Origin of the sequence: Nocardia abscessus NBRC 100374, from assembly GCF_000308455.1 — a bacterium.
Lineage (GTDB): Bacteria > Actinomycetota > Actinomycetes > Mycobacteriales > Mycobacteriaceae > Nocardia > Nocardia abscessus.
On the sequence record NZ_BAFP01000049.1, the window covers coordinates 1 to 56,094 of the forward strand.

Below are 56,094 nucleotides of genomic sequence, written 5' to 3' on the forward strand. Positions count from 1 at the left end.
CTACCGGCGCGTCACTCCAATCCAGCACCTGGCCGAACGGTTCGTGCCAGTGCAGACTGCGGGCCTGCTCGGCCCAGAACTCCAGCCGATCGGCCGCCGCCCGGTCGTACAACGCCGCGCCCGCGTTCGCCTGGGCGGCGAACTCCGCGTCGGGCGGGTAGGCGGTGGTGTCGCGGTCATCGGTGGTTGCGCTGGTCACGCGATATCTCCTAACGAAAGAGCAAGGGGGACGAGGAATGCCGGGCAGCGATCAGTGCGCCACCGCCTTTTCGGCGCCGACGCCGGTGAGCGAACGGACCTCCATCTCCGCCGCCTTGGCCGGATCCTCGGACTTGCCGCCGACGAAGGTCCCGATGATGCCGAGCACGAACGCCAGCGGAATGGAGACGATGCCCGGGTTGGACAGCGGGAACCAGTCGAAGTCCGAGCCGGGGAGCATGGCGGACTTGGAGCCGGAGACCGCGGGGGAGAACACGATCAGCACGATCGTCGAGATCAGGCCGCCGTACATGCTCCACAGCGCGCCGGTCGTGTTGAAGCGCCGCCAGAACAGCGAGAACAGGATGGTCGGCAGGTTCGCCGACGCCGCTACCGCGAACGCCAGCGCCACCAGGAAGGCGACGTTCTGTCCGTTGGCGAGGATGCCCAGCGCGATGGCCAGGACGCCGATCACCACCGCGGTGATGCGCGAGACCCGGACCTGTTCGCGTTCACCGGCTTTGCCCCGCTTGATGACGCTGGCGTAGATGTCGTGCGCGAACGACGCCGACGCCGTGATGGTCAGGCCTGCGACCACCGCGAGGATGGTGGCGAAGGCGACCGCGGAGATCACGCCGAGCAGCACCACGCCGCCGAGTTCGAAGGCCAGCAGCGGCGCGGCCGAATTCTGCCCGCCCGCGGCCGCCAGGATGCGGTCCGGCCCGACGATCGCCGCCGCGCCGTAGCCGAGCACCAGGGTGAAGAGGTAGAACGCGCCGATCAGGCCGATCGCCCAGACCACCGATCGCCGCGCCTCTTTGGCGGTGGGCACGGTGTAGAAGCGCATCAGCACGTGCGGCAGGCCCGCCGTGCCGAGCACCAGTGCCAGGCCGAGGGACAGGAAGTTCAGCTTCGAGGTCTCGCTGCCGCCGTACTGCGCGCCGGGAGCGAGCACGTCGCGCGCCGCGACCGCCTTGTTCGCCGAACCGGTCACCGCTTCCTGCGCGCCGCCGAGAATGTCGGAGAAGTTGAAACCGAACTTGGCGAACACCATCACGGTCATCAGCGCCGCGCCGACGATCAGCAGCACCGCCTTGATGATCTGCACCCACGTGGTGCCCTTCATGCCGCCGACCAGCACGTACACGATCATCAACACGCCGACCACGGCGATCACCACGGACTGCCCGGTCTTGTCGGAGATGTCCAGCAGCAGCGCGACGAGCCCGCCCGCGCCCGCCATCTGCGCGAGCAGGTAGAACAGCGACACCGTCAGCGTGGACAGCGCGGCGGCGGTGCGTACCGGGCCTTCTTTGAGCCGGAAGCTGAGCACGTCGGCCATGGTGAATTTGCCGGTGTTGCGCAGCATTTCGGCGACCAGCAGCAGCGCGACCAGCCAGGCGACCAGGAATCCGATGGAGTAGAGGAACCCGTCGTAGCCGTAGACCGCGATGGCGCCCGCGATGCCGAGGAAGCTCGCGGCCGAGAGGTAGTCGCCCGCGATGGCGATGCCGTTCTGCGGGCCGGAGAAGCCGCGCCCTCCGGTGAAATAGTCGGCGGCGGTGGCGTTGTTCCGGCTGGCCCGGATCACCACGATCATCGTGATCGCGACGAAGACACCGAAGATGGCGATATTGGCGACCGGGTTGCCGACCGTGGCCGCCGCGGCGTAGGTGTGCACGGTGTTCACGCTCGGTCTCCCTCGAGGTACTCGCGGATGCTCGCCGCCCGCGGATCCAGTTCCCGGTTGGCGAACCGGACGTACAGCGCGGTGATGGCGAAGGTGGATACGAACTGGCCCAGGCCGAGCAGCAATCCGACGTTGACTTCGCCGAACACCTGGCGGCTCATGAAGTCGTGCGCGTAGGCGCCGAGCAGCACGTAACCGAGGTACCAGAGCAGGAACAGTGCGGTCATCGGAAACACGAAGCGGCGCAGGCGCGTTCGCAGTTCCTGGAATTGGGGGCTCGCCTGGACTTCGGCGAATTCTGCTGCGCTCGGCGCGCGCCGCGGTGCGGTGCCGTCGAGGTCGATACTGGTCATGATGGTCCTACCGAGTGACGTGGCTTACTTCTCGAGGACGGTAAGCCAGACATGTGGGCCGCCAGTAGGCTGTGGTGTGGGTCACTCCGTGAAGGTGGCCGAATCTGCGGTGAGCGGTCGATGCGGCGCGACGAACGGTCGGCCCCGGTGGCAGGCGCGGCGGTCGCCGGTCAGTCCGAGCGCAGGCTCCGCTCGCGGTCCGCGCCCATGCCCAGTCGTTCCGGCGCGTGCATCCGGACGAAGATCCGGCTCACGGTCCTGGCGTCGAGCCGCCGGGTGAACGCGCTCACCAGCACCATGGTGGCGAACGCCAACGGCACGCTGATCGCTGCCGGATAGCTCAGGAGCGCCGCGGGCCAGCCGCCCGCCACGTCGTCGGAGAACCCGCTGGTGACCGAGACCGCGGTCGCGGTGCCCGCCGCGAGCCCGCCCGCGACCAGACCGGCCGCCGCGCCCGTCGCGGTCAGCCCGCGCCACCAGATGCCGAGGACCAGCAGCGGGCACAGTGTGGAGGCGGCCACGGCGAAGGCCAGGCCGACGGTGCGGGACAGATCCAGCGAGACCACGGTCAGCGACAGCGCCAGCGGAACAGCGCCGGCGGCCAGCGCCGCCGTACGGAAGTCGCGGATCCGCCCGCGCAGCATGTCGGTGCTGAGCACGCCCGCGATGCTCACCAGCAGTCCGGACGAGGTGGACAGGAACGCGGCGATCGCGCCCGCCGCGGCCAGTGCCGCGAGCAGCTGACCGCCCAGCCCGGCGACCACCGATCCGGGCAGCAGTACCACCGCGGCGTCGGAGGTTCCGGTGATCAGCAGTTGCGGCACGTACAGCCGTGCGAAAACGCCCAGCAAGACCGGGAACAGGTAGAACAGTCCGACCAGGCCGATCACGGCGAGCGCCGTCGCGCGCGCTGCCCGCCCATCGGAATTGGTGTAGAAGCGCACCAGTACGTGCGGCAGGCCCATGGTGCCGAGGAAGGTCGCGAGGATCAGCGAATAGACCTGATAGGTCGGATGCGGTCCGCCCAGCCCGCCGCCCGCCGCCAGCCAGCCCGCACCGTCCGCGGGTGCGCCCGCGACCACCGGCACCGCGGCCCCGGCCTCGAGTTCCAACCGCGTGCCAGCGGCCAGCTCGTGCGTGCCCGGTGTCAGCGGCACCGGGCCGTCGACCGCGCGGTCGTCGAGGGTTCCCGTGATCGACACCTGCTGCGGCGCGCCGACCCGCACCACCACGTCGGTGGTCACGTCGACGGTGGTGCGCTCGGACACCACCGGCGGCGCGGGCGCGCCCAGCTCCCGCTCGTCGGCGAGGAAGTGCCCGAGCAGCACCAGCGCAGGGAGGGCCACCGCGGTCAGTTTCAGCCAATACTGGAACGCCTGGACCAGCGTGATCGAGCGCATCCCGCCGCCGACCACGTTGGCCAGCACGATCGCGCCCACGGCCACCGCGCCCACCCAGTCCGGCACCCCGAGCAGGATGTGCAGCGTCAGGCCCGCCCCCTGGAATTGCGGGATCAGGTAGACCGCGCAGATGAGCACCACGACGGTGGCCGCGAGCCTGCGCAAACGCAGTGAGCCCAAACGGAATTCGGCGAAGTCGGGCACCGTGTACGCGCCGGAGCGGCGCAGCGGTGCGGCGACGAAAAGCAGCAGCGCCAGGTATCCGGCGGTGAAGCCCACCGGGTACCACAGTGCGTCCGCGCCGTATTTGGCGATCAAACCGGCCACACCGAGGAACGATGCGGCGGAGAGGTATTCGCCGGAGATCGCCGCCGCGTTCCAGCGCGGCCCCACACTGCGCGAAGCGACCAGGAAGTCGGAGGTGGTGCGGGCCAGCCGCACGCCGTACGCGCCGATCGCGACGGTCGCCAGCGCCGCGAGGACGAGCGCCGCCACCGTCAGCGCGGGCGCTGTACTCGACGTCACGGCGCACCTGCGGGCAGGTCGGCCGGATCCGCGCGATCCCCCGTCCGCGCGACAGATCGGCACGCGGGCGCGCGAAACGGTTCGGTGGGCGATGCGGCCCGGGTTACCGGCGTGGTCGAAGTGCGTACGCCGGAGGAAGATCGCCGCGAGTGCCAGACCTCCCAGCTCGTGTCGGGTGCGGCCGGATCGGTGCGGTGCCTGGTCCTCGCGGCATCTCGGGTGGCGGGTGCGCGAGTGGGCGATGCGGCCCGGGTTACCGGCGTGGTCGAAGTGCGTACGCCCGAGGGAGATCGCCGCGAGCGCCGGAATCCCCAGCTCCTGCCAGGTGCCCGGGATGCACGCGCGCCGGTCGGACAGCGTGCGTGAACACGCGCCACGTCCGCGCAGGCGAAGCCGATCGTCCGCGCCGCGGAAGGGATTCGGGCCGGGCGCACCGTCAGTCCTCGGCCAGTTCGAGGAAGTCCTGCTCGTTGCGTTCGGCCAGGCGCACATAGGTCCGGCCGACCAGGAACAGCAACGGGTACACGGCGCCGCCGAGCAGCAGCCACGGCAACCGGATGCCCAGCACCGTCATCGAGCCGATCGAGCCGGTGCGGAACAGCACGGGCAGCGCGCACAGCAGCGCGATGCTCACCAGGCCCACCCGCAGCGCGAGCCCGAGTTGCGCGCGGATCAGACCACCGATGAGCGCTTCGCCGAACTCCGTCTGCTCGGCGACCTCGACTCTCGTGCGCACCCGCCGCGCGCCCCGTCGCTCGGAGAGCACGACGCGTGCGCGCACCGGGCGCTGCGGCCCGGTCACTGATTGCCCCAGTGTTGCCGGGGTCGGTGCACCAGCCGCTGTTTCAGCTCGCGCACCTGCCTGCGGCTGACCGGCAGTTCGACCGCTTGCGCGTGGCCCTCGGCCCGCAGGCACACCACCGTTCCGGAACCCACCGTGCGCAGCCCGGTGACCAGCCGCAGCGCCACCAGATACGACCGGTGCACCCGGAGGAATCCCGCGTCGTGCCAGCGGGCCTCCAGCGCCGACAACGGAATCCGCACCAGGTGCGATCCGCCGCTGGTGTGCAGCCGCGCGTAGTCCCCGTCGGCTTCCACCCAGCTCACGCTCGATCGCGGCACCAGCGTCGTCACCCCGCCCAGCTCCACGGGAATGACCTCGCTCGGATCGGTGCGCGCGTCGGCGGCGGGCTGGTGCGGCGCGCTACGCGCGGCGGCGATCCGCCGCACCGCCTCCGCGAGCCGGGCCTCGCGCAGCGGCTTGAGCAGATAGTCCACTGCGCCCAGGTCGAACGCCGCGATCGCCCGGTCGTCGTGGGCGGTCACGAAGACCACGGCGGGCGCGGCGGCGAACTCCGAGAGGATTCCCGCCAGCTCCATGCCGTCCAGTCCCGGCATATTGATGTCCAGGAAAACCGCGTCGATCGGATGGGCGCGCAGCACCCGCAGCGCGCTGGTGGCGTCGCCGGCCGCGTGGATCTCGCCGATCTCGGTCCGCGCGCGCAGCAGATACACCAGCTCGTCCAGAGCGGGTTTCTCGTCGTCCACGGCGAGCACGCGCAGCGCGCCCGCCGGTTTGCCGGTCACGCGGGTCACAATCGCTCCATCGTAAGGGTCCCGTGCGCGGCCGCGACCTGGACGTCGTGACAGCCCTCGTCTGGCATGCGGATGGTGGCCGCGCCTTCGGCGACGTCGGTCTCCCCGCCGGTGCGAGGAGCCCTCGCGTCGGGGCAGAGCTCGGCGAACACCGCGCGGGCCACCGGGCCGAAAGCCGACGGGTAGTAGGCGATGGTGTCACCGGGCCGGGCTTCGCGCGCAGGGCCGTTCTCAGGCCCGGATGCCCGCGCGGAACTTGGGGACGCGCAGGCTGACCTTCGTGCCCGCGCCGGGCGCGGTTTCCACGACCAGCCCGTAGTCGTCGCCGAAGGCCGCGCGCAACCGATCGTCGACGTTGGCCAGCCCCACGTGCGCGGACTCGCCGGAGCCCGCCGGGCCTCTGTCGGTATCGACGGCGTCCAATGCGCCGGAGCGCAACAGATCCGGGTCCATCCCGACGCCGTCGTCCTCGACGCTGATCACGCAGTCGGTGCCCGCGTCGGTGGCGACGATGCTGACGGTGCCGCCGTGCGCGGTGCCCGCCAGCCCGTGCCGCACCGCGTTCTCCACCAGCGGCTGGAGCGCGAGGAAGGGCAGGACCACGCCGAGCACTTCGGGCGCGATCCGCAGCCGGACCTGCAGCGCGTCGCCGAAACGGGCGCGTTCCAGTGCGAGGTACCGCTCGATGTTGCGCAGCTCGTCGGACAGCACCGTGAATTCGCCCGCGGCGCGGAAGGAGTACCGGGTGAAGTCGGCGAACTCGAGGATCAGTTCGCGAGCCCGCGCCGGATCGGTGCGGACGAACGAGGCGATGGTGTTCAGCGCGTTGTAGATGAAGTGCGGGCTGATCTGCGCGCGCAGCGCGCGCACCTCGGCGCGGTCCAGCCGGGCCCGCGACGCGTCCAGCTCGGCCAATTCGAGCTGGCCGCAGGCATATCGCGCCACCTCGGCGACCGCGCCGAGCCGGCCCGGTCCCGGCTGTCCGGTGCTCACGACGCCCAGCACACCGGCCACGCCGTTGGATTCGATCAGCAGTGGTTGCGCGATCAGCGTGCGTCCGGCGTGTTCGCCGCGGCCCGGTCCGGCGACGAGCACCGGACGCTGACCCGCGACGGCGCGCTCGGCGGCTTCACCGAAGTATTCGGCCAGCTCGGCGTGCGGGCCGTCCCAGGCGAGCACCGTGCCGTCGGGATCGGCCAGCGCGAGCGCTTCGGCACCGGTGAGTGCGCGCAGGTGGGGCGCCGCCTCCCGAGCGGACTGTTCGGTCAGTCCACGCCGCAGCGGGACCGCCGCCAGCGACGCGGTGTGCAGCGCCGAATGCACCGCCCGCTCGGCGGGGGTGGTCACCACTCTGCGGGTGCGCGACCAGATCAGCAGCGCACCCGCGATCAGTGCCGCCACGGCCGCGACGGCGAGTGCGGTGGTCATGGCGGGCATCGGCGCACGGACTGCATAGGCCGATTATCGCGTCGGCCGGATCGCGCCCGGAACGGTGGCGGTCCTGCGGCGGTGAGGGGGCCGGGGAATGTCGGCTGGGTGGCGGTGGCAGGGGTGGCGGCTCTGTGGCCGCGGTCGGTCCCGGGACGTCGGCTGGTTCGCGGTGCGGTGGCGGTTCCGCGGCCGTGATCGGGTTCCGGAACGTCGGCCTGGCTCGCGGTGCGGAGCGGTGGCGGTCTTGCGGGCGCGGTCGGGTTCCGGAACGTCGGCCTGGTTCGCGGTGCGGAGCGGTGGCGGTCTTGCGGGCGCGGTCGGGTTCCGGAACACCGGACCGCGCATCGCCGGTGCGACGGCGCGGTCCGGTTCGCAGGAGTTCAGCCCTGGTACTGCGGCACCGTGAACTCGACGGTGCCGGGTGCGGGGAAGTGCGCCGCGCCGATGCTGACTGTGGCGGTGAACTGGCCGATGCCGGGCAGGAACAGCGCGGAGTGCCCGCTGTTGCCCCAGTAGCCGGGGCCTTGGGCGACCACCTGGAACGCACCCTCCTGACCGGTGGCGACGTTGCGCCAGTTCAGTGTGATCGGAAGTGTGCACGGCCCGGCCCCCACCAGCGTCGCGCCTACGGTGAACGCCGCCTGGTTGGGGTAGGCGTTGCCGTTGACCGACATCTCCACCTGACCCACGCACGGTCCCTGGGCCAGGGTGTACACGGTGGCGAATGCGGCGGGCGCCGCCGCCGCGGGCGCGGCCGTCGCGACCAGTGCGGCCATCGCCGTGGCGGGAACGATCAACAGCGCTGTCGTCGAATTCATCGACACCTCCACGATTTCGGGAAAATCCGGTCTGCCGTGCTCGCCCGTCCCTCAGAAGCGCGCGACATCGTCGTGGGGAAGGGAAGCAGATCCTACCGCCGTGCTCCGGCCGCCGTCCGGGTCTTCCGGTATCCGGCAAGACCCCGACACTCGCGGAAATCGGCCACCAGAACGGCGAGTCGCCAGGACGCGCCGGTGATCTTCCCCACCGACACGCCGGGCGCGCGAGTGGCGCCAGCGCGCCGGTCCAAAGCAGTCGGTGGGCCCGCCTAGAATCGGTCCAGCCAACCCCCGTCGAGACCTTGGGAGGAAGGACCGTCTTGGCCGCCTCGTCCGGATCGTTCGTCCATCTGCACAACCACACCGAGTACTCCATGCTCGATGGTGCGGCCAAGATCTCGCCACTGTTCGCGGAGGCGAAACGGCTGGGGATGAACGCGGTCGGGATGACCGACCACGGCAACATGTACGGGGCCTCGGAGTTCTACAACTCCGCCAAGAAGGCCGACATCAAGCCGATCATCGGCATCGAGGCCTACATCGCGCCCGCCTCCCGGTTCGAGACCAAGCGCGTGCAGTGGGGCGATCCGAGCCAGAAGGGCGACGACGTCTCCGGCTCCGGCGCCTACACCCACATGACCATGGTCGCCGAGAACGCGACCGGCCTGCGCAACCTGTTCAAGCTCTCCTCGCTGGCCTCCATCGAAGGCCAGCTCGGCAAGTGGGCGCGCATGGACGCGGAGATCATCGCCCAGTACGCCGAAGGCATCATCGCGACCACCGGCTGCCCCTCCGGCGAGGTGCAGACCCGTCTCCGCCTCGGCCACGACCGTGAGGCGCTGGAGGCCGCCGCCAAGTGGCAGGAGATCTTCGGCAAGGACAACTTCTTCCTCGAGATCATGGATCACGGGCTGTCCATCGAGCGCCGGGTCCGCGAGGGATTGCTGAACGTCGGCAAGCAACTGGGCATTCCGGCGCTGGCCACCAACGACTGCCACTACGTCACCAAGGATCAGTCGAGCAACCACGAGGCGCTGCTGTGTGTGCAGACCGGCAAGACGCTGTCGGATCCGACGCGGTTCAAGTTCGACGGTGACGGCTACTACCTGAAGTCCGCCGAGGAGATGCGCGCGCTGTGGGACGCCGAGGTGCCCGGCGCGTGCGACAACACGGTGCTGATCGGCGAGCGGGTGCAGTCCTACGACGACGTGTGGGCCTTCAAGGACCGCATGCCGGTCTTCCCCGTCCCCGAGGGCGAGGACCAGGACTCCTGGCTGCGCAAAGAGGTCGACCGGGGCCTGGCCCGCCGGTTCCCCGGCGGCGTGCCCGAGGAGTACTACACCCGCGCCTACTTCGAACTCGACGTCATCAAGCAGAAGGGCTTCCCCGCCTACTTCCTCGTCGTCGGCGACCTGGTCAAGCACGCGCGGGAAGTCGGCATCCGGGTCGGCCCCGGCCGTGGTTCGGCGGCCGGTTCGCTGGTGGCCTACGCGCTGGGCATCACCAATATCGACCCGCTGCCGCACGGCCTGCTGTTCGAGCGGTTCCTCAACCCGGAGCGCCCGTCCGCGCCCGATATCGATATCGACTTCGACGATCGCCGCCGCGGTGAGATGGTCCGCTACGCCACCGAGAAGTGGGGCACCGACCGGGTCGCCCAGGTGATCACCTTCGGCACGATCAAAACCAAGGCCGCGATCAAGGACTCCGCGCGCGTCCAGTTCGGCCAGCCCGGCTTCGCCATCGCCGACCAGATCTCCAAGGCGCTCCCGCCGCCGATCATGGCCAAGGACATCCCGCTGTCGGGCATCATGGACCCCGACCACGAGCGGTACAAGGAAGCCGCCGAGGTCCGCGAGCTCATCGGCAACAACCCGGACGTGGCCAAGATCTACGAGACCGCCCGCGGCCTCGAGGGCCTGATCCGCAACGCCGGTGTGCACGCCTGCGCGGTGATCATGTCCTCCGAGCCGTTGATGGACGCCATCCCGGTGTGGAAGCGGCCCCAGGACGGGGCGATCATCACCGGCTGGGACTATCCGTCCTGCGAGGCCATCGGCCTGCTGAAGATGGACTTCCTCGGTCTGCGCAACCTCACCGTGATCGGTGACGCGCTGGACAACATCAAGGCCAACCGCGGCATCGACCTGGACATGGACAACCTGCCGCTGGACGATCCCGCGACCTACGAATTGCTCTCGCGCGGCGACACGCTCGGCGTCTTCCAGCTCGACGGCGGCCCCATGCGCGACCTGCTGCGCCGCATGCAGCCCACCGGCTTCAACGACATCGTCGCCGTGCTCGCGCTGTACCGGCCCGGCCCGATGGGCATGAACGCGCACAACGACTACGCCGACCGCAAGAACGGGCGGCAGCCGATCAAGCCGATCCACCCGGAGCTGGAGGAACCGCTCAAGGAGATCCTCGCCGAGACCTACGGCTTGATCGTCTACCAAGAGCAGATCATGTTCATCGCGCAGAAGGTCGCCTCCTACTCGATGGGCAAGGCCGACGCGCTGCGCAAGGCCATGGGTAAGAAGAAGCTCGAGGTGCTCGAGGCCGAGTACAAGGGCTTCCACGAGGGCATGACCGCGAACGGTTTCTCCGAGGCCGCGGTGAAGGCGCTGTGGGACACCATCCTTCCGTTCGCCGGCTACGCGTTCAACAAGTCGCACGCCGCGGGCTACGGTCTCGTCTCGTTCTGGACCGCCTACCTCAAGGCCAACTACCCGGCCGAGTACATGGCGGGTCTGCTCACCTCCGTCGGCGACGACAAGGACAAGGCCGCGGTCTACCTCTCCGACTGCCGCCGCCTCGGCATCACCGTGCTGCCGCCGGACGTCAACGAGTCCGAGCAGAACTTCGCCTCCGTCGGCAAGGACATCCGCTTCGGGCTCGGCGCGGTGCGCAATGTCGGCGCGAACGTCGTCGCCTCGATCATCCAGGCGCGCAAGGAGAAGTCGAAGTTCACCGATTTCTCCGACTACCTGAACAAGATCGACGCGATCGCCGCGAGCAAGAAGGTCACCGAATCGCTCATCAAGGCGGGCGGTTTCGACTCCCTCGGGCATCCCCGCAAGGGCCTGTTGCTGATCCACTCCGATGCCATCGACGCCGTGATGGCCACCAAGAAGGCCGAGGCGATAGGTCAATTCGACCTGTTCGGCGGCTTGGACGCGGACGAGTCGGTGACTTCGGTGTTCAACGTGAAGGTTCCCGACGAGGAATGGGAGTCCAAGCACCGGCTCGCTCTGGAGCGGGAGATGCTCGGCCTGTACGTGTCCGGGCACCCGCTCAACGGCGTGGAGCACGTGCTCGCGGCGCAGGCCGATACGCAGATCCCCGCCATCCTGGAAGGCGACATCAAAGACGGCACCCAGGTGACCGTCGGCGGCATCCTGGCCTCGGTGAACCGGCGCATCAACAAGAACGGCCTGGCCTGGGCCTCGGCTCAGTTGGAAGACCTCACCGGTGGCATCGAGGTGCTGTTCTTCCCGCAGTCGTACTCGGTGTACGGGATGGATGTCGTGGAGGACGCCGTGGTGCTGGTCAAGGCCCGCGTCTCGGTGCGCGACGACCGGATCTCGTTGATCGCCAACGATCTCGCCGTGCCCGACCTGTCCGCGGTCGGCGTGGCCAAGCCGCTCGCGGTCACCCTCTCCACCCGCATGTGCACACCGGACAAGATCGGTGAACTCAAGCGGGTCCTGTCCAGGCACCCCGGCACGTCGGATGTCCATATCCGCCATGTCGGTGCCCGGGACAAGACCACACTGCTGAAACTCGATGAACGCTTGCGGGTCTCACCGTCCTCGGCACTGATGGGCGACCTCAAGGCCCTCCTCGGCCCCGGCTGCCTGGCCAGCTGAGCGGCGGGTTCGGCGCGGTGGCGAATCGGGCCACTGGGTCGGCCCGACGTGGGACGCGGTGCTCACCGTTCCGTCGTTCGCGCTGCTCGGCCTCCTGACCCGTTCCTCGGACTGGGTGTCGCGCCGACGATCACCGCGCTCGTGGTGCGCGCTGCTACCGATCATGTGCCACACCATCATCGGACTCGCCTCGGTGGATCCGGCCGTGATCGACGCGGCCCGCAGGGCCGGGATGAACCGGCTGCGGGCACTCGCACGGATCGAACGGCTGGCGGACTGAGCGGCGGGGTTCGGCGCGGTCAGGAATCGAGCCACTGCTCGATCTGCTCGAGGTTCGGGGCGGAGACGACGACGTCACCGTGTTCGGCGTCCAGCAACTTCCAGTCGTGCGGCGACACCGGATCGCGCACCAGGCAGTAGCCCGCCCGCGTGGCCCGGTCGGTGAGTCGCCGGACCTGTTCGGAGTTCGGATCCGGTGCGCTCGCTTCGCTTCGATTCATGAGGAATTCCTCCATGGGTGGTGTTGTCGTGCGGAATCCGGCGTGATGCGCCCGGCGGCGACCAATGCGGCGAACGCGGCGCGCTTGCGGGCGCAGTCGTGATCGCGGTGCAGTTGCATTGCCCGGTGTGCCTCGGCGACGGTCAACGGCTGGGCGGGTGTATCGCACATCCACGCTTCCGGCCACAAGGTCGGGCGCAAGTGGCACTGTGTACTAGCTGGTTCCCGCCGGGATGCGGGGCGGTGCGGCTGGTTGGTCGGCCACACGCACCCGACGCCGAGCAGCACCGCGCCGCATCCGGCGAATACCGTCGCGATGCTCGACAGCACGGTCCATATCCCCACGCCCGCTCACCGCTGGCGGCCGAAGCCCGAATCGGCGCGCAGGTCCGCCGCGAGTTTGCCCAGACCATCGAGAACCTGCTGGAAGGTCCAAGGTTCCGGCATGCTGTCGGCGGGCAGCACGGGACAGCTGTGATCGGTGGGGAAGTCGATGCCACGCTGGTGTGCGCGTTCGCGTGGGCTCGTCTCCTGCGGCACGATCCGGCCGTGCCGCACGAGTGTGTAGAAGGCGACCGACTTCCACGCGCACCGATCAATCCGGCATTCCCGGTGCCGCCGCATCTGCCGGTGCGCCAACTCGACCTCGGCCAAGCCGCAGATACTTGGCGGCGCAACAACCACGCCACCACCCCCTTTGCTATGCAACATATTCCGTATTCCTCCTTGCCCGCCCGGGCCGATGATGTCGAGTGGCACATGGCTGCGGCATTTCGCGAGAACACCTCTCCACCGTGTGCTCTTGATCTTGAAGTGCGCGGCCGTCACGCCTGGTGGATGTCGGATGCTTCGGTCGCCAGAATGTTTCGGCCTCGCTGGGTGATTTCGTAGCGGCCTCTTCGGGCTCCGGTCACGATCAGTTCGTGGCTGACGAGGTTCGCCAGGGCTTGGCGGGTCTTCCACTCGGTGAGGCTGGCCGACACTTTGATCTGATGTTCGGTGAGCATCCCTCCGCAGCTCAGCGCCCGCAGGATTCGGACTTGTGCGACGGAGAGGCTTCCATGTTGCTGAGCCATGCGGCTATGGTGCTCGACGCACACAGCATCCGGACGGGGGAAACGAATGGTGCGATGAAGTCGGCCATTTGCCCAGAACCCGGACCGGTCCACGCGTCGTCGGACGTCCGAATCGGACCGGAACCTGGCCGTTTCGGACCGAGCAGGGGAAATGGGGAGCGATGGGGAAGGACGATCAGCCTGGTTCGACACTGCCGCGTCGGCAACTCGGCCGGGCGCTGCGGGAGGCGCGCGAAGGGGCCGGGTTCACGCTGGAGCGTGCCGCGCAGCTCATGGAGATGGGCAAGACCTCGGTCGGCAGGATCGAGAAGGGGCACAACGACAAGGTCAGGTTGCGCGACGTGGAAGCGTTCGGCAATCTGTACGGTCTCGGCGAGGGACAGATCGAGCAGTTGAAAGCGCTTGCGCAGCAATCGGCTACGAAGTCGTGGTGGCAGTCATCGCGCCATCTGCTTCTCCCTGGATACAACACGTATCTCGGGCTCGAATCGGGCGCAACACGACTTTCTATGTACCAACCCTTGGTCGTTCCAGGTCTGCTGCAAGTGGCCGATTACGCGAGAGCCATCGAGCGGCCGTATTTTCCGGATGATACGCAGGAAGATATCGAACGCCGCGTGGCACTACGGCTGCGACGGTCGGCGATTCTGACTCGGCGATCCAGCCCGATGAAGGCTGAGTTTGTAGTGCACGAGGGTGTTCTGCATACGTCCGTGGGATCGCCTGCGGTCATGGCCGCGCAACAGCGGCATATGGCCCACGTGAGCACTTTGCCGAACGTCACCGTGCGGATACTGCCGTTCACGGCAGGTTTTCCGGGAGACTGCGTTCCGGTGCTGCCTTACATAATTCTCGATTTCCCGGTGGATGGTCCTGGGACCGGTGTGGAGCCGCCGGTCGTCTATGCCGAAAATAACGCCGGTGCAATGTTTTTCGAAGACAATGGCGATGTGAAGCGCTATCGCGAGATTCACGAAGCAATCCGGTGCGCTGCGCTGGAGGTGCAACCCTCGAGAGATCTGCTCAGGCAGTTGGCAAGGAGATACGAACAGTGATCAGCGACCTAATCGGCGCACAATGGTTCAAGTCGACACATAGCGGCACGGCGAACGAGTGCGTTGAAGTCGCCTGGCTCGAGGCCGGGCATGTCGGTGTCCGCGATTCGAAGAACCCGAGCGGCCCGGCGTTGATCTTTTCGCCGGGGCAGTGGGATGCCTTCGCCGTTGGCCTCCGTGATGGCGAGTTCAACCGGCCCGCTTCCTAGGTTGAGCAGGACCCATCGGCGAAGGAACAAGCCATCGAGACCTGCTCCGGCAGGTGGCAAGGAGATACGAACGGTGACCGTCGACCTAGCCGGTGCACAGTGGTTCAAATCGAGTCGAAGCAGCGCGCAGGAAGCGTGTGTCGAAGTCGCCTGGCTCGAAGCGGGGCAGGTCGGTGTCCGCGATTCGAAGAACCCAACCGGTCCGGCGTTGATCTTCGCGCCGGGCCAGTGGGATTCCTTCGCCGCAGGGGTCCGTGGCGGGAAGTTCAACCGATCGGCCTGAACAGCATTACACCCGATCACAACAGCGGCCCCGCACCCGATCCACGCATCGTCGGGTGAGGGCTGCTGCCTTTGTGCGAAGAAGCTATCCGGCCACGTCGGCCAGTGCTGCGGCAGGTGCGTCGATCGATGCTCGCACCGCCTGCTTGCGGTGCAGGACGTGGCTGCATGCCACGACGGCGAGTGCGGCTATGCCGAGAACCACGCCGATCCAGGCGACCGCGTCGTAGCCGAGGCCCGCCCCGATAGCGAGGCCGCCGAGCCAAGGTCCTGCGGTGATGCCGACGTTGAAGGAGGAGATGTTGGTGGCTCCCGCCAGGGTGGGTGCGTCGCCCGCGAGGGTGAAGACGCGGCTGTTCAAGGTTGGGTTGATGCCGAAACCGAACGCGCCCAACAGGAATGACAGCGCGACGACGGGGGCGGTGTATTCCGCCGTGAGGGCGAGCAGAGCCGAGGTGAGCACGCAGCCGGTGATGCCGACGTACAGGCTGGTCAACGGATGGGTGTCGGCGGTGCGTCCACCGATCGCGATGCCGAGGAAGGCGCCGAGGCCGTAGATGCCGAGCACCACCGGAATCCAGTCATCCGCCATGCCCGTGGTGTCGGACAGCAATGCGCCGAGGTAGGCGAAGGTGACCATCAGGGCGGCGATGGCGAGTGCGGTGGTGGCGTAGGACAGCCACAGCTCGGGGCGCAGCATCGTGCGCAATTCGGTACGCAGCCGTGGTGGCGCGGCCGGGCGTCCAGCGGGGATCTTCGCCAGCACGCCGACCGTCGCGGCCGCCGAGAGCAGCGCGACCGCCCAGAACGCCGCACGCCAGCCCAGTTGCTGACCGATCACGGTGCCGGCGGGGAGCCCGATGAGGATGGCCAAGGTCAGCCCGCCCGCGACGATGCTCATCGCTTTGCCACGTGCGGTGGGCGGCACCAGGCTGATCGCCGTCGTCGCGGCCACCGCCCAGAATCCGGCGTAGACGAACGCGCCGACCACCCTGGTCGCGAACAGGACCCAGTAGTCCGAGGTGAGCGCGCCGACCACGTGGGTGCCGACGAAGACCGCGAGGAAGGCCAGCAGTGCGGTGCGCCGCGACCAGCGCAGCGTCACCACCGCCAGCACCGGTGCGCCCACCAGCATGCCCAGGGCGAACGCCGAGATGAGCAGGCCCGCGCGTGGCACGGAGACGCCCAGGTCCCCGGCCATTTCGGTGAGCAGGCCCGCGAGCATCAGCTCCGAGGTGCCCTGGGCGAAGATCGACAGACCCAGGACATAGATCGCCACGGGCATCGGTACCTCCTTGTTTTGTACTGATCTATCCAAAATGAGGGCGCGGCAGAACCGTCGCCGAAAAGGGCTCAACTCAGAGAGCGTCGAGCGCGGTGGTCGCTATGGCGGCCAGCGTCTCGCGGTCCGCGCCGCCGCGTGCGGCGACCCGCATGCCGCCGATCGTGGCGATCACGAAGCGGGCCAGCGCGGACGGGTTCTTGTCCGCCGCGATCTCGCCCGCGCGCCTGGCCGCCTCGAACACGTCCGTCAGCACGGCGAGCCGTCGCGCCTGGTCGGCGGCGAGCACGGCGGCCAGCTCGGGGTCGCGCGGGGCCAGTTCGATCGTCGAGTTCACCACGAGACAGCCGAGCGGGTCCTCCTCCGGGGCCTCGACGATCTGCCACAGCAGTGCGCGGATCTTGGGCCGCACCTCGGCCCGGCTGTCGAGCAGGTCGAACGTGGCGGCGTTCTTGGTCGCCATGTAGTGGCGCAGGGCGCGTCCGAACAGGTCGCGCTTGCTGGTGAAGGTGTTGTAGATGCTGCTGCGGCCCAGTCCGGTCGCGGCGCAGAGGTCCTCGGTGGAGGTCGCCTCGTAGCCCGCGCGCCAGAACGCGTGCATCGCCGCGTCCACCGCGCGGTCCTCGTCGAACAACCTGGGTCGTGCCACGGAGTCAGGCTAGCACAGTTTTGAACAGATCGTTCCAATACTTTCGGAGGCAGCCGCTGTCTCGATTTCCAAGCGGCTGTTAAGCATTCGATAGGTGGGATCGCGGACAGTGCTGGGACAAGGTTGTCCACCAAGGAAAACGAGGAACATCATGCAAGCCATATTCCGCAGCCTGCGTCTGCTCGTACTCGGCGTGACGGTGCTCGCGGCCGCGTTCGCCGTCGCGATGGTCGGCGCGGGCGCCGCGAACGCGGGTTCGGTCTACGAGATCAAGTTCGCGCCGGGAAGCGATCGCGCGTCGATCGACGGAGCGGTGGTCCGTGGCGACGCCGACACCTACGCGTTCGAGGCGCGCGCGGGACAGACGCTGATCACCGAACTCACCTCGGTCGAGAGCAACGCGCGGTTCACCACCACCGCCCCGGACGGAAGCGTTCTGTGCCTCGAGGAGACGTGGAGCCGGGTCACCCTGCCGCGAAACGGCTACTACACCATCTCGGTGGAGCCGAGCCGAGGCAACGCGACCTACACCTTGTCGGTGCGCATCGTCTGATCCCGAGGCGACACCGCGACACCGAGCGTCTGGGCGACCAGAAAGCGGGGAGCGTTCTCCCCGTAGAACGACTCGGCGTCGCGGATCTCGAAACCGGCGTCTGCCACCAAGCCGCGAATGTCGCGGTTCAGGTGGCAGCCGCCGAACAGTCGTTTCTGGACCGGGTTCAGCCGGTTCTGCCACACCCGCACCTTCTCGTCCGGTGCCAGCCCATGTTCGACGAAGTGCAGGGTTCCGCCGGGAACGAGCACCCGGCGCACCTCGGCGAGCGCAGTGGCGATGTCGGGAATGGTGCACATCGTCCAGGTCGACAGCGCGCAGTCGAAGGTGTTGTCCGCGAAGGGCAGCGCCTGGCCGTCCAGTCCGGCCCGCTCGATCGGAACGGTGGCGGCGGCGACGCGGCCGCTCGCCAGCCGCCAGCCGAGATCGGCGGGCTCGACCGCGCGCACCGACGCTACCGGCGCCGGATAGAACGGCACGTTCAGGCCCGAACCGAAACCGATTTCCACGACCCGTCCGTGCAGTCCGGCGCACGCCCGCTCGCGCAGCGGGTCCAGGTCCCGCATCCCGCAGGCCAGGTTGACGATCCGCGGCACCACGTGCTCGGTATAAACGCCCACGATCTCCACTCTGTCAGCAATCGTCCCCGGGAACCAGGGGCAGCCGGACGACGGTGGGTCTGCTCCCGGGGCTGGTGTCCGTATCGGGCGGGCCGGGCGTGCCTGTGCGATGCTGGCGCGGTGGCTGTGTTCGAGGTGTGGGCGCCGCGACCGGGGTCGGTGCGGCTGGATCTGGAGGGTGTCGTCCACTCGATGAGGCGGTCGCCGGACGGGTGGTGGCGCGCCGATCTACCCGCCGCGAGCGGCGCCAGGTACGGCTTCCTGCTGGACGACGATCCGACCGTGCTGCCCGACCCCCGCTCACCCCGCCAGCCCGACGGGGTGCACGCCCGCTCGGCGCTGCACACCCTCGATCCGGCGGCCTGGACCGACGCGGGCTGGACCGGGCGGCCGCAGGCCGGGGCGGTCTACTACGAGCTGCACATCGGGACCTTCACCGCCGAAGGCACCTTCGACGCCGCGATCGAGCGGCTCGATCATCTCGTCGCGCTGGGCGTCACCGTGGTGGAAGTGATGCCGGTGAACGCCTTCGACGGCACGCACAACTGGGGCTACGACGGCGTGCTCTGGTACGCGGTGCAGGAGAGCTACGGCGGGCCCGACGGCCTGCAGCGGTTCGTGAACGCCTGTCACGCCCGTGGGCTGGCGGTCTGCCTGGACGTCGTCTACAACCATCTCGGGCCCTCGGGCAACTACCTGCCGCGCTTCGCGCCGTACCTGGCCGACGGGCACAACACCTGGGGGCAGAGTCTCAACCTCGACGGGCCGCAGTCCGATCACGTGCGCGCCTACATCATCGACAACGCACTGCGCTGGCTGCGCGATTTCCACATCGACGCGCTGCGCCTGGACGCGGTGCACGCCCTGGTCGACCGCACCGCCACCCACCTGCTGGCCGACCTGTCGGTCGCCGTCGAGCGCCTCGCCACCCACGTACGCAGGCCGCTGACGCTGATCGCGGAGAGCGATCTCAACGATCCGACGCTGATCACCCCGCGCGCGGCCGGTGGCTACGGCTTGACCGCGCAGTGGAACGACGACCTGCACCACGCCGTGCACACCGCTGTCTCGGGTGAGCGGCAGGGCTATTACGCCGATTTCGGCTCGCTGCGCTGCCTGGCTCGGACGCTGAAGCACGGGTTCTTCCACGCCGCAACATATTCCAGCTTCCGGGGCCGGACGCACGGCCGTCCGATCGACCGTGGCCTGATCCCGGGAAGCGCGCTGCTGGCCTACACCTGCGACCACGACCAGATCGGCAACCGTGCGCTCGGCGACCGGCCGAGCGCCTACCTGACAGACGGGCAGCTGGCCGTCAAAGCCGCCCTCGTGCTGTGCGGGCCGTTCACGCCGATGCTGTTCATGGGGGAGGAGTGGGGCGCGTGCACGCCGTTCCAGTTCTTCACCTCGCACACCGACCCGGAGATCGCCGCCGCCACCGCATCCGGGCGCAAGAAGGAGTTCGCCGCACACGGCTGGCCCGCCGGTGAGGTGCCCGATCCGCAGGATCTGAAGACCTTCCTGCGCTCCAAGCTCGACTGGACGGAACCCGACGAGCCCGCGCACGCACGCCTGCTGTCCTGCTATCGCGCCCTGCTCACCCTGCGCCGCGACCGGGCGGAACTCAGCGATCCCTGGCTGACGCACGTCTCGGTGGACTACGACGAGGCCGCGCGGTGGATCGTCGTGCACCGCGGCACGCTGGCCCTGGTGTGCAACCTCGGCGAGGACCAGGTCGCGGTGCCCATCGCGGGCATCCCGCTGCTGTACTGGGAATCCCCGACGATCGGGCCTTCGGCGACAACCGTTCCCGGCCATTCGTTCGCGCTGCTGGAAACGGCGCCGCCGGGCCCGCGTTGAGGGCGTGGAACACCCACTCCACGCGGTCTTTTCCGGCGATTTTCCGGCGGCGCCGGATAACGGCCGTACAACTGTCCGAGACAGGCGCTTTGCCGGAATCGGTCCGCGCCATTACCGTGGAGAAATGAGCAACGTCGCTTCCGGGGACCTCGCGGTTCTTCCCCCGGGGATGGGTGGCAGCGCCGCCGCCGAATTCGCACCGTTCGTGCGGGCTTTCGCACGGACGTTCGGCACTCGCCGGGGTGCGGGCGCGGCGTTCACGCTGCACCGGCACGGAGAGCCGCTGGTGGACATCTGGGTCGGCTCCGGTGGTGACGCTCCGTGGACCAGGGATACCGGCACGATCATCTTCTCCGCCACCAAAGGGATCGCCGCCACCGTCGTGCACCGCCTCGCCGACCGCGGCTTGCTCGACTACTCCGCCCCGGTCTCGGAGTACTGGCCGGAATTCGGCTTCAACGGTAAGCGCAAGATCACGGTGCGTCAGCTGCTGACCCACCGGGCGGGGCTGTCCGCGCTGGCCCCGATCGCCACCGGAGGACTCGCCGACGTACTCGACCACGAGCTCATGGAGCGGCGCTTGGCCGGGGCGAAGCCCGACCGCCTGCTCGGCGTTCCCACCTACCACGCGCTCACCTTCGGCTGGCTGGTCGGCGGCCTGACGCGCGCGATCACCGGCGTCGGCCTGAGCGAACTGTTCCGTACCGAGGTGGCCGAGCCGCTCGGCATCGAGGGCCTGTACCTGGGCAGGCCGCCGGCCGACGCGCCGATCACCTACGCGCCGCTGGCAGGCACCCAGCTGAGCCTGCTCGGCAAGCCGCTCGGCGCCGCGGTTCTGGGCCGCAGCCACCGGATTCCGGGCGCGCTCGGCGCCGCCACGCGCTGCCTGTTCCTGCCCGGTCTGGAAGGCATCCTCGAGGGCGTCAGCCCGCCGATCCTGGACACCGAACTCGGCGCGGGCAACGGGGTGTGCACCGCGCCCGCGCTGGCCAAGATGTACGGCGCGCTGGCCAACGACGGCATGCTGGCCGACCGCAGGTACCTCGGCGCCCACACCATGAAGGCACTGCGCCGGATCGAGACCTATCAGCCCGATCGCGCGCTGTTCTACCTGCCGATGATGTGGCGACTGGGCTACCACTCCCTGCCGATGCCGGGCGCCCACGCCGGGTTCGGGCACATCGGCCTCGGCGGCTCCTTCGGCTGGGCCGAACCCCGGCTCGGTCTGTCGGTCGGCTTCGTGCACAACCGGCTATCGGCCGCTCAGCTCAGCTACGACCAGTCGGCGGCATTCTGGCTGCTGCCGCTGCTGCTGAACTGCCTGCGCGCGAACCGGCGCCGGGTACCGGCCACGGCAACGCCCAAGGCTGCCTGAGGCGCGGAACTTCGGGTTCGGGCCGGGAACTCGAGGCTGCCTGACGCGCGGATATCCGGCTCGGGTCAGGAACCCAGGGCCCCTGACGTGCCGAAGTACAGGTCAGGTCAGGTAGCGGTACGCCGGAGAATCCGGCTCGAGGCGCTCGCACTGGATCGGGGAATGCCGCATCCGTTCCAGCAGCGGCCCGAGCCCGTCCGGCGCGCCGAGTTCGATGCCGACCAGCGCCGCGCCCGTCTCGCGGTTGTTGCGCTTGACGTACTCGAACAGGGTGATGTCGTCGTCGGGGCCGAGCACCTCGTTGAGGAAGCGGCGCAGCGCGCCGGGTTCCTGCGGGAAATCCACCAGGAAATAGTGCTTGAGGCCGCGATGGACCAGGGAGCGCTCGATGATCTCGCCGTAGCGGGACACGTCGTTGTTGCCGCCGGACACCAGGCAGACCACCGTCGAGCCCGGCTCCACGGTGATCTCCGCGAGCGCCGTGGTGGTGAGCGCGCCCGCGGGCTCGGCGATGATGCCCTCGTTCTGGTACAGGTCGAGCATGGTCGTGCAGATCGCGCCCTCGTCGACCTGCATCATCTGGAAAGCGCCCGCGCCTCTGGGCGATTCGGTGATGGTCAGCAACGGCAGGGAGGCGTGCGAGACCACTCGCCCGCCGAATCCGGACACCGCCGCGTACGGCACGGCGCCGACCCGGCGCACCGCGGCCCCGTCCACGAACGGGTCGATCTCCGGCAGGGTGACCGGACCGCCTGCCACCAGGGCCGCGGTCATCGAGGCCGCGCCCGCGGGCTCCACGCCGAGGATGGCGGTGCGGGGCGAGCGCGCACGCACGTAGGTGCCGATACCGGCGAGGCAGCCGCCGCCGCCCACGGGCACGATCACCAGGTCTGGCGGGTCGGCGAGCTGCTCCAGGATCTCCGCGGCGATGGTGCCCTGACCGGCCGCGGTGCGCGCGTCGTCGAACGGGGGGACCATGGTCGCGCCGGTGCGCTCCACATCTGCCGCGGCGGCCGTGGCGGCGGCGTCGTAGGTTTCGCCGACCGCGATCAGCTCGACGAACTCGCCGCCGTGCACCCGGATGCGGTCGCGCTTCTGCTTCGGAGTCGTAGTCGGCACGTAGATGCGGCCTTTGATCCCCATCGCCTGGCACGCGAACGCGACGCCCTGCGCGTGGTTGCCCGCGCTGGCCGCGACCACGCCCGCGGCGCGCTCGTCCTCGGTGAGCTGCACCACCAGGTTGTAGGCGCCGCGCAGCTTGTAGGAGCGGACCGCGCTGAGATCCTCGCGTTTGAGGTAGACGTTCGCCCCGGTCAGTCTGGACAGCCGCTCGCTGCGCTGTAGCGGGGTCGGATCGATGACGTCGGCAATTCGCTTGGCGGCAGCATCGATCTCGTCCGCGGTGAGCGCCGGACGAGAAGCGGACAGTGCGTCGAGGACATCAAGCGGATCGGACACCCCGAACATGCTGCCACCCGCCGCGGCGGCCGGGTGCGGCGGGTGGCAGTGAAACCCGTGCTACCTGCGCCGGAGCTACCTGGGAGTGAGGACGAAGACCGGGATCTGACGGTCGGTCTTGGTCTGGTAGTTCGCGTAGTCCGGCCACACCTGGACCGCTCGCTCCCACCACTGGGCCTTCTCCTCGCCGAAGACCTCGCGCGCGGTGTAGTCCTTGTTGACCGGGCCGTCGCGCAGCTCGACATGCGGTTCGGCCTTGATGTTGTAGTACCAGACCGGGTGCTTCGGCGCGCCGCCCAGCGAGGCGACCACGGCGTATTCCCCGTCGTGCTCCACCCGCATCAGCGGCGTCTTGCGCAGCTTGCCGGACTTCGCGCCTTTTGTGGTGAGCAGGATAACGGGCTTGCCCTGGATGGTCGCGCCCTTGGTGCCGCCGGAGTTCTCGTACTTCTCGGCTTGTTCCCGGGCCCAGCCGGAGGTACTCGGTTCGTATTCACCTGTCAGTGGCATGTCTGCGACAACACCGCGCCGATCCGCTGTGTTCCCGGCGACAAAAGTTCGCTGGCCCGAACTTCGAGTTCCGACTACCCTGAGGAGATGGCAGTCGTCCATCCTGCGGCCCGCAGCGCCACGATAGATATCGCGGGCAGCGCGTGGCCGGTCTACAAGCTCGACGCACTGCTCATGGGGGTGGCGACCTGCCTCGTCCTGGCACTGATCACGGGTTCCCCGCAGATCGCGGTGCTCGTCGCGGCCGCGCTCGGTGCGGCGCGCTGGCTGATCGGGCTGGCCTCCGTGCGGCGTGAGGAGCCGGGTCAGCGGCACGCGTAGCGAGCCCGAGCAGGGTCGCCGCCAGTTGCCCGAACTCTCTTCGCCGGTGTGCGAGTACCCGTATCTCGTTCGGCGTCGGCGGAGTCAGAGCGCTCCGCCGACGCGCCGACTCGCGTATTCCGGCCATGCCATTAACGCTGTCCGGTCCGTTCCGCGATGAATTCGAGTAGTCGAGTACGCGGGTTTCGGTGGGACACCAGCGAGAGGATCAGCGTATGAAACGCCTGGTTGTATGTTGCGACGGCACCTGGAAGGCCGAGTCGAGCAGCACGGTTTCGAACATTGTCAAAATCGCGCAGACGATCCGGTTCGACGCGCCGGGACCGGCGGGGGAGACGATCCAGCAGTGGGTCACCTACGTCTCCGGTCCCGGCGCCCGCGGCTTTCTCACCGATCGGCTGGTAGGCGGCGCGTTCGGCCTCGGACTCGAGGCGAACCTGTCGTCCGCGTACTGGCATTTGGCCCTGAACTGGGAAAAGGGCGACGAGATCTACATCTTCGGCTTCAGTCGCGGCGCCTTCACCGCGCGCAGCCTGGCCGGTCTGATCAGCCGTATCGGCATCATGACCCCGGAAGCGATGATCGCGGGCAAGTATCCGGAGGCCTTGCGGATCTACCGGCAGCGGCCGCCCGCGCCGACGCCGGAGAACCCGGACCCGCCCGAACCCGAGCAGTGGCGGGAATTCCGCCGGAAGAACTGCAGGCGGGCGAAGATCGATTTCCTCGGCGTGTTCGACACCGTCGGCGCGCTCGGCGTGCCGGGCGTCACCTCGCTGCGGCACCGGTTCCACGACGTCAAGCTCTCCCGCCACGTGTACTGCGCCCGCCAAGCGCTGGCCATCGATGAGCGGCGGCGCAACTTCGAACCGTCCCTGTGGGAGGTTCCGGTCGAACCGACCGTGAAGTACCGGCGCGGGTTCGAGCGGGTCAAGCAGGTGTGGTTCCCCGGCGTGCACAGCGATATCGGCGGCGGCTACGCCGAGTGCGGCCTGTCCGACGCGACGTTGCAGTGGATGGTCCGCGAGGCGGAGTCGGTCGGGCTGGCCTTCGATCGCGATCGGCTGGCCAAGTTGTCCGAACGCTGCGACGCCACGAACGGGGATCACATGCGGCTGCACGATTCCCTCGGCATCGGCTACCGCATCCTGAATGTGCTTCGGACGCTGCGCAATCCGCGCAGCCGCCGCTTCCACTGGGATTCCTGGCGCCGGATAGCCACGCCCACCGACCAAGGGGTCCGGCTGGCCGCCAGCACGCAGGACGCGCTGGACTATCAGCCCGCGAACCTGCGGCGCTGGCGCGAGGAACTGGGCGGAGCGATCCCGGAGAAGACCTACGAGCAGCTTCGCGGCGTGTTCGCCAAAGAACTCGTGCGCGCTCCCGCGGTGGCCGACGTACCCCCGCTCGAGCTGTCAGCGCACCAGTAGCGCGACGGGCAGCCGGCCGAACATCTTCTCCAGCCTCGCCCGGCCCTGGAAGGTGTGGCCGGTCAGCCGGTCGGTCCAGCTGCCCGCGGGCAGGTCGAGGAACGTGTCGCCCCACCCGCTCTCGGCCAGACCCACGCTGTGGCGGGTCGCGGCGACGATGACTTCGGGCGCCTCGCCCGTGCGGCCGCGGGCGTAGGAGACCACCTTGGCCGCGTGGTCGCCGGTGGCGAACAGCGGCCGGTAGGCGCCGCCGACGAAGCAGTCGGGACGTTCGCGGCGCAACCACAGGGCATATGCGACGATCCACATCTTCGCCGCGCCGGTGGTGTCCAGCGCCGGTGTGCCGGTGAGCGATTGCAGCATCCCCGCGCGGGCGGCGAAGTCCACCGGCCTGCGGTTGTCCGGGTCGACGAGGGAGTCCTCCCACAGTTCGCAGCCCTGGTAGACGTCCGGGATGCCCGGGCCGCACAGTTGCAGGAGTTTCTGCGACAGCGCGTCGGACCAGGCGTGCGGCGCCAGCTCATGCACCAGGTCGCCGAGTTCGGAGCCCACCGGTCCGTCGATCACCGCGTCCAGCCACGCGTGCACGGCGGACTCGAACTCGGCGTCGGGCTCCTCCCAGGAGGTCTTGGTGTTCGCCTCCCGCATCGCTTTCTCGGCGAACGCGTGCAGGCGCTCGCGCAGGCCCGGCACCGACGCGGCCGGTCGCCCGTCCGCGGGCCACACGCCGAACATGTTCTGCAACAGGAAAAGCGCCGTCGCCCCGTCCGGCGCCGGAGTGGTCTCCAACCAGGAGTCGACATTGCGAGCCCAGGTCTCCGCGGCCTGCGACAGCACGCCGATGCGGGCGCGCACGTCCTCGCCGCGCTTGGTGTCGTGCGTGGACAGCGTCGTCATGGTCGCGGGCCACAGCTGCGCGCGCTGGCTGTTGGACAGGTGGAACTCGTTGAGCGAGTGGCCGAAGCGCGCCGGGTTGCCGCCCACCTCCTGCAACGAGACCAGCCGCGCGGCCTGATAGAACATGGTGTCCTCGACCGCCTTCGCGGTCACCGCGCCGCAGACCTGGCTGAAGCGCACCGCCGCGGCCCCGTCGGCGGCCAGCGCCGCGACCAGGACCGCCAGCGGCGCGGTGAGTTCGCTGTTGCGCTTTTCCACCTCGGCGATCACCGCACCGGCCATCCCGGCCAGCGGCGCGTAGTCGGCCCGGTACACCGGCATGAACGCCAGCACCTCGATGGTGGCGTTGGTCAGCGCCATGGTGTCGAAACTCTCGGCGTTCGCGTCCTGTTTGATCGTGGCCACCAACCGCCGGACCTCCGGCGCCAGAACGCTTTCCGCGACCGCCCGCTTGATCCGGTGCTCGGTCTCGCCGATCCAGGCCCGGTCGCTGCCGTGCCCGGCGACCCGCCGCGACAGTTCGGTGAGCGCGTGCTCACCGCGCGGATCGATCAGCACGCCGCCGAAATCGGCCAGCGCCTCGTAGCCGGTGGTGCCGTCGATCGGCAGCGTCGCGTCCAGCGGCTCGCGGTTGGCCAGGATCTTCTCCACCAGCAGCAGCCGGTGCGGGCCGATCAGCCTGCGCAGCCGGGTGAGGTACCCGGCGGGGTTGGACAGACCGTCCGGATGGTCGATCCGTACGCCGTCGATCAGGTCGTGCTCGCACCACGCGGCGAGCTCGCGGTGGGTGACCTCGAAGACCTCGGGGCTCTCCTGACGGATCCCGGCCAGGCTGCTGACCGCGAAGAAACGCCGGTAGGTGCACAGCCCGGCCTTCCAGCTCACCAGGCGGTAGTGCTGCTTGTCGTGGATGCGCAGCGCGTTGTCCCCGTCGGTGCCCGGCGCGATCGGGAAACGCAGATCGTGCAGCGCCAGCATGGGTTCGGCGCCGGAGCGGTCGACGGTCAAGGCGGCCGGGTCGTTCTCGCTCTGCAACACCGGCAGCGCCAGGCGGCCGCCCGCGCCGTTGCCCGGGCTCCAGTCGATGTCGAAGTACGGCGCGAACCTCGACTCCTGACCGTTCCGCAGGACGTCCCACCACCAGGCGTTCTGCCGCGGATCGGCGACCCCGACGTGGTTGGGCACCAGGTCGACGATCAGTCCCATACCGCGGCTGCGCACCTCGTCGGAGAGAGCCTTGAGCCCGGTCGGTCCGCCGAGGGCGGCGGAGACCGTGGTCGGGTCGGTGACGTCGTAGCCGTGCGTCGAGCCGTGCGCCGCGGTCAGGATCGGCGAGAGGTACAGGTGGGAAATGCCCAGCTGCTGAAGATATTCCGCGATGGCGCGCGCTTCGGCGAAGGTCAGCGCGTCCGGTCGCAGCTGTAGCCGGTAGGTGCTGCGGATCGTTGTCTGGCGGGCGGGTTTGCGTCGGAGGGACACCGGGTCGGTCACGTGTATCTCGGAGGAGTCGGGTGCGTTCATCGGCATTCGGGTCAGGTGGCCTGGCGGAGGACGAGGAGACAGCGAGCTCGGACGGTGACGGTCGCGCCCCCGGCATAACCGGCGTCGGCCAGGCCGGTCGGCGCCGAGCAATCCAGTGCCACCGACCATTCCGCGCCTTCACCGGTGCGGGGTAGCACGAAGTCGATAGCCGCGTCGTGGGCGTTGAAACACAGCAGGAACGAATCGTCGGTGATCCGCTCGCCGCGCGGGCCGGGCTCGGGGATCGCCTCGCCGTGGAGATAGACCGCCAACGACTTGCCGAATCCGCTGTCCCAGTCCGCTTCGGTCATCTCCTCGCCGGACGGGGTGAGCCACGCGATGTCGCGGGCGTCGTCCGTCGAACGGATCGGGCCGCCCGCCAGGAAGCGGCGTCGCCGGAAGACCGGATGCTCGGTGCGCAACGCGATCACCGCGCGAGTGAATTCGAGCAGATCGGCGTTCTCTTCCCGCAGCGACCAGTCCATCCAGGCCAGCGGCGAGTCCTGGCAGTAGACGTTGTTGTTGCCGTGCTGGGTGCGGCCCATCTCGTCGCCGTGCGCGAGCATCGGCACACCCTGGCTGAGCATCAGCGTCGCCAGCAGGTTGCGGCTCTGCCGCGCGCGCAGCGCGAGGATCTCCGGGTCGTCGGTCGGCCCTTCGGCACCGCAGTTCCACGAGCGGTTCCAGCTTTCGCCGTCCCGGTTGTCCTCGCCGTTGGCCTCGTTGTGTTTCTCGTTGTAGGACACCAGGTCCCGCAGGGTGAATCCGTCGTGCGCGGTGACGAAGTTGATGCTCGCGCTCGGCCTGCGCCCGGTGGCCTCGTACAGGTCGGAGGAGCCGGTGAGCCGAGAAGCGAACTCGCCCAGCGTCGCCGCTTCGCCGCGCCAGTAGTCGCGCACGGTATCGCGGTACTTGCCGTTCCACTCCGTCCACAGGCCGGGGAAATTGCCCACCTGGTAGCCGCCCTCGCCGACGTCCCACGGTTCGGCGATGAGCTTGACCTGGCTCACCACCGGGTCCTGCTGCACCAGATCGAAGAAGGTCGACAGCCGGTCCACGTCGTGCAGCTCCCGCGCCAGCGTCGCGGCCAGATCGAAGCGGAATCCGTCGACGTGCATCTCCAGGATCCAGTACCGCAGCGAGTCCATGATCAGCTGCAAGGTGTGCGGATGGCGCACGTTGAGGCTGTTGCCGGTGCCCGTGTAATCCATGTAGAGCGAGGGATCGTCGTCGACCAAGCGGTAGTAGGCGGCGTTGTCGATGCCGCGGAAGCCGATCGTCGGGCCGAGGTGATTGCCCTCGGCGGTGTGGTTGTAGACCACGTCGAGGATCACCTCGATGCCCTCGGCGTGCAGCGCCCGCACCATCGCCTTGAACTCGGTGACCGCCGAGCCGGCGCGGTCCATCGCCGCGTACCCGTTGTGCGGCGCGAGGTAGCCGAAGCTGTTGTATCCCCAATAGTTCCGCAGCCCTTGGTCGAGCAGCACACGGTCGTGCAGGAACTGGTGCACCGGCATCAGCTCGATCGCGGTGACGCCCAACCCCTTCAAATGCTCGACGATCGCCGGGTGCGCGATGCCGGAGTAGGTGCCGCGCAATTCCTCGGGCACCTCGGGGTGGGTCATCGTCATGCCCTTGACATGCGCCTCGTAGATGACGGTCTCGTGGTAGGGCCGGTTCGGCGCGCGGTCGGCGCCCCAGTCGAAGTAGGGGTTGATCACCACGCCGGTCATGGTGTGGCCGAGCGAATCCAGTCCGTAGGTGTGCAGCGAGGGGTGATCGTCGAAGTCGCCGTCGAAGGCCTTGCCGTAGGGATCGAGCAGCAACTTGCTCGCGTCGCAGCGCAATCCGCGGTCGGGGTCGTAGGGGCCGTGCACCCGGAATCCGTAGCGCTGACCGGGATCGACCCCGGGAAGATACGCGTGCCAGACGTAGCCGTCCACCTCGTCGAGCGCGATCCTGGTCTCGGCGTCGTCCCCGTCGACCAGGCAGAGTTCGACCGCGTCGGCAATCTCCGAGAACACCGAGAAATTGGTGCCGGCGCCGTCGTAGGTGGCCCCGAGGGGATAGGCGGTGCCGGGCCAGACACCCAGTGGTGTCGCGTCGCCGGGCGCTGCGTCGGGCTGAGCCATGGCAACGACAGTAGCGGCAGCCGGGCGCGCGGATGTGCGGGTGGTTCTGGCTGGGTGGATCAGGGGAGGTCGGAGGCGTTTTCCAGCCAGCGGCGCCGATAGCCGAGGCGTACCGCGACGCGTGCCAGACCGCCGAGCACGGCACGCTGCAGCAACATCGGGATGCCCGCCAGATAGCCGTCCTGATAGTCCCACAACAGGGCCAGGGCGAACGGGTCGCGCGGCACCCGCGCGGAGGTGGTTCGCCCCGCGCGGTCCAAGTTGTGCCAGAGCCGGAACATGTCCCAGTGCCGCAGCGGCGGCCGGATCTCGTGATCGATCACCGTGCCGGGAATCTCGCTGCGGAATTCGTGCACCGAGCCCGGCGGTGCCGTGACCGTGTCGCCGGGATGCGCGAGGACCTCCGTGCCATCGATACGGAATCGGAGCCGTCCGCGCCGGACCGTCCACCGCTCGGTGAGCACCGGATGCCAATGCGGGCCCGCCTGGCGTTCGGCCCGCGGCAGCACGTGCTCGAGCCGCAGATAGGAGCCGTGCTCATCGGTGCTCTGCGCGACAAGCGTGACGCGGTGGCCGTTGCGGAAGGTGAGGGTGCGTGCGGCTGGCATACTTCAGATATAAAGGTAACCTTTGTAATATGTCAACGGGTGAACCGACGCTGCTGAAATTGCTCAGCCAGGCCACCGCCGCTTACGAGCGCGCGTTGAACGAGGAGCTGCGCGCGCGGCTCGACGAGCAACTGCGTCCCGCGCACTACGCGGTGTTTCGCTACCTCGATCCGAACGGGTCGCGGATCACCGCGCTGGCCGAGGCGGCCGGGATGACGCAGCAGTCGATGGGGGAGCTGGTGACGCATCTGGAACGCCGCGGGCTGGTGGCGCGTCAGGTCGATCCGGCCGACCGGCGGGCGCGGGTGGTGACCGTCACCCCGGCGGGCCGGGCGGCCCTGGCCGTCGCGGAGGGGCGAATTCGCGAGATCGAACGGACGGTGGCGCGAGAATTGGGTGCGCGTCGCCTCGCGGAACTGCGCACGGCGCTGGCGGGAGTGGGTGCGGCGCTTGCGGCGGACGGATGACCCGGGGTAGCCGGCCTAGCGGCAGACCCGTGGACCCGTTCGGGTGCGACTTCCGCGCACGACGCGGCTGATTGCATCGCCGGACTACGATCCGCCGCCGAAGGCCGGTCGGCTGCCCACGCGCGACGCGGCTTTGCATCGCCGGACGAGGATGCGCCGCCGAAGACCGGTCGGCTACCCGGTGCCGGCGGTCACTGCGCGGGCGCGAGTGACCGCCGCCAGGTCTGGCCGACCAGGTCGTGGCCCCAGCTGTGATGTGGGCTCTGCTCGACCAGTTCGAATCCCGCGCGCTGGTAGACGCGCCGCGCCGCGGCGAGCACGTCGTTGGTCCACAGCACGATCTCCCGGTATCCCGCCGCGGTGGCGAAGCGCAGGCATTCGTCGACGAGCGCCGAGCCGACGCCGAGGCCGCGCGCGGTGGGTTCGACCAGGAGCAGCCGCAGCCGCGCGGTGGTGTCGTCCTCGCGGACGCAGAAGATACTGCCGACCGGGCGGCCGTCGGCTTCCGCGATCCAGACGCGCTCACGCTGATCGTCGCGGGAACTCAGGTAGTCGGCCACGATGCGCACGATCAATTCCTCGTAGGTCGCGTCCCAGCCGTATTCGTTTGCGTAGAGCTCCGCGTGGCGCTGGATCACCCAGCCGTAGTCGCCGGAACGCGGGGCACGCAGCGTGAGCTTCGGCGTGTCGGCGGGTTGGTCCAAGATCTGCTGGATGGTCCGCATCGCGGTGAGCAGCCGCGCCCGGGTCGCGGGCGGACGCGCGTCGAGCAGGGCGCCGACCTCGTCGCTGGAGCGCTGGTCGAGCGTCGCGAAGACGTCCCTGCCCCGCTCGGTCAGCCGGACCTCTTGACGGCGGCCGTCGCTGCCGGAGCGATTGCGTCGCACCAGGCCGGACTCTTCGAACCGGGCCAGGATGCGGCTGAGGTAGCCCGCGTCCAGGTCGAGGGCGTGCCGCAGCGTAACCACCTCGGTCGCGTCGGAGGCCGCCAGCTCGAACAGGACGCGTGCCTCGGTGAGCGAGTACCGGCTGTCGTGCAGTCCCTCCCGCAGCACGCCGATCACCCGGGTGTAGTGGCGGTTGAATTCGCGGACGGCGGCGATGTCGGCGGCGGCAGCGGTCACGGCGGCTCCAATCTTTGACTTTGTCAAAGAATATCGGCCCGCGGCGGCTTCGGGTGCGAAACGGCCGAACTCCTCCCGGGCGCCCTTCGGGAGCGCGCAGCTCGGATGCTAACTTGAACGGCGTTCAAGCCGCCCCGGCGGGCCGGGGCCGTGACGCGAGGATTCCTGTGGCACTGACCCCCGACGAGATCACCGCCCTCGACGCCGAACACGTCTGGCATCCGTACGGCGGCTTTCCCGCGACGACCGAACCGCTGGTGGTGGCCGCCGCCGCGGGGACGAGGCTCACCCTGGCCGACGGGCGCGAGCTGGTCGACGGCATGAGTTCCTGGTGGGCGGCCATCCACGGCTACCGGCATCCGGTGCTCGACGCCGCGCTCGTCGCCCAGTCGCGGCGCATGAGTCACGTGATGTTCGGCGGGCTCACCCATGAGCCCGCGGCCCGGCTGGCCGAACTGCTGGTCGAATCGACACCCGCCGGACTGGACAAGGTGTTCCTGTGCGACTCCGGCTCAGTGTCGGTCGAGGTCGCGGTGAAGATGTGCTTGCAGTACTGGCGTTCGCTGGGCAAGTCGCAGAAGCGGCGACTGCTCACCTGGCGCGGCGGGTATCACGGCGACACCTTCACGCCGATGAGCGTGTGCGACCCGGAGGGCGGCATGCACTCGCTGTGGACCGACATCCTGGCGCGCCAGGTGTTCGCGCCGGTGCCGCCGAGTGAGTACCTGCCGGAGTACGTCGCGCAACTGGAGGGCCTGTTCGCCGCGCACGCGGGCGAACTCGCGGCGGTCGTGGTGGAGCCGGTCGTGCAGGGCGCGGGCGGGATGCGCTGGCACCACCCCGGTTATCTGACCGACCTGCGCAGGCTGTGCGACGAACACGGCGTGCTGCTGGTCTTCGATGAGATCGCGACCGGATTCGGCCGCACCGGAACGCTTTTCGCGGCCGAGCACGCCGGGGTGAGCCCGGATGTGATGTGCGTCGGCAAAGCGCTGACCGGCGGTTATCTCACGCTCGCCGCCGCGCTGTGCACCGCGCGGATCGCCGAGACGATCAGCGCGGCGCACGGTGGGCTCATGCACGGGCCCACCTTCATGGGCAACCCGCTGGCCTGCGCGGTCGCCGTCGCGTCCATCGAGCTGCTGCGCTCGCGGGACTGGCGCGGCGAAGTGGCCCGCATCGAGGCGGAATTGACGGCGGGTCTCGACGCGGTGCGCGGTCTGCCGGGCGTGGTCGAGGCGCGGGTGCTCGGCGCGATCGGCGTGATCGAGCTGGACCGTCCGGTCGACATGCGGGCCGCGACCGAGGCCGCGGTCGCGGCCGGGGTGTGGCTGCGTCCGTTCCGCAACCTCGTGTACACCATGCCGCCGTTCATCAGCACGTCCGGCGATATCGCGACGATCACCGCCGGTATGCGCGCCGCGGTGGCCGCGCAGACCGGTCGCTGACCGGTCAGGCGATCCACGGCGGGACGATGGTGCCGTCGCTGTCCGGCCTTCCGGCCCGGGCGCCCGCCGGTGCGGTCACGATGGCGGTGAAGCCGCCCGTGGTGCTCACCTGCCGCAGCACATTCGGCGGGAGGATCACCGTATCCCCCTCGGTGGCACTGAGTTCCGTGCCGTCGAGGGCGACGTCGATCCGCCCGGCGAGGACGGTCCAGATCTGTTCGGTGTCGATGAAGTGCAGCGGACCGGTGGTGTCCGCGGGCACGTCGACCCGCCACAGCGCGAGTTGCGAGCCGCCCTGGGTGGGCGAGGCGAGCGTGGTCATGACACCGCCGGGGGTTTCGGTGCGGCGGGTGTCGGAGTGTCGGATGACGGTCATCGGGTTACCACCTAAGGTAGACAACATGGTTGTCCATATAGTCAACGAGGTTGTCCATCATGTCAAGTGACGCGGGCGGCTACGAGTTGCCGCTGCGCATGCTGCTCGGCTTCCGCGCCGTGGTCGAGGAGGTGCACGCCGAACTGGCCGAGCACGGTCACGCCGAGCTGCGCCCGCTGCACGGCTTCGTCTTTCAGGCGGTCGGCCGCCGCGGTGGTCCCTACGGCTGCACGGCCGCCGACCTCGGGCGCGCGCTCGGCGTCTCGAAACAGGCCGCGGGCAAGCACATCGAGGCATTGGAGCGCCTGGGCTACCTGCGGCGTGGGCATGATCCGACCGACGCGCGGCGCAAGGTCTACACGCTCACCGGCCGCGCCGAGGATGTGCTGACCCGATCGGCGCGCGCCTTCGATCGAATCCACGCTCGCTGGGCGGATCTGCTCGGTGCGGACCGCCTCGCCGAATTGGAGCGCGATCTGCGCGTGCTGACGCCGGGCGAGGTGTTCCGGCTCGATACGCCGAATTGGTTCAACGGTCCGTGAGCCGGCCGGGTGCGCCGCGGGTGTCGGAGATCTCCGGACGGTCGCTGTCGGACACCATCTCCCACACTCGGAAGATGCAGTGGTAATCGTCCGCCCAGCCGCGCACCATCAGCAGGTAGGTATCGCCGTCGCGCAGGACGATGCGGCGGCCGCGCAGTTTGGGGTGCTCGGGGGTGTAGGTGGGCAGTACGCCGGCCAGCTTCGCCAGTGCCTGGGCGCGCGTGCCGACCACTTCCGCGAGAACTCGGGGTGACCAGCGCTTTTGATCGCCCGAGCCCGTAGTTTCCTCGACGACTATCGCCCACCGCGGCATTCGGCCGTGTTCCTCCCCGGTGAAGCTTCGTCACCGCAGGCCGGTGACATCACCAACGATGGGCTCAACGGTACCAGCGGGCCCGCGGGCGGGTGCATTGAACGGTGTTCAAGTATGCTGCGGAGCTGTGACTACCGATCCGTTGAGCTGGTTGGACGAGCGCGCCACCGCGCGGGTGGCCGCGGGACTGCGTCGTGAGCTGCGCCCGCGCGCCGCGCAGTCCCCGTCGATCGACCTCGCCTCCAACGACTATCTCGGTCTGGTCCGCCACCCCGAGGTGATCGAGGGCGCGATCGGGGCGGTGCGCCGCTGGGGTGCGGGGTCGACCGGGTCGCGCCTGGTCACCGGCACCACCGCCGAGCACGAACTGCTGGAAGCCGAGCTGGCCGAATTCGTCGGCGCCGAAGCCGGACTCGTGTTCGCCTCCGGGTACGCGGCCAATCTCGGCGCGGTCACCGCCCTCGCCGGGCGCGGCTCGCTCGTGGTCTCCGACGCGGGCAGTCACGCGTCGCTGGTGGACGCGTGCCGGTTGTCCCGCGCCCGCGTGGAGATCGCGCCGCACCGCGACGTCGCGGCGGTGGACCGGCTGCTGTCGGAGCGCACCGAGGAACGTGCGCTGGTGCTGACCGATTCGGTGTTCAGCGCTGACGGCGATCTCGCGCCGCTGACCGAACTGCACCGCGTGACCAGGGCCAACGCGGCGGTGCTCGTGGTGGACGAAGCACACGGGCTCGGCGTGCGCGGCGCGGGCGGCCGCGGGCTGGTGCACGAGTCGGGCCTGGCCGGGGCGCCGGACCTGGTGGTCACCGCGACATTGTCGAAATCCCTTGCCGCGCAGGGCGGTGTGGTGCTGGCCAGTGCGCGGGTGCGCGCCCACCTGATCGACGCGGCGCGCACGTTCATCTTCGACACCGGTCTCGCGCCCGCCGCGGTCGGCGCCGCGCGGGCCGCGTTGCGCCTGCTGCGCTCCGAACCCGAACTGGCCGGGCGGGTGCTCGAACGCGCCGCCGACATCGCCCGGATCGCCGGTGTGCCCACGCCGGATTCGGCGGTGGTGTCGGTCGTGCTGGGTCCGGCGCAGGTGGCCTTCGACGCGGCCCAGGCGTGCCGGGCGCGCGGGCTGGACGTGGGCTGCTTCCGTCCGCCGACGGTTCCGGAAGGCACCTCGCGCCTGCGGTTGACCGCGCGGGCGAACCTCACCGCGGCCGAACTCGACTCCATCGCAACGGTGCTGGGTGAGGTCCTGGCCGAGGCGCGAGGCGCGGTGCCCGCATGACCGTCCTGCTGATCACCGGAACCTCCACCGACGTCGGCAAGACCGTCGTCACCGCCGCCGTGGCCGCCGTGGCGCTGGCCGAGGGGCGCTCGGTGGCAGTGTGCAAACCGGGCCAAACCGGTGTGGCGGTCGGCGAACCCGGTGACCTCGCGGCGGCACAGCGCCTCTCCGGCGTCACCCGGACGCTCGAACTCGCCCGCTACCCGGACCCGCTGGCCCCCGACACCGCCGCGCGCCGCGCCGGCCTGCCGGAGCTGACGCTCGCCGAAACCGCCGCCGCCGTCGACTCCCTGGCGGACGCCGATCTCGTTCTGGTCGAGGGCGCGGGCGGATTGCTGGTGCGCCTGGGCGATTTCACCCTGCTCGACCTCGCCCAGAAACTCGGCGCGCCCGTCCTGGTGGTCACCGCCGCCGGGTTGGGAACGCTCAACCACACGGAATTGACCACCCGCACACTGCAATCCGCAGGGGTGCGGTGCACGGGCCTGGTGATCGGGTCCTGGCCCGACGAACCGGACCTCGCCGCCGAGTGCAACCGCACCGATCTGCCCCGCGTCACCGGCGTCGACCTGGTGGGCTCGGTGCCGGAAGGCGCGGGCGGCTGGGACCGGGCGCGATTCACCGCCGCCGCCCCGGGCTGGTTCGACCCGGCCTGGTCACCTTTCCGCTGACGGGCCGGTGTTCGAACCGCGCAGGTGGCTCGGCGTGGACGAGCTTCCCGATTCCGTCGGTGATCCCACCTGGTGTGAGGCGCGTGTGACCGCGACACGGATCCGGTGGCACTGAACGCTCACCGCACGACCGTCCAGCGAGGGCGGCGCATGGCGCATCACCCACACGTACGACGAACCCACTGGCACCGGCGAGACCACCGCGCACAGTGACACCTACCACGGTCGGTTCACTCGGCTGGTCCCGCACGAGCAGGTGGTGCAAATCATCGAGTTCGACCGACGACCCCGCGGCGACCGGCGAGCAGACCATCGCCCTCCACGCCGAGACCGGCACCGATGTCGACGCGGTGCACGACGGCTGCCGAACACAATCGCGGCCGAAGACAACGAACCGGGCAAGCCGAGTTCGGCCGAGGCGGCACGCTGATCGGTAGCGGGGTGATGGCGACCATCCGCACCCGTGCCTACAGTGGGATGGATGTCGCCGATGGACGAGAGGCACCCGTCCACCGTCTCCGACTGGGACGACGCGCGACGCCGAACTCGGCTGCGGGACACCAGCCCGGGGCACGGGTGGGAGACGTTGCGCCGCACCAGGGTGACGCTGCTTCGGGTGGCCGCACTGCTGCTGGCCGGACTCGTGGTGTTCGCGCAGTACTTGAAGTACGACGTCGCGCCGGAACAGGCGCGGCTGGCGCGCACCGAGCCGGCCATCCTGCCCGTCGCCCCGCCGGTGGACCCGCAGAACTGGGACACCGTCGTGGTGGACCTGGTCGGGCTCGGTGGGCTCGACGCCAGTGACACCGCCGCCGCGCTGCCCGCACTGCGCAGAATGGGCATGGTGTGGGCGATCCGCTACGACAACCAAGGTCTCGACACGAAGGTGATCGCCGACCTCGTCGTCCGCGCCGCCGAGCTGTCCGGGCTGCGGAACGTCGTGCTCGTCGGGCACAGCATGGGCGGTGTGATCGCGCTGGAGGTGGCCGAGCACATCCACCGCGAGAGCGACCGGCGGTTGGTCGGGGTGATCCTGGACTGCACGCCGGTCGACCTGAACGCCGTGCGCCCCGAGAGCCGCGGCCGCGGTGAGGACATGTTGCGCTGGATGGGCTGGCTGCCCGGCGCCAGGGAGAGCCGCACGCTGCGGCTGGCCGTGGAGACCTACGCTCGCCGGGACCAGTTCCTCGATCGCGGCGACGGGCTGCCCGGCATCCGGCTCGGCAAGCTGGGCGCGGTGCTCGGGCAGGTGATGCGAGAGAAGATCGTCTCCCGCGATGCCGCGAGCAACGGTTTGATCGAGTCGCAATTCACCGCCATCGTGGCCGGTGGCGCGACGGACGATCTGCGCACCCTGGCCGAACCGGTGGCCGGGAAACCCCCGCCCGCCATCGTTTTGATCCGGCCGCGCGACGCGAGCGCCGACCGCGTGGTCGACGTCGAGTACTCCCACCGGGTGCTGATCGAGCGGTCCGGCGGAGTGGACGGCACGCTGCTGGTGGTGCTCGCGCGAAACACCGGGCACGCCAACCCGATGCAGCGCCCCCGGGAATACAACACGGTGATCGAGCAGCAGATCCTGCCGTTCGTGCAGCGCTATCAGGAGCAGGTCCGGTCGACCATGGTGGCAGCGCCGCCCCGCTGACGGGATTCGAACCAGGCTGAGACAAACCGTTCTCCGGGCGGTCCGGGCTTGCTGTAATTCGCCTATGTTCCGACCCAGCACGTTCCGGTCCGGCCGCAGCGGCCGCACGACCGCCGCATTGCTCGCCGTGGCAACCGTTGCGACTCTCGGACTCACCGGCTGCACGAAGGACGACGAGCCGGTCGGTCCCACTGCCGACGGACCACTGCCGACCGAGATCCCCGCAGGCACCACACTGGTGGCCGCCGACCAGTCCGAGCGCTTGCAGTCCGTGCTGCGGCTCTCCGGGGAGCTCGACAAGCTCCCGTTCAAGGTGGAGTTCGCCAACTTCGTCGGCGGGCCCGCCATCCTCGAGGCGTTCCGCGCGGGCGCCGCCGACGTGGCCCAGGTCGGCGACGTCCCGCCGATCCACGCGCTGGTGGCCGGGCAGGACGTCCCCATCGTCGCGTCCTATCAGACCAGCACCACCGCCCTGAAACTCGCGGTGGCGCCGGGCAAATCGGTGCCGAAGCTGGCGGATCTGAAGGGTAAGAAGATCGCCTACGCCGAGGGCACGGCCCAGCAGGCGGCCGTGCTGCGCGCCATCGACAAGGCCGGGCTCACCACCTCCGACGTGCAGTTGGTCCGGCTGCAATTGGCCGAGTTCCTCGACGCCGTGCGCACCGGCCAGGTCGACGTCGCGCCGCTGATCGAGCCGAACGTCACCCGCTTCCTGCGCACGCCGGGCACATCGCTGGTTCCGGACGCCGAGACCGACGGCATCTACGGTGGCCTCGCCTACCTGTACGCCCGCCGCGCCGTCGTGCGGGATCCGGCCAAGGCGGCCGCCACCCGCGCGCTCGTCGGCGCGTTCGTCCGGGCCTACCAGTGGGCCAACACCCACCCGGAGGAGTGGGCACGCCGGTACTACGTGGAGAACCAGAAGGTCAGCGCCGACGACGCGAAGCGCATCGTGGAATCGCTGGGCACCTACGTGTTCCCGCATCTGGACCAGCAGCTCGTCGACCGTCAGCAGGCCACCATCGACGCCATCGCCGAGGCGGGTGAGCTGCCCAAGAAGGTGCGCGCGTCCAACGGCTTCGACCTGCGTTTCGACGCCGCGGTCACCGAGGCCGTCACCGCGAGCGGCGCGTCGTTCGAGCCGAAGGCACGCTGATGGTGACGCTGGACGCCGCGGTGCTGCGCCGCATCGGCCTCGGCCGTTCCGGATCGGAGCCGGTACTGGCCACGCGCAAACCGGCCCGGCCGCGCCTGGGGCCGGGCCGTCCGATCCCGTTCGGCCTCGCGCTGGGGCCGACGCTGCTGATCGCCGCGTGGGTGGCCGGATCCGCCTCGGGCACACTGGATACGGAAACCCTCCCCGCGCCATGGACGGTCGCTCGGACCGCCGGTGACCTGCTCGCCGACGGCCGGTTGCAGAGCAACCTGCTGACCTCGGTGCAGCGCGCCGCGATCGGGCTCGGGCTCGGTGTCGCGATCGGCCTGGTGCTGGCGCTGCTGGCCGGGCTGAGCCGGCTCGGGGAAGCCCTGGTGGACGGGCCGATCCAGATCAAACGCGCCATTCCGACGCTCGCGCTGATCCCGCTGTTCATCGTGTGGTTCGGCATCGGCGAGGAGATGAAGCTGCTGGTGATCACCACCAGCGTGGCCGTCCCGATCTACCTGAACACGCACGCGCACCTGCGCAGCGTGGACGCCAGATACGTGGAGCTCGCCCAGACGGTGGGGCTGTCGCGATGGGGGTTCGTCCGCCGGATCGCGCTGCCCGGATCGCTGCCCGGCTTCTTCACCGGCCTGCGGCTGGCCGTCACCATCTCGTGGCTGGCGCTGGTCGTGGTGGAGCAGGTCAACGCCACCAGCGGCATCGGATACCTCATGACCCAGGCCCGCACCTACGGCCAGATCGACATCATCGTGGTCGGCCTGGTGATCTACGGCCTGCTCGGCCTGTTCGGCGACATCCTGGTGCGCGCCGCGGAAAGGAAGGCGCTGTCATGGCGGCAGACACTCGGGGACTGAACGTCGTGCGCACCCGGCGGCTGCGCCGCGGCTTCGGCGACCGGGTCGTGCTGCGCGACCTCGACCTGGACATCGCCCGCGGCGAATTCGTCGCGCTGCTCGGCCGCAGCGGTTCGGGCAAGAGCACGCTGTTGCGGGCACTGGCCGAATTGGATTACGACGTGCCGGGCTCCGGTGAATTGAGCGTGCCCACCGAGCGCTCCGTGGTGTTCCAGGACTCCCGGTTGCTGCCCTGGGCGCGGGTGCTGGAGAACGTGACCCTCGGCCTCAGCGGGCCGGACTCGGCCGGTCGCGGTCGCGCGGCGCTGGCCGAAGTCGGGCTCGCCGGACGGGAGAAAGCCTGGCCCAAGGAACTGTCCGGCGGCGAACAACAGCGCGTCGCCCTGGCACGTTCGCTGGTCCGCGAGCCCGAGCTGCTGCTGGCGGACGAACCGTTCGGCGCGCTGGACGCGCTGACCAGGATCAAGATGCACGCGCTGCTGGAGGACCTGTGCGCGAAGCACCGGCCCGCCGTCCTGCTGGTGACCCACGATGTGGACGAGGCGGTGCTGCTCGCCGACCGCGTCCTGGTGCTCGACGACGGGCGCATCGCGGTGGACCAGCGCATCGATCTGGAACGTCCCCGCCGCCATGGCGATCCCGCGTTCCTGCGGCACCGATCCCTGCTGCTGGCCAGCCTGGGCGTCGACGTCGCGGACGCGCCCACCGACGAGAAGAAAGCCTCATGACCGCACCGCGCCAACTCAGCCTCAACGCCTTCATCTATCCCTCCGGCCACCACGAGGCCGCCTGGCGGCATCCGTGGAGCAGCCCGGAGCGAATCTACGACGTCGCCTACTACCAGGAGATCGGCCGCACCGCCGAAGCCGCGAAGCTGGACGCGGTGTTCTTCGCCGACGGCCCCGCCCTGCGCACCGAGGTCAAGCACAACGCGGCCGCCGGCCTGGAGCCGATCACCCTGCTCACCGCGATCGCCACGGCGACCACGCATCTCGGCCTGATCGCCACCGCGTCGACCACCTACTACGAGCCCTACAACCTGGCCAGGCTGTTCTCCACGCTGGACCACATCTCCGGCGGCCGCGCGGGCTGGAACATCGTCACCACCGGCACCGATCTCGCCGCGGCCAACTTCGGCCTGGACAAACACCCCGACCACGCCGAACGGTACGCGCGGGCACGGGAATTCGTCGACGCCGTGCTCGCGCTGTGGAACAGCTGGGAGGACGACGCGATCGTCCTGGACCGAGCTTCCGGCGTGTACGCCGACGCGGAGAAGATCCACCGGATCGACTTCGAAGGCGAGTACTTGCGGGTGCGCGGGCCGTTCAACGCGCCACGCACCCCGCAGGGCCACCCCGTGCTGGTGCAGGCGGGCTCGTCGAACGACGGCCGGGCGTTCGCGGGCAAGTACGCCGAGGCGATCTTCACCGCGCATCAGCGCCTCAGCGACGCTCAGGCGTTCTACGCCGACATCAAGGGGCGGGCCCGCGGCTTCGGGCGCGACCCCGAGCACGTCAAGATCCTGCCCGGGATCAGCCCGTTCATCGCCGACACCAAGGCGGCGGCCAAGAAACTCGAACGGGAGTTCAATGAACTCACCGTGCCGGAGTACGGATTGACGCAACTCGAGAGCATCGTCGGCATCAGCCTGCGGCACCTGCCGCTGGACGAGCCGATTCCCGTCGAATTGTTCGACACGGCAGGCGATGTCACCGACAACGCACAGAGCCGGTTGCAGGTGGTGGCGGGCATCGTGCAGCGGGAACGGCCGACCGTGCGTGGCCTGCTGCACCGTCTCGCCGGTGCGCGCGGGCACCGCATGTTCGCCGGAACCCCCGAGCAGGTCGCCGACACCATCGAGGAATGGTTCCGGGGCGGCGCCGCCGACGGCTTCAACGTGATGCCGCCGTACTACCCGGGCGGACTGGAGATCTTCGCCGAGACGGTCGTGCCGATCCTGCAGGAGCGCGGACTGTTCCGCACCGAATACACCGGCACCACCCTGCGCGACCACTTCGGCCTGCCCCGCCCCGACAGCCGCTTCGCCCGGCAGGCCGCGCTCACCCGGTGAGCGGCGCCGCCGACACCGACTGTCCCACCTGGTCACCGGCACACCGGGCCGTCTGCCGCAGGACGGCGCCGGTGCGCACCTTGGGCCGTACACGCGCCCGGAGCGGGGTCGGTCGGCGCCGCGTCGCGGACCATGCGAATGACCGGCTCCGGCGTGCGCGAATATCGCGGAGTCCGATGGGCTTCGCCGAATCGTGCAAGGGGCGGCCTGTACGGAGGGCGGCGGTCACCGTGCGACGCCGTGACGAGTGGCGGCGGGCTGCTGCCGTTGTCCATCGCGGGCATGGGGCGTGCCGCGGACGAGCCGACTCCGTTCGTTCCGGAGGCGCGGGCTTCGCCGGAGTGACGGACGGTGTTCGGCATGCTTCCCCGACAGCGGTTTCGGGCGGTCGGCGACCGGTTGGGGCAGCGCTCGGCGGGCGGACTCGGGACCTTCCGGGCAGTTCCCGCCGATCGGCGGCGCGGCGGTGAACGAACGATCTGCCATGGTCGGTGAGGTCACGGGCCCGGTGCGGTTGCGGTCGCTGGCCTGGACCGTCTTCGTGCCGATGGTGGTGTACGGCATCGGGTCCGGCGCGGCGGCGCCGATGTACGCGCTGCGCGCGCTGGACCTGGGCGCGTCGGCCGGACTGGCGGGGGTCATCGTCGCGCTGTCCGGGTTGGGCATGGTGCTCACCGATCTGCCCGCGGGACGGGTCGTCGCGAGCATCGGGGAACGCGGCGCGATGGCGGTGGGTTCGGTGCTCGGGGCCGTCGGGGTGCTCGCGGCGATCGTCGCGCCGAGCGTCGGTGTGCTCGCGCTGGGCATGCTGCTCAACGGCGCGGCGGGCGCGGTGTGGGGCCTGGCTCGCCAGGCCTATCTCGTGGCGGTGGTGCCCGTGGGTGATCTCGGGCGCGCGATGTCGACGCTGGCCGGTTCGATGCGACTGGGCTTCTTCTGCGGACCGTTCCTCGGTGCGGCCGTGGTGCACTCGCTCGGGCCGAACGGTGCGCTGTGGGTGCAACTGGTGACCACGGTGATCTCCGGCGCGGCCATGGCGGCGATCCGATCGCCCGACGGATCGGGCGGGGCGGGCGCGCGGCATTCGCTGAGAGCGGTCGTGATCGAGCACCGCAGAACCCTCGGCACGCTCGGCCTGGCCGCGTTGCTGGTCGGCGCGGCACGGGCGGCGCGGCTGGCGCTGCTGCCGCTGTGGGCGGCGTACATCGGGTTGAGCGCGTCGACCACCAGTTTGGTGTTCGGCGTGGCGGGAGCGATGGACGTGCTGATGTCCTATCCGGCCGGGGTGTGGCTGGATCGCTACGGCAGGCGCGCTACCGGCGTGCCGTCGATGATCCTGTTCGCCCTCGGTTTCGGCGCGCTGCCGTGCACGTCCTCGGTGCTCGGTCTCGGCTGCGCCGCCGGGCTGCTCGGACTCGCCAACGGAATGAGCAACGGGCTGATCATGACGGTCGGCGCCGATGTCGCACCCGACGGGCAGCGCGCGGAGTTCCTCGGCGCCTGGCGGCTCACCCACGACATCGGGATGTTCGCCGGTCCGGTGGCGGTCGGCGCGATCAGCGCCCTGACCGTGCTCGGCGGGGCGGCCGTCGCGCTCGCGCTCACCGCCGCTGCGGGCGCGTACACGATGCACCGCTGGTTCCCCGGCGTTGTCCAGCCGCGGTCTCACGCAGAAGCCGGGTAGGCGCTGCACCGGACCGGTCGCGGCCGAAGCCGAAACACGCCTTGCGTGACGGCGGGAGTTGATGCGCGCCTTGGCCGCGGAACGTCGCCGGCGGCGGTTCGCGGATCTGCGGCAGCTCACGGACCGGCGGCAGTTTGCGGATGGGCAGCAGTTTGCGGATGGGCGGCGGCTCACGGACCGGCAGCGGCTCACGGACCGGCGGCGGCTCGCGGATGGGCGGCGGTTCGCGGATGGTCGGCGGTTAGCAGACGGGCGGCGGTTCGCAGACGGGCGGCGGCTCACGGACCGGCGGCGGTTCGCAGATCGGCAGCGGCTCGCAGACCGGCCGCGGTTCGCAGATCGGCGGCAGGATCAGCGGACGCGGGTGCCGAGCAGGTGGCGCACGCCCGCGACGAACAGTTGCAGGCCGAAGTCGAATCGGGCTGTGGCGTCCGGGGTTTCCGCCAGCGGCGACGCGTCGTCGGGGAGGGCGCCCGCGGAGTCCATCTGCATCCTCGACTGCTCGTCCACGGTCTCGCCGAGGACGTAGTAGAGCAGGGTGAACGCCGTCAGTTCGGCCTCCTGGCGCGGCATTCCCGCGCGAATCACCGCGCTCACCAGACGTTCTCGGCCCTTGCTGGTGGTGAGCCGGGAAGCGTATGTCGCCGAGACCAATTCGGCGCCGTCGCGATAGGCCAGTAGACAGTCGCGCAGCCGGTGGGCCAGTTCGGTGATCTGCCCGGACCATTCCTCGGCCTCGATCGGGTCCTCCATGGGCGCGAGAATCTTGTCCGCGACCGCGCCGAGCAGTGCCTGCTTGTTGGGGAAGTGCCAGTACAACGCTCCCGGCTGGACCTGAAGCGAGCCGGCCAGTCTGCGCATGGTGAGGTCGGCCAGGCCGTATCGGTCCAGAATCGCGATGGCGCCGTCGACCACGTCCGCCCGGTGCAGCTGCACTCGATGTCCTTCCCGTCGTGCTTTGACTCACTCCTACCGCTACCCTAGCCTGAACACCGTTCAAGTTGCACGGCCACCTCGGCCGGACGAAGGGATTCGTGCAGTGACCCAGGCACCGGTAGACACCGGCATTCTGTCGATCGCCCGCGAGCAGGTGCTCGAGCGCGGAGAGGGGCTGAACCAGGAGCAGACCCTCGAGGTGCTACGCCTCGGTGACGACCGGCTGGAGGAGTTGCTCGCCCTGGCCCACGAGGTGCGCATGAAGTGGTGCGGCCCCGAAGTCGAGGTCGAGGGCATCATCAGCCTCAAAACCGGTGGCTGCCCCGAGGACTGCCACTTCTGCTCGCAGTCGGGCCTGTTCCAGTCCCCGGTGCGCGCCGCGTGGCTGGACATTCCGAGCCTGGTCGAGGCCGCCAAGCAGACCGCGAAGACCGGCGCCACCGAGTTCTGCATCGTGGCCGCCGTGCGCGGCCCGGACGAGCGCCTGATGGCGCAGGTGGCCGCGGGCGTCGAGGCGATCCGCAACGAGGTCGACATCCAGGTCGCCTGCTCGCTGGGCATGCTCACCCAGGAGCAGGTCGACCAACTGGCCGCCATGGGCGTGCACCGCTACAACCACAACCTGGAGACCTCCCGGTCCTACTTCCCGAACGTGGTCACCACGCACAGCTGGGAAGAGCGCTGGGACACCCTGCGCATGGTCCGCGAAGCGGGCATGGAGGTCTGCTGCGGCGGCATCCTCGGGATGGGCGAGACGTTGGAGCAGCGCGCCGAGTTCGCGGCGAACCTGGCCGAACTCGAACCCGACGAGGTGCCGCTGAACTTCCTCAACCCGCGTCCGGGCACCCCGTTCGGCGACCTCGAGGTGCTGCCCGCGTCCGACGCGTTGCGCGCCGTCGCCGCGTTCCGGCTCGCGCTGCCGCGCACCATGCTGCGCTTCGCGGGCGGCCGCGAGATCACCCTGGGCGATCTCGGCGCCAAGCAGGGCATCCTGGGCGGCATCAACGCCGTCATCGTGGGCAACTACCTGACCACCCTCGGCCGACCGGCCGAACAGGACCTGGATCTGCTCGGTGAGCTGAAGATGCCGATCAAGGCGCTCAACGAAACACTCTGACCCGACTCGGTTGCGACGATGAGGCAGGCGAGCATGAGTACTGTCATGAACATGGACGAGCGCTACAACCCGTTCACCGGCAAGCGAATCGTGCCGGGCCTCGACGACGCGATCCCGGCCGCCGCCGCGCTGGGCCTGGAGCCGCCGCGCTTCTGCGAACAGTGCGGCCGCCGCGTGATCGTGCAGGTGAGCCCGGACGGCTGGTGGGCCAAGTGCTCACGGCACGGCGTCCTCGACTCGGCCGAACTGGAGCGCCGCTAGTGGCGTCGCCGTCCCGGGACGAGGTGCGAGCGGTGGCGCTGGCCACCGTCGCCGTGGTGGCGGTCAGCGCGATCGCGGGTGCCGGATGGGGCCTGCTGGCGCCCACCGAGCGGCTGCTGGTGGTCGAGCCCGGGCGCGGGGTCGCGTTGACCGGAGAGAGCGCCCATCAGTTCGACGCGCTGGCGTTGTTCGTGCTCGCGGGGGCGGTGCTCGGTCTGCTCTCGGCGCCGGCCGTATGGCGGTGGCGTTCGGCGCGCGGGCCGCTGCTACAACTCGGCTTGCTGGCCGGTTCCGGCGTGGGTGCGGTGGTGATGGCGCGCGTGGGGGAGCAGGTCGCCGAATGGCTGCATCCGCGCCCGCACGATCCGCCGGTCGGGCAGATCGTCGCCTTGCCGATCGAGCTGGGCAGTTCGCTCGCGCTGATCGTGCAGCCGTTGATCGCCTCGTTCGTCATGCTGTTCCTCGCCGCGCTCAGTACCTCGGAGGATCTCGGCAGCGGTCGCCGCACCGCCCGGCGCGGGGAAGACGCCTTCGGCACCCAGGGCGCTTTCCCGCCCTACGGTGCGGCTGCGAGCGGGGGAGAGCTGCCCTATGGTGGCTACGAGCCTGTCGCGGAAGGGTATTCGATGCCCGAATACCGCCCACGGCGCTGACGCGTCGCCGCGATCGGAAGGCTTTCCGAACCACACTGGGGTCGGGAAACGGCTGTGCGGGAAGGAATGGGACGTGGCCTTTGTAGGTGGCGGTCCGGTCGTAGAAGAACTCGACGCCAAGTTCTGGCGGGTGACCGAACCGCTCGTCTATCGCGGCGCCACCGAGGAATTCGTGGTTCCCGCCGGTTTCCGTACCGATTTCGCCTCGGTGCCGCGCGCCCTGGTCTGGTTGATCCCGCGGTACGGCAACTACACCCGCGCCGCGATCCTGCACGACTACCTGCTCAGTTCGAACGCGGTGAGCGTGGCCGACGCCGACGGCATCTTCCGCCGCAGCCTGCACGAACTCGGGGTGTCGCTGCCGCGGCGCTGGATGATGTGGGCGGCCGTGCGCGCGGCCCACCGGCTGCGCGGCGCGAGCACGGGCGACGTCGCCCGGTTCGTCGTCGTCGCCGTTCCCTCGGTCTTCTTCCTGGCCGTCCCCGCGACCGTGGTGACGGTGTTCCTCCTGCTGTTCTGGCTGGTGGAACTGGTCTTCTGGGCAGGAGCGCGAGTGGCGCAGCGGACCGAAGCCCCGCCGCCGGCCCCGCAGATGAAGACCGCCTGACCGGTAGCGCCGAAACCCCTTGTCCCACGGCGCTGACGCGTATCGCTGTCCGAGCGGTACACGAGCTACGGTGCGGGAATGGCCGACGATCCGCACAGGCTCCCCACCCTCGTCGTCGTGAGTGGCCCACCCGGGTCCGGCAAGACGACGCTCGCCCATGACCTCGCCGCCGCGATCGGCTGCCCGGCCATCTGCCGGGACGAGCTCAAAGAGGGAATGGTCCACGCGACACCGGATTTCGCTCCGGGCTCGCAGGACGAGCTGAACCTCCGCACCCTGCCGGTGTTCTTCGGGACCCTCGAACTGCTGCTGCGGGCGGGCGTCACGGTCGTCGCCGAAGCCGCCTTCCAAGACCGGCTGTGGCGTCCCGGCTTGACGCCCTTGCAGGCGCACGCCCAGCTGCGCATCGTCCACTGCGCGGTCGACCCGGTCCTCGCCGCCGCCCGCACTGCCCAGCGCCGCCGGGACGATCCACGCCGCCGCGCCCACTCCGGCCCCGACCACCCCACCCCACCACCCGCCGCCTTCGAGCGAATCGCCCTCGACGCCCCCTCCCTCGAAGTCGACACAACCTCCACCTACCACCCTCCCATCCCCGAAATCCTCGCCTTCATCAACGCCCCTTCATGATCAACGGCACATGGTCGAGAGACCTTCTCGGTGGATGCCGCGGCGATGTGCCGTTGATCTCGATTTCCTGAGGGCGATCGAGCACGTAGCGTTCGGGTATGGCGGAGTTGGTATTGGGGCCGGTGTTGCGGCACGTCGACGCGACCTCGGCGACCGTCTGGGTGGAAACCGATGACGCGTGCGAGGTGGACGTTCTGGGGCGGCTCGCCCGCACCTTCCAGGTGGGGGAGCAGCACTTCGCGCTGGTCTCGATCGACGGACTGGAACCCGGCGCGTCGATTCCCTACCAGGTGCGGCTCGACGGGGTGCCGGTGTGGCCCGAGCCGGGATCAGAGCAGCCGCCCTGCCGGATTCACACGCGGACCGTCGAGAAGATCCTGTTCGGGTCGTGCCGGGCGGCCAAGGCCGCGCCGGGCGTGCTGGAAGCCGACAAGCTGGGGGTGGATGCGCTGGACGCGTACGCCCTGCGCATGATGGGCGCGCCCGAGCGGGAATGGCCGGACGCACTGCTGCTGCTCGGTGACCAGGTCTACGCCGATGAGCCGACACCGCGGATGGCCGAATGGCTCGCGCGGCGGCGCGGCGGGCAGGAGCCCCGCGGCGAGGTCGTGTCGTTCCGCGAGTACGGCGAGCTCTACCACGAATCGTGGGCGGACCCGGAGATCCGCTGGCTGATGTCGACCGTGCCGACGTCGATGATCTTCGACGACCACGACGTGCGCGACGACTGGAACACCTCGCGCGCGTGGCGTGAGCAGATGGCGGCGAAGCCGTGGTGGCGCAAGCGCATCCGTGCCGGGCTCGCGTCCTACTGGGTGTACCAGCACATCGGCAACCTCGGCCCGGACGAGCTCGCGCGTGACCCGCTCTACCGCCAGGTCACCACGGCGGGCGAGGACGTGCAGGACCTGCTGGAGGATTTCGCCGAGCAGGCCGACAAGGAGGTCGACGGCCGCAAACCCGCGCGCTGGAGCTACCGCCGTGACTTCGGCCGGATCCGGCTGCTGGTGATCGACACCCGCGGCGGCCGAATCCTCGACGGGGAGCGGCTGATGGTCGGGCCGGAGGAGTTCGACTGGATCGAGCGCAACGCCGCGGGCGACTTCGACCACCTGTTGATCGGATCGTCGCTGCCCTGGCTGATGCCGCCCGCGCTGAGCCACTTCCAATCGCTCAACGAGCGTGCGGCGAATCTGCCCGGATGGCGCGGACGGCTCGGCGAGAAGGTCAGACAGGCAGCGGATCTGGAGCACTGGCCCGCGTTCCGCGCGTCCTTCGAACGGTTGTCGCGGCTGATCCATCGGCTGGGCAGCGCGCCGGGCGCACCCGGCACGATCTGCGTGCTGTCCGGGGACGTGCACCACAGCTACGTCGCGAGCGCCACCTTCGCGCAGCCGACGAAATCCCAAGTGTTGCAACTGGTGTGCTCACCGGTGCACAACGATCCGCCGAAGATGTTCCATCCGGCGTTCGCGCTGTCGTGGACGGCGCCGATCGCGTCGGCGCTGCGGTGGCTCGCGGATCGGCGCGGGATCTCACCTGATCCGGTCCGATGGCGGAAGCTCAGCGGCCCGCATTTCGGCAACTCGATCGCCTCCCTCGTCGTCCGGGGCCGCTCCGCCCGGTTCACACTGGAGACCGCGCGGTCGCAGGAGGGGCTGGTCAAGGTAGCCGAACTGGAGCTTGCCGAAATGCGATGATCCCGCGGCCCGCGTTCTCGACCACCGGCGAGGCGCGTGCGAGACCCCGCTGAACTCGGGACCGCAAGGAGCGGGGGCTGCCTGGTACTCAGGACCAGGCGCGCTCGAACCCGCGGTCCGCCGCCTGCACAGGTCGGCGCCAACCATCCCCGTGCTCACCACCCTCGTGCACGCCACCCCGTGCACGCAAAAGCCCCGCACCGTTATGGTGCGGGGCTCCTACCTAGCTACGTCGATCAGATCGCGCGGACGTCCTGAGCCTGCGGGCCCTTCTGTCCTTGGCCGATCTCGAACTCCACGCGCTGCCCCTCTTCAAGGGACTTGAATCCCGAGCCGGACACGGCGGAGTAATGAACGAAGACGTCGGCGCCGCCACCGTCTTGCGCGATGAAGCCGAAGCCCTTTTCGCTGTTAAACCACTTCACACTGCCTTGAGCCATTGCTTTACTTCAATCTTTTCTGTAGATGAGCCAGGCGAACACATTGATTACCTGATCTCAGTGCTCCACACTGCCACGAACCGGCACTTTCCGATACCGCTCACCCCTGTTTGTGAGCCAACCGACACGAGCGGTCCCCACCGATCCCGCAGTGTGACCCGCTGGATCAGGCCTCGAGGGCGGCCGACTCGGTTACTCCACCGGCTGCGGGCCGTCCGCGGCCCAAGTCGTGATGTCGGTCTTCCGCGCACGGACGGCACCGCGATAGTCCTTCGTGTGGTCTGGTCGGCGTATCCGACCCGCCGTTCAGCAAGCCGCAGTGGCGACGCCCCTGTTCCGCGAGGAAAACAAGTGGAGGTGGGACGGTGGCGGGGATATGGTGGGCGGCCGAAGCGGTCGAGAACGTGTCGAAAGGAGGTCGGCGATGCCTCGGGATCCAGTGGTGGCCGAGACGCCTCCTGCTGCGCGGGACCGCGCAGATCTAGCGGCTTGGCGGCGGCGGGATGCCTTGCGGCGCAGCAACGCTGCGCGCCCGATACCGAGCAAGCGGCAGTATCGCCGCCGCGCCAAGCACGGCAAAGCGGACACCGCCTACTGACTCGAAGCGTCGCCGCAGTCTCCACCGCGTCGCCGCAGCGTCCACGCGTCGGCGCGGTCTCCACCGCGGGTTCCCGGCTCGGTCTCACGCGTTACGCGTATTCGCCGACGGTGAGGCAAGCGGGTGTGGGATTGCCCTTCGTTCGACGGTTCAGGAAGGGCCGGGCGGGCGCAGCGCCGCGAATTCGTCGGTCACTCGCAGGCCGGAGTCGGTGAAGCGGTAGACCGCGGCGGGGCGCCCGCCCGCGCGGCCCGGGGCGGCCGTGGCTCCGGTGGGCGTGATCACTTTGCGGCGCGAGAGCACGCGCTGGAGGTTCGTCGTGTCGACGTCGTATCCGAGTGCCGCGCAGTAGATTTCGCGCAGAGTGGACATGGTGAACCGGTCCGGCGCGAGGGCGAAGGCGATATTGGTGTACGACAGCTTCGCGGCCAAGCGGGTGCGGGCGTGATCGACCACCGTGCGGTGATCGAAGGACATGTCCGGGAGCGCCGAGACCGGGTGCCAGGCGGTGTCCGAGGGCAGTTGGGGGTCGGCGGTCAGCGGCACCAGTCCGAGGTAGGCCGAGGCGATGCGCCGCGGGCTCGGCACCCGGTCGGGGGCGCTGAACACCGAGAGCTGCTCCAGGTGGCTCAGCTCGCGCACGTCCACCTTCTCGGCGAGCTGGCGGCGGGCGGAGGTGTCGAGGTCCTCGTCGTCGCGCAGCCGGCCGCCCGGCAGCGACCAGGTGCCCTTCTGCGGGTCGAGCGCGCGTTCCCACAGCAACACCGCCAGTTCGGTTCGCTGGTCGGGCGGGCAACGCCGCAGCATGCCCTCTGACCCCTCCGCTGGGGCGTGACCTGCGCCGATGCCGCTCGGGAAGCGACGAACCTGGAACACCGCGGTGAGCGATTCGTGGATGGTGCTACTATGGGCCACGTTTTCGATTGTAAGTCGAAAACCTGGTTTGGTGCGAATCGGCCGTGACGCCGAGCGCACGAGGAAGGGAGCCATCCATGGCGACGACGGGTGCGAAACTGGCGCCCCCGCTGATGGGGCAGGTGTTCGACGGGCCCTCCGGGTTCGCTGGTGTCGAGGCAACGCCGGAGTGGGCGCAGGAAGTCGAGCGACTGGCCAGGGAGCGCAACGCGACGATTCTGGCGCACAACTATCAGTTGCCCGCGATCCAGGACGTGGCCGATCACGTCGGCGATTCGCTGGCGCTGTCGCGGATCGCGGCCGAGGCGCCCGAGGACACGATCGTGTTCTGCGGCGTGCACTTCATGGCCGAGACCGCCAAGATCCTGAGCCCGGCGAAGACCGTGCTCATCCCGGATCAGCGCGCCGGATGTTCGCTCGCCGATTCGATCACGGCCGACGACTTGCGCGCCTGGAAGGCCGAGCACCCGAACGCGGTGGTCGTGTCCTACGTGAACACCACGGCCGAGGTGAAAGCACTCACCGACATCTGCTGCACGTCGTCCAACGCGGTCGACGTGGTCGCCTCGATCGACCCGGATCGCGAGGTGCTCTTCCTGCCGGACCAGTTCCTCGGCGCGCACGTCAAGCGGGTCACCGGCCGGGCGAACATGCACATCTGGGCGGGAGAATGCCACGTGCACGCGGGCATCAACGGCGACGAGCTGACCGAGCAGGCGCGCACCCATCCCGACGCGGAGCTGTTCGTGCACCCGGAATGCGGCTGTGCCACCTCGGCGCTGTATCTGGCGGGCGAGGGATCGTTCCCGGCCGACCGGGTGCACATCCTGTCCACCGGCGGCATGATCGACGCGGCCAAGGCGGCGAAGTCGAATCAGGTGCTGGTGGCCACCGAGGTAGGCATGCTGCACCAGCTGCGCAAGGCCGCCCCCGGCATCGACTTCCAGGCCGTGAACGACCGGGCGTCGTGCAAGTACATGAAGATGATCACCCCGGCGGCGCTGCTGCGCTGCCTGGTCGAAGGCCGCGACGAAGTGCACGTCGATCCGGAAACCGCTGCGCTGGGCCGTAATTCGGTGCAGCGGATGATCGCGATCGGCAATCCCGGCGGCGGTGAATGAGCTCGACCCCGGTGGGTCGGCCTCCGGCGGAGCGCGGTGTTCCCAGCGGGAGCGCTGACCATCGCGCCCGCGCCGGGAGCACCGACGCCGATCGCAAGACAGAGAGTCAGAGAGGCGCGGGCCGATGACATCCCGGGTTTCGATCGACTGGGAGGCAGAGGCCGACCTGGTCGTGATCGGCGGCGGCGTCGCGGGACTGACCGCGGCGCGCACCGCGTCACTGCGTGGCCTGCGGGTGCTCACGCTCAGCAAAGGCGGTCCGACCGACACGTCCACCCAGTACGCCCAAGGCGGCATCGCGGTGGTGGCGCCGCACGGTGACTCGGTCGAATCGCACGTGCACGACACGGTGGAGGCGGGCGCCGGACTGTGCGAGGTGGACGCCGTGCGCTCCATCGTCGAGGGCGGGCAGGCGGCGGTGGCCGCGCTGACCGACCTCGGCGCGGTGTTCGACCTCGGACGCGACGGCCAGATCTCGCGGACCCGCGAGGGCGGGCACAGCACCCGCCGGATCATCCACGCCGGTGGCGACGCCACCGGCGCGGAGGTGCAGCGTGCGCTGAACGAGGCCGGTCTGCCGGTGCTGTTCGGAGCTGCGGCCGGTGAGATCGTCACCGGGCCGAACGGCGTGCGGGGCGTGGTCGCGGTGTCGGAGAGGGGATTCGGCGTCGTACACGCGCCCGCCGTGCTCCTGGCCACCGGCGGGCTCGGACAGTTGTACGCGCTGAGCACCAATCCGCCGGGCGCCACCGCCGACGGCGTCGCGCTCGGGCTGTGGGCCGGAGCGACCGTCGCCGATCTCGAATTCGTGCAGTTCCACCCGACCGTGCTCTACACCCCCGGCGGACTGGGGCGCAGGCCGCTGATCAGCGAAGCGGTGCGCGGCGAAGGTGCGACGCTGGTGGACACCGAAGGCAATTCGGTGACCGCGGGGGTGCATCCGCGCGGCGACCTCGCACCCCGCGACGTCGTCTCCCGTGCCATCGCGGCGCGCATGCGGGCGCTCGGCGCCGAGCACGTCTACCTCGACGCTCGATCGATCGACGGCTTCTCGCGACGGTTTCCGACGATCACCGCCTCGTGCCTGGCGGCGGGCATCGATCCGCGCACGGATCTGATCCCGGTCGCACCGGCCGCGCACTACCAGTGCGGGGGAGTCGTCACCGACACGCACGGCCGTACCGCAGTGCCCGGCTTGTACGCGGCCGGTGAGGTCGCGCGCACCGGTCTGCACGGGGCGAACAGGTTGGCCTCCAACAGCTTGCTGGAGGGACTGGTGGTCGGCGAGCGGGTGGGGGCCGCCGCTGCCGAGCGGCTCGGTGAGCGGGCCGGGGTGAGCGAGATTCCCGCTCGCGCCGCCGAGTACGCCACCCGTGACGTGGTGCAGGGCCTGATGACCACGCACGCCTCGGTGGTCCGCGACCGCGCCGGTCTCGCCGAAGCGCTCAAGCGGCTCGACGACGTGGTCACCCGCCGCGACACGCGCACCGCCGACGCGCACCCGATCGCCGCGATCGAGGACGCCGCGCTCACTCTCGCGGCACGCACCCTGCTGCTGGCCGCGCTCGCCCGCACCGAGAGCCGCGGCTGTCACACCCGGTCGGATCACCCGGAGGCCGTGCGCGAACTCCGCCACAGCCTTCCGATCCGGCTGAACGACGACGGCGTCCCCGAGTACGCGCCGATCTCCTGACCACAGCCGCCGAGCAGGATTCCGGCAGGAGCGCCGACCCCGCTCGGCGAGAGAGGAACACTTCGATGGCTTTGGATGCCGCCCTGGATCGCGACGAGGTGCTGCGGATCATTCGCGCGGCGCTGGACGAGGACCTGCGTTACGGCCCGGACGTCACCACGACGGCCACCGTGCCCGCCGATGCGGTGATCAAGGCTTCGGTGGTGTCGCGGGAGCCGGGCACCGTCGCCGGAATCGACGCCGGATTGCTGGTGCTCGACGAGGTGATCGGCGCGAGCGACTACGAGATCACCGATCGCGTCGCAGACGGCACCCGAGTGGCGCCGGGGCAGTCCGTGCTGACCCTGATCGCGCCGACGCGCGGGCTGCTCACCGCGGAGCGCACCATGCTCAACCTGGTGTGCCACCTGTCCGGCATCGCCACGGCGACCGCCGCCTGGGTGGACGCGGCCGCGGGCACGCACTGCCGCATCCGGGACAGTCGCAAGACGCTGCCCGGATTGCGCGCGCTGCAGAAATACGCTGTGCGCGTGGGCGGCGGTGTCAACCATCGCATGGGTCTCGGTGACGCCGCGCTGATCAAGGACAACCACGTGGTCGCCGCGGGGTCGGTGGTCGAGGCGCTGCGCGCGGTGCGCGCCGCCGCTCCCGACATCGCCTGCGAGGTCGAAGTGGACAGCCTCGAACAGCTCGACGCCGTGCTCGCCGAGAACGTGGAACTCGTCCTGCTGGACAACTTCCCGCTCTGGCAGACGCAGGCGGCCGTGCAGCGCCGCAACGCCGCGTCCCCGCAGACGAAACTGGAGTCCTCCGGCGGCCTGAGCCTCGACGTCGCCGCCGACTACGCCCGCACCGGCGTCGACTACCTCGCGGTCGGCGCGCTCACCCACTCGGTCCGGGTGCTCGACCTCGGGCTGGACATGTAGGCGACGTCAGCTGTCGCGCACCATCGTGCGCTGATGCACCCGCCGACCGCGGTAGCGCAGGCCGGGGACCAAGGGCTCGGTGCCGTGCGCGGTGAAACCCATGCGCTCGAAAAACCGGACCGCGCGGACATTTTCGACCAGTGTCTGCAAGTGGCAGCCGGGTGAGCCGGCTTCGGCGAGCCGCTCGAACCAGCGGACCATCAGCCGATCCGCGGCCCCGGTGCCCCTGGCCTGCGGCGCGACGTTGATATGCAGGTGGCTCGGCCGGCGCTCGTCGCGGAAATCTCCCGCCGTCGGGGCCCGGCGGATCGCCGCACCGGCGGCGTCGGCGATGCTGCGTGCGAAGAACCCGGCCGACCTGCGGCGGAATATCAAGCGATAGCGGCGGATCGCCTGCTCGATCCGCTCGCTCTCGCTGGGAAAGGCAGCACTGTCCAGGCAGCCCGTCAGATACCCGACCAGCTCACCCTCGGACTCCGCGACGAACAGCGACTCGGGTTCCAGATCCATGTACGGCTCCAGATAGATCGCCGCCTCGGACTCGGGATGCCCCCACAGCGACTCGGTCGGCGAACCCGCCCCGGCCCGAACGAACAAGGCACGCAGGGCAGCCCGATCCCCCTCGGTGAACCCGCGAATCTCCA

56 protein-coding genes and 1 pseudogene (1 of these 57 only partly in view) are annotated in these 56,094 nt (G+C 69.7%); 31 read left to right on the top strand and 26 right to left on the bottom strand.

Translation table 11 applies throughout. The features are described from left to right. The 8 genes from ON19_RS10050 to ON19_RS10085 all read right to left on the bottom strand — a co-directional run. A partial coding sequence (locus ON19_RS10050; protein ID WP_043689437.1) for an acetyl-coenzyme A synthetase N-terminal domain-containing protein occupies window positions 1-199 on the bottom strand: 199 nt, incomplete at its 3' end. 51 nt (window positions 200-250) lie between these two features. Then, entirely contained in the window at window positions 251-1,888 is a 1,638-nt protein-coding gene (locus tag ON19_RS10055) for a monocarboxylic acid transporter (RefSeq protein ID WP_174377681.1), read from the bottom strand. Beyond that, on the bottom strand, window positions 1,885-2,241 hold the full coding sequence (locus tag ON19_RS10060) for a DUF485 domain-containing protein (RefSeq protein WP_043689440.1): 357 nt from the start codon (window positions 2,239-2,241) through the stop codon (window positions 1,885-1,887). Before ON19_RS10060 ends, ON19_RS10055 begins: the two co-directional genes overlap by 4 nt. A gap of 170 nt (window positions 2,242-2,411) precedes the next feature. Next, the gene (locus tag ON19_RS10065; RefSeq protein WP_043689442.1) at window positions 2,412-4,166 is read right to left on the bottom strand and encodes a sodium/solute symporter; all 1,755 of its coding nucleotides are present in this window, start codon (window positions 4,164-4,166) and stop codon (window positions 2,412-2,414) included. A 436-nt stretch (window positions 4,167-4,602) separates the two neighbouring features. Next, entirely contained in the window at window positions 4,603-4,968 is a 366-nt protein-coding gene (locus tag ON19_RS10070; RefSeq protein ID WP_043689444.1) for a hypothetical protein, read from the bottom strand. Continuing rightward, entirely contained in the window at window positions 4,965-5,753 is a 789-nt protein-coding gene (locus tag ON19_RS10075; RefSeq protein WP_051168710.1) for a LytR/AlgR family response regulator transcription factor, read from the bottom strand. Before ON19_RS10075 ends, ON19_RS10070 begins: the two co-directional genes overlap by 4 nt. A gap of 240 nt (window positions 5,754-5,993) precedes the next feature. Further along, window positions 5,994-7,199: a sensor histidine kinase gene (locus tag ON19_RS10080; protein WP_372478702.1), complete on the bottom strand. Its 1,206-nt coding sequence runs from the start codon at window positions 7,197-7,199 to the stop codon at window positions 5,994-5,996. Between the two features lie 374 nt (window positions 7,200-7,573). Beyond that, window positions 7,574-8,011 carry a hypothetical protein gene (locus ON19_RS10085; protein ID WP_043689533.1) on the bottom strand — a complete coding sequence of 146 codons (438 nt, stop codon included), beginning with the start codon at window positions 8,009-8,011 and terminating at the stop codon, window positions 7,574-7,576. A gap of 320 nt (window positions 8,012-8,331) precedes the next feature. Between ON19_RS10085 and dnaE the strand changes: the two genes are divergently transcribed. Further along, window positions 8,332-11,880: a DNA polymerase III subunit alpha gene (gene dnaE, locus ON19_RS10090; protein ID WP_043689447.1), complete on the top strand. Its 3,549-nt coding sequence runs from the start codon at window positions 8,332-8,334 to the stop codon at window positions 11,878-11,880. 58 nt (window positions 11,881-11,938) lie between these two features. Continuing rightward, window positions 11,939-12,145, top strand: a pseudogene (locus tag ON19_RS10095) (ABC transporter permease); the annotation flags it as partial. 34 nt (window positions 12,146-12,179) lie between these two features. Here the strand turns inward: ON19_RS10095 and ON19_RS10100 are convergent. The 3 genes from ON19_RS10100 to ON19_RS10110 form a co-directional block, all read right to left on the bottom strand. After that, complete coding sequence (locus ON19_RS10100; RefSeq protein ID WP_157229643.1) at window positions 12,180-12,380, bottom strand: hypothetical protein; 201 nt, start codon at window positions 12,378-12,380, stop codon at window positions 12,180-12,182. 350 nt (window positions 12,381-12,730) lie between these two features. Beyond that, window positions 12,731-13,090 carry a hypothetical protein gene (locus ON19_RS10105; RefSeq protein ID WP_157229644.1) on the bottom strand — a complete coding sequence of 120 codons (360 nt, stop codon included), beginning with the start codon at window positions 13,088-13,090 and terminating at the stop codon, window positions 12,731-12,733. Between the two features lie 113 nt (window positions 13,091-13,203). Beyond that, window positions 13,204-13,455 carry a helix-turn-helix domain-containing protein gene (locus tag ON19_RS10110; RefSeq protein WP_157229645.1) on the bottom strand — a complete coding sequence of 84 codons (252 nt, stop codon included), beginning with the start codon at window positions 13,453-13,455 and terminating at the stop codon, window positions 13,204-13,206. Window positions 13,456-13,616: 161 nt separating this feature from the next. On the opposite strand from ON19_RS10110, the gene ON19_RS10115 reads away from it, so the two are divergent. The 3 genes from ON19_RS10115 to ON19_RS10125 all read left to right on the top strand — a co-directional run bounded on the left by ON19_RS10115 (window position 13,617) and on the right by ON19_RS10125 (window position 15,002). Next, window positions 13,617-14,510 (top strand): helix-turn-helix domain-containing protein, encoded by an 894-nt coding sequence (locus ON19_RS10115; RefSeq protein ID WP_043689453.1) that lies wholly within the window; start codon window positions 13,617-13,619, stop codon window positions 14,508-14,510. Further along, window positions 14,507-14,719, top strand: coding sequence for a DUF397 domain-containing protein (locus ON19_RS10120; protein WP_043689454.1), 213 nt, complete (start codon window positions 14,507-14,509; stop codon window positions 14,717-14,719). Before ON19_RS10115 ends, ON19_RS10120 begins: the two co-directional genes overlap by 4 nt. Window positions 14,720-14,792: 73 nt before the next feature. After that, window positions 14,793-15,002 (top strand): DUF397 domain-containing protein, encoded by a 210-nt coding sequence (locus tag ON19_RS10125; protein WP_043689455.1) that lies wholly within the window; start codon window positions 14,793-14,795, stop codon window positions 15,000-15,002. Between the two features lie 84 nt (window positions 15,003-15,086). Here ON19_RS10125 and ON19_RS10130 read toward each other — a convergent pair whose 3' ends face one another. Together ON19_RS10130 and ON19_RS10135 are read right to left on the bottom strand one after the other, a co-directional pair. Beyond that, window positions 15,087-16,286, bottom strand: a complete 1,200-nt coding sequence (locus ON19_RS10130) for a Cmx/CmrA family chloramphenicol efflux MFS transporter (RefSeq protein WP_043689456.1) — start codon at window positions 16,284-16,286, stop codon at window positions 15,087-15,089. Between the two features lie 73 nt (window positions 16,287-16,359). After that, window positions 16,360-16,932 carry a TetR/AcrR family transcriptional regulator gene (locus tag ON19_RS10135; protein ID WP_051168700.1) on the bottom strand — a complete coding sequence of 191 codons (573 nt, stop codon included), beginning with the start codon at window positions 16,930-16,932 and terminating at the stop codon, window positions 16,360-16,362. A gap of 151 nt (window positions 16,933-17,083) precedes the next feature. Between ON19_RS10135 and ON19_RS10140 the strand changes: the two genes are divergently transcribed. Beyond that, window positions 17,084-17,485: a hypothetical protein gene (locus ON19_RS10140; protein WP_051168701.1), complete on the top strand. Its 402-nt coding sequence runs from the start codon at window positions 17,084-17,086 to the stop codon at window positions 17,483-17,485. On the opposite strand, the gene ON19_RS10145 is transcribed toward ON19_RS10140, so the two are convergent. Further along, complete coding sequence (locus ON19_RS10145; RefSeq protein WP_043689535.1) at window positions 17,458-18,105, bottom strand: class I SAM-dependent methyltransferase; 648 nt, start codon at window positions 18,103-18,105, stop codon at window positions 17,458-17,460. The two genes, ON19_RS10140 and ON19_RS10145, sit on opposite strands and share 28 nt — an antisense overlap. 120 nt (window positions 18,106-18,225) lie before the next feature. Here ON19_RS10145 and treZ point away from each other — a divergent pair, with 120 nt between their 5' ends. Further along, complete coding sequence (gene treZ / locus ON19_RS10150) at window positions 18,226-19,965, top strand: malto-oligosyltrehalose trehalohydrolase (RefSeq protein ID WP_043689458.1); 1,740 nt, start codon at window positions 18,226-18,228, stop codon at window positions 19,963-19,965. A gap of 124 nt (window positions 19,966-20,089) precedes the next feature. Continuing rightward, a complete protein-coding gene (locus ON19_RS10155; protein WP_043689459.1) occupies window positions 20,090-21,340 on the top strand; it encodes a serine hydrolase domain-containing protein in 1,251 nt (416 codons plus the stop codon). Between the two features lie 102 nt (window positions 21,341-21,442). Here the strand turns inward: ON19_RS10155 and ilvA are convergent, their stop codons facing one another. Together ilvA and ON19_RS10165 are read right to left on the bottom strand one after the other, a co-directional pair. After that, window positions 21,443-22,798, bottom strand: a complete 1,356-nt coding sequence (ilvA, locus tag ON19_RS10160) for a threonine ammonia-lyase IlvA (protein ID WP_043689536.1) — start codon at window positions 22,796-22,798, stop codon at window positions 21,443-21,445. Window positions 22,799-22,873: 75 nt separating this feature from the next. Continuing rightward, the gene (locus ON19_RS10165; RefSeq protein ID WP_043689460.1) at window positions 22,874-23,308 is read right to left on the bottom strand and encodes a nitroreductase family deazaflavin-dependent oxidoreductase; all 435 of its coding nucleotides are present in this window, start codon (window positions 23,306-23,308) and stop codon (window positions 22,874-22,876) included. An 87-nt stretch (window positions 23,309-23,395) separates the two neighbouring features. Between ON19_RS10165 and ON19_RS10170 the strand changes: the two genes are divergently transcribed. Further along, window positions 23,396-23,629: a hypothetical protein gene (locus ON19_RS10170; protein ID WP_043689461.1), complete on the top strand. Its 234-nt coding sequence runs from the start codon at window positions 23,396-23,398 to the stop codon at window positions 23,627-23,629. A gap of 215 nt (window positions 23,630-23,844) precedes the next feature. Beyond that, window positions 23,845-25,056 (top strand): T6SS phospholipase effector Tle1-like catalytic domain-containing protein, encoded by a 1,212-nt coding sequence (locus ON19_RS10175; RefSeq protein WP_083899266.1) that lies wholly within the window; start codon window positions 23,845-23,847, stop codon window positions 25,054-25,056. Here the strand turns inward: ON19_RS10175 and treY are convergent. Genes treY through ON19_RS10190 form a run of 3 tightly spaced genes read right to left on the bottom strand, consistent with a single transcriptional unit; the run spans window position 25,042 to window position 30,214 of the window. Then, a complete protein-coding gene (gene treY / locus ON19_RS10180) occupies window positions 25,042-27,474 on the bottom strand; it encodes a malto-oligosyltrehalose synthase (protein ID WP_083899271.1) in 2,433 nt (810 codons plus the stop codon). The genes ON19_RS10175 and treY overlap by 15 nt on opposite strands. A gap of 11 nt (window positions 27,475-27,485) precedes the next feature. Next, window positions 27,486-29,606, bottom strand: a complete 2,121-nt coding sequence (glgX, locus tag ON19_RS10185; protein ID WP_043689463.1) for a glycogen debranching protein GlgX — start codon at window positions 29,604-29,606, stop codon at window positions 27,486-27,488. A gap of 59 nt (window positions 29,607-29,665) precedes the next feature. Beyond that, complete coding sequence (locus ON19_RS10190) at window positions 29,666-30,214, bottom strand: cupin domain-containing protein (RefSeq protein WP_043689465.1); 549 nt, start codon at window positions 30,212-30,214, stop codon at window positions 29,666-29,668. Window positions 30,215-30,243: 29 nt separating this feature from the next. On the opposite strand from ON19_RS10190, the gene ON19_RS10195 reads away from it, so the two are divergent. Then, on the top strand, window positions 30,244-30,681 hold the full coding sequence (locus ON19_RS10195; protein WP_043689467.1) for a MarR family winged helix-turn-helix transcriptional regulator: 438 nt from the start codon (window positions 30,244-30,246) through the stop codon (window positions 30,679-30,681). A gap of 191 nt (window positions 30,682-30,872) precedes the next feature. Here ON19_RS10195 and ON19_RS10200 read toward each other — a convergent pair whose 3' ends face one another. After that, a complete protein-coding gene (locus tag ON19_RS10200) occupies window positions 30,873-31,805 on the bottom strand; it encodes a bifunctional helix-turn-helix transcriptional regulator/GNAT family N-acetyltransferase (protein WP_043689469.1) in 933 nt (310 codons plus the stop codon). A 167-nt stretch (window positions 31,806-31,972) separates the two neighbouring features. On the opposite strand from ON19_RS10200, the gene ON19_RS10205 reads away from it, so the two are divergent. Then, a complete protein-coding gene (locus tag ON19_RS10205) occupies window positions 31,973-33,253 on the top strand; it encodes an adenosylmethionine--8-amino-7-oxononanoate transaminase (RefSeq protein ID WP_043689472.1) in 1,281 nt (426 codons plus the stop codon). Between the two features lie 4 nt (window positions 33,254-33,257). Here ON19_RS10205 and ON19_RS10210 read toward each other — a convergent pair whose 3' ends face one another. Next, the gene (locus tag ON19_RS10210; RefSeq protein WP_043689473.1) at window positions 33,258-33,629 is read right to left on the bottom strand and encodes a cupin domain-containing protein; all 372 of its coding nucleotides are present in this window, start codon (window positions 33,627-33,629) and stop codon (window positions 33,258-33,260) included. A gap of 59 nt (window positions 33,630-33,688) precedes the next feature. Here ON19_RS10210 and ON19_RS10215 point away from each other — a divergent pair, with 59 nt between their 5' ends. Beyond that, window positions 33,689-34,171 (top strand): MarR family winged helix-turn-helix transcriptional regulator, encoded by a 483-nt coding sequence (locus ON19_RS10215; RefSeq protein ID WP_157229646.1) that lies wholly within the window; start codon window positions 33,689-33,691, stop codon window positions 34,169-34,171. On the opposite strand, the gene ON19_RS10220 is transcribed toward ON19_RS10215, so the two are convergent. Beyond that, on the bottom strand, window positions 34,158-34,484 hold the full coding sequence (locus tag ON19_RS10220; protein WP_157229647.1) for a hypothetical protein: 327 nt from the start codon (window positions 34,482-34,484) through the stop codon (window positions 34,158-34,160). The two genes, ON19_RS10215 and ON19_RS10220, sit on opposite strands and share 14 nt — an antisense overlap. 127 nt (window positions 34,485-34,611) lie before the next feature. On the opposite strand from ON19_RS10220, the gene ON19_RS10225 reads away from it, so the two are divergent. From ON19_RS10225 to ON19_RS10260, 8 genes are all read left to right on the top strand, one after another. Continuing rightward, window positions 34,612-35,760, top strand: a complete 1,149-nt coding sequence (locus ON19_RS10225; RefSeq protein WP_043689474.1) for an 8-amino-7-oxononanoate synthase — start codon at window positions 34,612-34,614, stop codon at window positions 35,758-35,760. After that, on the top strand, window positions 35,757-36,431 hold the full coding sequence (bioD, locus tag ON19_RS10230; protein ID WP_043689476.1) for a dethiobiotin synthase: 675 nt from the start codon (window positions 35,757-35,759) through the stop codon (window positions 36,429-36,431). The genes ON19_RS10225 and bioD overlap by 4 nt, the downstream gene beginning before the upstream one ends. 481 nt (window positions 36,432-36,912) lie before the next feature. Further along, window positions 36,913-38,076, top strand: coding sequence for an alpha/beta fold hydrolase (locus ON19_RS10235; protein WP_043689477.1), 1,164 nt, complete (start codon window positions 36,913-36,915; stop codon window positions 38,074-38,076). Window positions 38,077-38,140: 64 nt separating this feature from the next. Then, complete coding sequence (locus tag ON19_RS10240) at window positions 38,141-39,232, top strand: ABC transporter substrate-binding protein (RefSeq protein ID WP_043689478.1); 1,092 nt, start codon at window positions 38,141-38,143, stop codon at window positions 39,230-39,232. Then, complete coding sequence (locus tag ON19_RS10245) at window positions 39,232-40,095, top strand: ABC transporter permease (RefSeq protein ID WP_043689480.1); 864 nt, start codon at window positions 39,232-39,234, stop codon at window positions 40,093-40,095. Before ON19_RS10240 ends, ON19_RS10245 begins: the two co-directional genes overlap by 1 nt. Next, entirely contained in the window at window positions 40,071-40,823 is a 753-nt protein-coding gene (locus ON19_RS10250; protein ID WP_083899268.1) for an ABC transporter ATP-binding protein, read from the top strand. Before ON19_RS10245 ends, ON19_RS10250 begins: the two co-directional genes overlap by 25 nt. Further along, on the top strand, window positions 40,820-42,169 hold the full coding sequence (locus ON19_RS10255; protein WP_043689481.1) for an LLM class flavin-dependent oxidoreductase: 1,350 nt from the start codon (window positions 40,820-40,822) through the stop codon (window positions 42,167-42,169). The genes ON19_RS10250 and ON19_RS10255 overlap by 4 nt, the downstream gene beginning before the upstream one ends. 466 nt (window positions 42,170-42,635) lie before the next feature. Continuing rightward, window positions 42,636-43,853 (top strand): MFS transporter, encoded by a 1,218-nt coding sequence (locus ON19_RS10260; RefSeq protein ID WP_227954916.1) that lies wholly within the window; start codon window positions 42,636-42,638, stop codon window positions 43,851-43,853. Window positions 43,854-44,204: 351 nt separating this feature from the next. Here ON19_RS10260 and ON19_RS10265 read toward each other — a convergent pair whose 3' ends face one another. Beyond that, the gene (locus ON19_RS10265; RefSeq protein ID WP_043689482.1) at window positions 44,205-44,789 is read right to left on the bottom strand and encodes a TetR/AcrR family transcriptional regulator C-terminal domain-containing protein; all 585 of its coding nucleotides are present in this window, start codon (window positions 44,787-44,789) and stop codon (window positions 44,205-44,207) included. A 103-nt stretch (window positions 44,790-44,892) separates the two neighbouring features. Between ON19_RS10265 and bioB the strand changes: the two genes are divergently transcribed. The 6 genes from bioB (at window position 44,893) to ON19_RS10295 (ending at window position 49,757) form a co-directional block, all read left to right on the top strand. Beyond that, window positions 44,893-45,906: a biotin synthase BioB gene (gene bioB / locus ON19_RS10270; protein WP_043689484.1), complete on the top strand. Its 1,014-nt coding sequence runs from the start codon at window positions 44,893-44,895 to the stop codon at window positions 45,904-45,906. A 33-nt stretch (window positions 45,907-45,939) separates the two neighbouring features. Beyond that, window positions 45,940-46,167 (top strand): biotin synthase auxiliary protein BsaP, encoded by a 228-nt coding sequence (bsaP, locus tag ON19_RS10275; protein ID WP_043689487.1) that lies wholly within the window; start codon window positions 45,940-45,942, stop codon window positions 46,165-46,167. Further along, window positions 46,167-46,820: a DUF2567 domain-containing protein gene (locus ON19_RS10280; protein WP_063709413.1), complete on the top strand. Its 654-nt coding sequence runs from the start codon at window positions 46,167-46,169 to the stop codon at window positions 46,818-46,820. The genes bsaP and ON19_RS10280 overlap by 1 nt, the downstream gene beginning before the upstream one ends. A 73-nt stretch (window positions 46,821-46,893) precedes the next feature. Then, window positions 46,894-47,427 (top strand): DUF1353 domain-containing protein, encoded by a 534-nt coding sequence (locus ON19_RS10285; RefSeq protein ID WP_043689490.1) that lies wholly within the window; start codon window positions 46,894-46,896, stop codon window positions 47,425-47,427. A 117-nt stretch (window positions 47,428-47,544) separates the two neighbouring features. Further along, window positions 47,545-48,057 carry a P-loop nucleotide/nucleoside kinase family protein gene (locus tag ON19_RS10290; protein WP_043689545.1) on the top strand — a complete coding sequence of 171 codons (513 nt, stop codon included), beginning with the start codon at window positions 47,545-47,547 and terminating at the stop codon, window positions 48,055-48,057. 98 nt (window positions 48,058-48,155) lie between these two features. Further along, the gene (locus tag ON19_RS10295) at window positions 48,156-49,757 is read left to right on the top strand and encodes an alkaline phosphatase D family protein (protein WP_043689493.1); all 1,602 of its coding nucleotides are present in this window, start codon (window positions 48,156-48,158) and stop codon (window positions 49,755-49,757) included. Between the two features lie 236 nt (window positions 49,758-49,993). On the opposite strand, the gene ON19_RS10300 is transcribed toward ON19_RS10295, so the two are convergent. Beyond that, a complete protein-coding gene (locus tag ON19_RS10300) occupies window positions 49,994-50,197 on the bottom strand; it encodes a cold-shock protein (protein ID WP_040741190.1) in 204 nt (67 codons plus the stop codon). A gap of 424 nt (window positions 50,198-50,621) precedes the next feature. Between ON19_RS10300 and ON19_RS42820 the strand changes: the two genes are divergently transcribed. Then, on the top strand, window positions 50,622-50,795 hold the full coding sequence (locus tag ON19_RS42820) for a hypothetical protein (protein WP_169334171.1): 174 nt from the start codon (window positions 50,622-50,624) through the stop codon (window positions 50,793-50,795). A gap of 150 nt (window positions 50,796-50,945) precedes the next feature. Here ON19_RS42820 and ON19_RS10305 read toward each other — a convergent pair whose 3' ends face one another. Continuing rightward, window positions 50,946-51,710: an NUDIX hydrolase gene (locus ON19_RS10305; RefSeq protein WP_043689497.1), complete on the bottom strand. Its 765-nt coding sequence runs from the start codon at window positions 51,708-51,710 to the stop codon at window positions 50,946-50,948. 77 nt (window positions 51,711-51,787) lie between these two features. On the opposite strand from ON19_RS10305, the gene nadA reads away from it, so the two are divergent. The 3 genes from nadA to nadC all read left to right on the top strand — a co-directional run bounded on the left by nadA (window position 51,788) and on the right by nadC (window position 55,450). Continuing rightward, entirely contained in the window at window positions 51,788-52,831 is a 1,044-nt protein-coding gene (gene nadA / locus ON19_RS10310; protein WP_043689499.1) for a quinolinate synthase NadA, read from the top strand. Between the two features lie 124 nt (window positions 52,832-52,955). Then, on the top strand, window positions 52,956-54,524 hold the full coding sequence (locus tag ON19_RS10315) for an L-aspartate oxidase (protein WP_043689501.1): 1,569 nt from the start codon (window positions 52,956-52,958) through the stop codon (window positions 54,522-54,524). A gap of 65 nt (window positions 54,525-54,589) precedes the next feature. Then, the gene (gene nadC / locus ON19_RS10320; protein WP_043689503.1) at window positions 54,590-55,450 is read left to right on the top strand and encodes a carboxylating nicotinate-nucleotide diphosphorylase; all 861 of its coding nucleotides are present in this window, start codon (window positions 54,590-54,592) and stop codon (window positions 55,448-55,450) included. A 6-nt stretch (window positions 55,451-55,456) separates the two neighbouring features. Here the strand turns inward: nadC and ON19_RS10325 are convergent, their stop codons facing one another. Then, window positions 55,457-56,094 carry the 3' portion of a GNAT family N-acetyltransferase gene (locus ON19_RS10325; protein WP_043689506.1) on the bottom strand. It continues 1 nt past the right edge of the window, so 638 of the gene's 639 nt are visible here — the last part of the coding sequence; only part of the start codon is in view: it crosses the right edge, with 2 bases visible at window positions 56,093-56,094; the stop codon is at window positions 55,457-55,459.

Excerpts from the sequence above, each read along its gene's own strand:
- ON19_RS10295 (WP_043689493.1), top strand. The coding sequence starts at position 48,156 with ATGGCGGAGTTGGTATTGGGGCCGGTGTTGCGGCACGTCGACGCGACC.
- bioD (WP_043689476.1), top strand. The coding sequence starts at position 35,757 with ATGACCGTCCTGCTGATCACCGGAACCTCCACCGACGTCGGCAAGACC.
- ON19_RS10140 (WP_051168701.1), top strand. The coding sequence starts at position 17,084 with ATGCAAGCCATATTCCGCAGCCTGCGTCTGCTCGTACTCGGCGTGACG.
- ON19_RS10245 (WP_043689480.1), top strand. The coding sequence starts at position 39,232 with ATGGTGACGCTGGACGCCGCGGTGCTGCGCCGCATCGGCCTCGGCCGT.
- ON19_RS10130 (WP_043689456.1), bottom strand. The coding sequence starts at position 16,286 with ATGCCCGTGGCGATCTATGTCCTGGGTCTGTCGATCTTCGCCCAGGGC.
- ON19_RS10175 (WP_083899266.1), top strand. The coding sequence starts at position 23,845 with ATGAAACGCCTGGTTGTATGTTGCGACGGCACCTGGAAGGCCGAGTCG.
- treY (WP_083899271.1), bottom strand. The coding sequence starts at position 27,474 with ATGAACGCACCCGACTCCTCCGAGATACACGTGACCGACCCGGTGTCC.
- ON19_RS10060 (WP_043689440.1), bottom strand. The coding sequence starts at position 2,241 with ATGACCAGTATCGACCTCGACGGCACCGCACCGCGGCGCGCGCCGAGC.
- bsaP (WP_043689487.1), top strand. The coding sequence starts at position 45,940 with ATGAGTACTGTCATGAACATGGACGAGCGCTACAACCCGTTCACCGGC.
- nadA (WP_043689499.1), top strand. The coding sequence starts at position 51,788 with ATGGCGACGACGGGTGCGAAACTGGCGCCCCCGCTGATGGGGCAGGTG.
- ON19_RS42820 (WP_169334171.1), top strand. The coding sequence starts at position 50,622 with ATGCCTCGGGATCCAGTGGTGGCCGAGACGCCTCCTGCTGCGCGGGAC.
- ON19_RS10255 (WP_043689481.1), top strand. The coding sequence starts at position 40,820 with ATGACCGCACCGCGCCAACTCAGCCTCAACGCCTTCATCTATCCCTCC.
- ON19_RS10300 (WP_040741190.1), bottom strand. The coding sequence starts at position 50,197 with ATGGCTCAAGGCAGTGTGAAGTGGTTTAACAGCGAAAAGGGCTTCGGC.
- ON19_RS10080 (WP_372478702.1), bottom strand. The coding sequence starts at position 7,199 with ATGCCCGCCATGACCACCGCACTCGCCGTCGCGGCCGTGGCGGCACTG.
- ON19_RS10240 (WP_043689478.1), top strand. The coding sequence starts at position 38,141 with ATGTTCCGACCCAGCACGTTCCGGTCCGGCCGCAGCGGCCGCACGACC.
- ON19_RS10235 (WP_043689477.1), top strand. The coding sequence starts at position 36,913 with ATGTCGCCGATGGACGAGAGGCACCCGTCCACCGTCTCCGACTGGGAC.
- ON19_RS10165 (WP_043689460.1), bottom strand. The coding sequence starts at position 23,308 with ATGCCACTGACAGGTGAATACGAACCGAGTACCTCCGGCTGGGCCCGG.
- ON19_RS10105 (WP_157229644.1), bottom strand. The coding sequence starts at position 13,090 with ATGTTGCATAGCAAAGGGGGTGGTGGCGTGGTTGTTGCGCCGCCAAGT.
- ON19_RS10195 (WP_043689467.1), top strand. The coding sequence starts at position 30,244 with ATGTCAACGGGTGAACCGACGCTGCTGAAATTGCTCAGCCAGGCCACC.
- ON19_RS10220 (WP_157229647.1), bottom strand. The coding sequence starts at position 34,484 with ATGCCGCGGTGGGCGATAGTCGTCGAGGAAACTACGGGCTCGGGCGAT.
- ON19_RS10115 (WP_043689453.1), top strand. The coding sequence starts at position 13,617 with ATGGGGAAGGACGATCAGCCTGGTTCGACACTGCCGCGTCGGCAACTC.
- ON19_RS10210 (WP_043689473.1), bottom strand. The coding sequence starts at position 33,629 with ATGACCGTCATCCGACACTCCGACACCCGCCGCACCGAAACCCCCGGC.
- ON19_RS10250 (WP_083899268.1), top strand. The coding sequence starts at position 40,071 with ATGGCGGCAGACACTCGGGGACTGAACGTCGTGCGCACCCGGCGGCTG.
- ON19_RS10315 (WP_043689501.1), top strand. The coding sequence starts at position 52,956 with ATGACATCCCGGGTTTCGATCGACTGGGAGGCAGAGGCCGACCTGGTC.
- ON19_RS10215 (WP_157229646.1), top strand. The coding sequence starts at position 33,689 with ATGTCAAGTGACGCGGGCGGCTACGAGTTGCCGCTGCGCATGCTGCTC.
- glgX (WP_043689463.1), bottom strand. The coding sequence starts at position 29,606 with ATGGCTCAGCCCGACGCAGCGCCCGGCGACGCGACACCACTGGGTGTC.
- nadC (WP_043689503.1), top strand. The coding sequence starts at position 54,590 with ATGGCTTTGGATGCCGCCCTGGATCGCGACGAGGTGCTGCGGATCATT.
- ON19_RS10110 (WP_157229645.1), bottom strand. The coding sequence starts at position 13,455 with ATGGCTCAGCAACATGGAAGCCTCTCCGTCGCACAAGTCCGAATCCTG.
- ON19_RS10170 (WP_043689461.1), top strand. The coding sequence starts at position 23,396 with ATGGCAGTCGTCCATCCTGCGGCCCGCAGCGCCACGATAGATATCGCG.
- ON19_RS10155 (WP_043689459.1), top strand. The coding sequence starts at position 20,090 with ATGAGCAACGTCGCTTCCGGGGACCTCGCGGTTCTTCCCCCGGGGATG.
- ON19_RS10100 (WP_157229643.1), bottom strand. The coding sequence starts at position 12,380 with ATGAATCGAAGCGAAGCGAGCGCACCGGATCCGAACTCCGAACAGGTC.
- ON19_RS10190 (WP_043689465.1), bottom strand. The coding sequence starts at position 30,214 with ATGCCAGCCGCACGCACCCTCACCTTCCGCAACGGCCACCGCGTCACG.
- ON19_RS10085 (WP_043689533.1), bottom strand. The coding sequence starts at position 8,011 with ATGAATTCGACGACAGCGCTGTTGATCGTTCCCGCCACGGCGATGGCC.